Below are 57,337 nucleotides of genomic sequence, written 5' to 3'. Positions count from 1 at the left end.
CAGGCCTGGTATCCCGGCCAGCGCGGCGGCGAGGCGCTGGCCGCGATCCTGACCGGGCGGGTCGACCCCTCGGGCCGCCTGCCGATCACCTTCCCCGCCGATGCCTCGCAACCGCCGCGCCCACGCCCCGTCGGGCTGGACAAGCTGAGCGAGGTCGAAGCGGCGGCGGCGGCCAATCCGGCGGCGGCGGGCGGGATCACGCTCCAGAGCTTTCCGGTCGAATATGTCGAGGGCGCCGATGTCGGCTATCGCTGGTACGAGAAAAAGGGGCTGAAGCCGCTTTTCCCCTTCGGCCACGGGCTCAGCTATACCAGCTTCGCCTATCGCAACCCGGTCGTCACCGGCGGGCGGACGATCAGCGTGACCTTCGACGTGGTGAACACCGGCCAGCGCGCCGGGTCGGACGTCCCGCAAATCTATGTCGCGCGCGACGGCAGCGGGGACGCTATGCGGCTGGCCGCGTTCCAGCGGGTCGCGCTGAAGCCCGGCGAGACCCGGCGCATCACCCTGACCGCCGAGCCGCGCATCGTCGCGGATTATGATACCGGCCTGCCCGGCTGGCGGATCAGGGGTGGGCGCTACAGGGTGGCGCTGTCGCATGATGCCGCCGACCGCGCGATCGTGACCAGCACGACCGTCGAGGCGCAGACGATGAAGCCCTGAGCGGATGGCCGATCTCCGGCGGCGCGATCGGGGACAGGGTGCGGCGGCCATGTCCGCGCGCGCCATCCCGTCCGCCCACCCATCCTCGCACCGCCCCTTGCCGCTGGGCCTCTTCGCGCTGGCCAATGCGGGCGGGGTGATCGCCTATCTGCCGCTGCTGACCCTGCTGCTGCCGATCAAGGTGGAGGCGATCGACGGCGCGGGGCGGATCGGCCTGTTGTCGCTGATCGCGATCTGCGGCGCGGTGGCGGCGAGCCTGGCCAATATCCTGTTCGGCTGGCTGAGCGACCGGACCCAGCGCGCCGGCCATGGCAGGCGAGTGTGGATGGGCATGGGGATCGTGGCGATTGCCGCCAGCTATGGCGGGTTCGCGCTCGCCACCACCCCGGCGGCGCTGATCGCGGCGATCCTGGCCTTCCAGCTGGCGGTCAACGCGCTGCTCGCGCCGATGATGGCGATCATGGCCGAGGAGATACCTGACGACCAGCGCGGCACGGCGGGCGGGCTGCTCGCGCTGGGCAGTCCGGCGGCCTCGGCCCTGTCGACGCTGCTGGTCGGTTCGACGATGCTGGGCGAGCATGGCCGGATGGCGGTGCTGCTGGGCATGAGCCTGATCCTCATCCTGCCGCTGATGCTGACGCGCGCGCGGATCATGGTGCCGGTCGAGGCCAAGGGCGCGTCGGGCCCGTTGCCGCCGCGTCGCGATCTGGTCGTCGCGGGGCTGTCGCGGCTGTCGATCCAGGTCGCCGCCATCGTCACCCAGGTCTATCTCCTCTATTATTTCGAGGCGATCCTGCCGGTCGCACAGTGGGCGGCGCTGCCGCGCTGGATCGGGCAGCTCTTCACCATCGCCTTCCTCGCGCCCCTGCCGATCGCGCTGATCCTGGGGCCGCTGGCCGACCGGACCCGGCGGCGAAAGGGCATCCTGCTGGTGGCCGCGCTGGTCGCGACGGCGGGGTTGGTCGTCATGGCCTGGATCGGGATGCGGGGAATCGGCGCCGACTGGCGGATCGCGGCGGTCGCCTTCGTCGTCTACACGACCGGCTCTTCGGTGTTCGTCGCGCTCCATGCCGGGCTGATCCTGCAACTGCTGCCCGATCCCCGCCACCGGGGGCGCGACCTGGGGCTGTTCAACCTGACCAACACCGTGCCCTCGATCATCGGCGCCTCGCTGACCTGGACGTTCGCCACGCCGCAGGATTTCACCACCGTCATGGTGGTGCTGGCGCTGATGACCGGCCTCGGGGGATTGGCGATCCTGGGGGTGCGGACCTGGGAGTAGGCGCCAGACCGCGTCGCAAGCGGGGCGAATGGCGGGGGCGCAGGGGAACGTCGGCCCCCGGCGGGGCATTGCCCCCGAAAAGGAGAGCGACCATGGACGATGCCATCAAGCCGACGACCGAAACCGCGCGCCCCAATCTGTCGACCGAGCATCAGCGCGACGGCGATGCCCGCCGCCCCAGCGATACGCTCGACAAGGGGCAGGCCAGCACCGAGGGGGAGGATGCCCCGAAGCGGAAATCCTCGCTGACCTGAGGAGACGCCCCGTCCTATCCGTAGTGACACAAGCCAGAACGGGGCGTCGAGGACCGTGCGGAAGCCCGACCTCGCGCTCCCCTTACCGTCAGGCGGTTTAAAAAGCGCCAAGGAATCGATGAGCTGCGGCGGAATTACACCAGCCCCGGCCCCTCGATCACCAAGGCGACGCCGATATCGTTGCGCAGCGCGGGGGGTAGGTCGACCTCCAGCGCCTCGACGGTGCGGCGGAAGGGCAGCGGCGCCGGATCGCCGGGAATCGTCACCCGCTGCACCGATCCGGTCCGCGCGAGCACGGGGAAGCGCGCGACATCGTCCTCGGGCCAGCCCAGCGTGAAGCCATGGACCGCCGCCCCCTTGCGCACATAGCGCACGTCGCGCGGGGTATAATGCGAGTCCTGCCCGCCTTCGTTGAACTGGCCGCCCTTCGACGCGGTGGGGCCCTCGCCCAGCAGGCGCCAGGGGCGGGTGGCGTAGATCGCATCGCCATAGCGGCGCATCCACGCGCCGATCCGCTCGACGATCGCCTCTTCCTTCTCGTCGATCGTGCCGTCGCCGCGCATCGGCACCGACACCATCATATTGCCGTTCTTGGCGATGACGTCGCACAGCGTGTGGATGATCTTGCGCGGCGTCTTGTACCCGTCGCGCGCATAGAGGTCGCGGTCGTAATGCCAGTTGCCGATGCAGGTCTCGGTCTGGAAGGGATAGGGCTGGATCGACTGGTGCGCGCCGCGCTCGACATCGTCGACGATCCCCGCAAGCCGCTCCGGCGGCGTGTTCTTGGCGGTCACCACCGCCTCGTTGCGGCCGCCGTTCCGCTGCATCGAGCTGTTGTACATATAGGCGGCCATATCGAGCCCCGCCTGGCCCAGCGGCAGCGTGAAATTGTCGAAATACAGGAGGTCGGGCTGATAGAGGTCGACCAGCTCGCGACAGCGCAGCCGCCACTGGCGGACAAAGGCCGGGTTGGCGGCGGGCGGCTTTTCGTCCCAGACCCGGTCGTTCTTCTCGTGCCACGCATCGGCCTCGGCGATCGAGCGGAAGCCGTCGGGCATCTTCATCGTCGGGCCGGTATAGAGCTGTTGCGGGTCCAGCCCGTCCCACCATTGCCCGCGCCCGTCCGCCCGGGTCAGCCGCGCCGCGTCATAGCGTTGCCCGGCGCGCGGGCCTTCGGGATCATAGCCATAGGCGGGCTGATACCAGTGCCAGGCATGCCCCGAATGGTTGGACACGCCGAAGCGCAGCCCCCGCTCGCGCGCCAGCTTCGCCCAGGTGCCGACGATGTCGCGCTTAGGGCCGAAGCGCGTCGCATTCCAGGGATGGTGGCTGGATGCATAGGAATCGAAATTGTCGTGGTGATTGGCCAGCGCCATGAAATAGCGCGCGCCCGACCGCTGATAGAGGTCGAGCAGCCGCGCCGGGTCCCAGTTCGCGGCGGTCCAGCGCGGATACATCTGCATGAAGCCGATATCGGCCGGGTGGCCGTAATGCGCCAGGTGATGCCGATAGGCGCGGGTGCCCTGCAGATACATTTCGCGCGCATACCAGTCGCCCGCCTCGGGCACGCACTGCGCCGACCAATGCGCCCAAAAGCCGAACTTGGCATCGCGGAACCAGTCGGGCGCCCGATAGCCCGCGACCAGCGAGGACCAGTCGGGCCGAAACGCCTGGGACGTCGCGGCCCCGGCGCGACCGGGAAGCAGCGCGGATCCCCCGATGCCTCCCATGGCGGACAGGAACGATCGGCGGCCGATCTGCATCGTTTTTTCCCCTTGGAGGCTGAGGCACAGGTGCGGAACCGCGAACTTGCCTGACAAAAGCACGCGCGTCCATGGGCTTGCATGGCGCAAGGCGCAGGCGTTGCGGTCCGGCACGGCGCGGTATCGCGCGGCTCTCCCACCGAAACGCGCCGCGCTCCCGGCCGGATGATCGCATGCGATCGGGCGCACAAGCGGGGCGGTCCGTCCCTGCCGCTGCCTTGGACCGGGCCGAAGCGGGATTATCCCCGAATGTCGGACAGTTGACAGACAGCAAAAAAGCGAAGAGTGATGCTGGTAACGTTACCAGATATAACGGAACGAGATAGGGAGTGGAGACGATGATGACGGGAACGCGCGCCCGCCGTTCGGGCAAGAGCGGCATCGGACCGGCCAGCCTGGCGGTTCTGGCCCTGTGTATCGCCATGCCGGCCCAGGGCCAGACCGCGCCGGCGCAGGATGGCGCGACGGTCCAGCCGGGGCAGGGCGATCAGGCAGGGCAGGCCGATGTGGCCTCGCCGCCCGCTGATGCCGGCGAAGCCCAGACCCGCGACATCATCGTCACCGGCTCGCGCATCACCACCGGCGGCTTCACCGCGCCGACCCCGACCACGGTGATCGGCGAGCAGCAGATCCAGCAGAATGCGCAGCCCAACATCTTCACCACGGTCGCGCAGCTGCCCTCGCTCCAGGGATCGACCGGCACCTCGGTCAACACCTTCAGCACGTCGAGCGGGCAGCAGGGGCTCAGCTCCTTTTCGTTGCGCGGCGTGGGGGCGATCCGTACCCTGACCCTGCTCGACGGGCAGCGCGTCGTCGGCGCCAACGTCACCGGCGTACCCGATATCAGCCTGTTCCCGCAGCTGCTGATCAAGCGGGTCGATGTGGTCAATGGCGGCGCCTCGGCCTCCTATGGTTCGGACGCGGTCGGCGGCGTCGTCAACTTCATCACCGATACCCGGTTCAAGGGGATCAAGGGCAATGTCCAGGGCGGCCTGACCACCTATGGCGACGACCAGCAGGTGCTGGTCCAGCTGGCGGGCGGCACCAGCCTGTTGAACGACCGCCTGCACCTGATCGCCAGCACCGAATATGCGCATGAGGACGGCGTCGGCGGCGGCGAGTTCGGCACCGCGCTGGCGGGCGGGCGCGACTGGTTCCGCCAGTCGACGCTGATCAACCGCAACGTCCTGAACGACGGGACGCCGCAATATCTGTTCCGCGACTATGCCCAGCCCTATAACTACACCAAATACGGCCTGATCACCGCCGGGCCGCTCCAGGGCATCGCCTTCGACCAGGCGGGCAATCCCTTCCAGTTCCAGTACGGCTCGGGCGGGGTGCCCGCGCGCGACGCGGCGGGCAATGTCCGCGGCTGTCTCCCCGGCTTCTGCCTGGGCGGCGACCTGTCGGGCAATGTCGATGCGGGCCGCTCGCTCCAGTCGAAGATCCAGCGGGTGAACAGCTATGGCCGTATCGGCTATGACTTCGCGCCCAACGGCGAGATCTATGGCACGGTCAATATCGGCCAGGTGAAGACCAACAACCAGCCAGTCGGCGGCATGAACCGCCCGAACCTGACGATCGAGTGCGCCAATCCCTATGTCCCGGCGGCGATCAAGGCGGCCTGCACCACGGCGGGCATCACCAATTTCCAGTACGGCACCAGCAACGCCGCGCTGGGCAACAGCCAGGTCTATACCGATCGTCGCCAATATCGCTTCGTCGCGGGCGCCAAGGGGCGCGAGGCGGTCGCCGGGTCCGACTGGTCCTACGACATCTATTACGAGCACGGCACCAACTATACCGATGTCGATGTCAGCAACATCATGCTGTCGCGCCGGTTCAACCAGGCGATCAACGCCATCACGCTGAACGGCGCGATCGTCTGCGCCGATGCCACCGCGCGGGCCAATGGGTGCCAGCCGCTCAACATCTTCGGCGGCAATCCCTCGGCGGAGGCGCTCAGCTATATCATCCCGCAGAACGGCGCCTATCAGCGGACGCGCCAGACCCAGGACGTGATCAGCCTCAACTTCTCGGGCTCGCCCTTCTCGTCCTGGGCGGGGCCGGTGTCGGTGGCGTTCGGCGGCGAGTTCCGCCACGAATTCTACCGCGTGCGCGCCGATCCGTACGGCGCGGGCTTCGCGAACAGCCCGGCCAACGGCGCCTATCCGGCCGACCCGGTGCTGCTGGCGGACGGCAACAACTGGTATGCGGGCAATTACAAGAACGGCAACGGCGCCTATAGCGTCAAGGAGGCGTTCCTCGAGGCCGATCTGCCGATCATCAATTCGGATGCGGGCGGCCGGGCCAATATCAACGGCGCGGTGCGCGTCACCGACTATAGCACCTCGGGCACCGTCTGGGCGTGGAAGATCGGCGGCACCTGGGACCTGCCGGTCGACGGCCTGCGCATCCGCGGCGTGACCTCGCGCGACGTGCGCGCCCCCAATTTGTCGGAACTGTTCGCCGCGCCGGTCACGACGACGCTGCCGGGCTTTTTCGATCCCTTCCGCAACGTCAACGTGCTGGCGCTCCAGAACACCATCGGCAACGTCAACCTGACGCCCGAGATCGCGCGCAACACCACGCTAGGCATTGCCTTCTCCAACTCGGCGGCGATTCCGGGGCTCAGCCTGTCGGTCGACTATTACAAGATCAAGATCACCGACGTCATCTCCAGCCTGGGCGCGCAGGACATCGTCAACCTGTGCTTCCTGAACATCGCGCCGGAGACGTGCGGCGTGTTCAACCTGAACAACCCCAACGGTCCCAATTTCATCAACGTCCAGTCGTTCAACCTGGCATCGATCCTGACCGACGGTTTCGATATCGAGGCGAGCTATCGCTGGCAGCGTCCGCTGGGCCTGCCGGGCAGCCTGACGCTGCGCGCGCTGGCAACCAATATCCGTCGGTTCATCACCGATACCGGCCTGCCCGGCACCATCCCCAACGACACGGCGGGGGTGAACATCGGCAACACGCCCAAGTGGAAATGGCTGGCGGTGCAGACCTATGCCACCGACGACTGGTCGCTGCTGCTGCAGGAACGCTGGTTCAGCGACGGCAAGCTGGGCAACCAGTATATCGAGTGCACCACCGGCTGCCCCGCCTCGACCGCCAACCGGCCGACGATCGACACCAACTTCATCCCCGGCGCCTTTTATTTCGACGTGGGCGGCACCTATAACGTGACCCCGGCGGTCACCGCCTATTTCAAGGTCGACAATGTGTTCAACCGCGATCCGGCCCGTTCGCCCTATTTCGTCAATCCCGCGCTGTACGACGTTCTCGGGCGGGTGTTCCGCGCGGGCGTGCGGTTCAGCTTCTAAAGGAAACAGGCCATGACCCTGTCGCGGATCATCGCGTCGTGCCTGCTGCTCGCCCTGCCGGGCAGCGCCCTGTCCATGCCCGAGCCGTCGCGGGAGCGTCCGGGGAGCAACCCGATCATCCGGGACCGCTTCACCGCCGACCCCGCGCCGCTGGTCGTCGGCGACCGGCTGTACCTCTATGTCGGGCATGACGAGGCGCAGCGGGACGAGATGTTCAACATGAAGGAATGGCTGGTCTATTCGACCACCGACATGCGCCACTGGACGCCGCATGGGCCGATCATGAACGTGCGCGATTTCAAATGGGCCAAGAAGGACGCCTGGGCCAGCCAGACGATCTACAAAAACGGCAAATACTGGTTCTATGCTGCGGTCGAGCATGACGACACCCATCCGGGCAAGGCGATCGCGGTCGCCGTGTCGGACAAGCCCACCGGCCCGTTCGTCGATGCCAAGGGTTCCGCGCTGATCACCAACGAGATGACGCCCAAGGGCACGCATAGCTGGGAAGATATCGACCCGACCGTGATGACCGACGATGACGGGACGACCTGGATCGCCTGGGGCAACCGGCAATGCTATATCGCGAAGCTGAAGCCCAACATGATCGAGATCGACGGCCCGATCACCGAGATCACGCCGCCGCATTTCGAGGAGGGGCCCTGGCTGCACAAGCGCGGCAAGCTCTATTACCTGACCTATGCCTCGCTCGACCGCACGACGCAGCGGGACGAGCATGTGTCCTATGCCACCGCGCCGTCGCCCAAGGGGCCATGGACCTATCGCGGGCTGCTGACCGGATCGGGCAAGTACAGCTTCACCATCCATCCCGGCATCGCCGACTTCAAGGGCAAGTCCTACCTCTTCCTCCACAACGCCACGCTGGCGATCGGCGACCAGAGCGGATCGATCGGCCGCCGCGCGGTGACGGTCGAGCGGCTTTACTACAATCCCGACGGGACGATGAAGCCGGTGGTCCAGACCGAAGCCGGCGTCACGGCTCCGGGGCGGTAGGGGGTGAGTCCGCTTCCTCCGCTCCACCCCGGCGAAGGCCGGGGTCCAGTTGCCATGCGTCTGAAATGGTCGCCCGTGCGATCGGCTGCTCCACCAGCGTCACAGCGACTGGACCCCGGCTTTCGCCGGGGTGGGGCACAAACTTCAAGGACGCGGTGCGGCGGTGGAGTCGCGTTCGACCAGCCGGTGGTCGAGGATCGTGACGCGCGGCTCTCCGTCGGCCCTCGGCGCGCCGCCGCGAATCTCCTGGATCAGCATCTGGAGCGCCGCCTCCGCCAGCGCGCGGACCGGCTGGTGGACGGTGGTCAGCGGCGGCCAGAGCGTCGTCGCGGCGATGCTGTCGTCGAAGCCCGCCACGGTCAGGTCGCCGGGCACGTCCAGATGCCGCCGATGCGCGACCGAGACGATCGCGGCGGCCATGTCGTCATTGCTGGCGAAGATCGCGGTCGGCGGCGTCGCACCGTCCAGCAGCGCCTCGCCCGCGACCAGGCCCGAGGCATAGCTGTAATCGCCCTGCACCACCTGGGTCTCGATCCCGCCCGCTTCCTCGACCGCCGCCCGAAAGCCCGCAAGCCGCGCGATGCTGGCCGACTGGTCGGGATTGCCCAGCACGAAGCCCAGCCGCCGGTGGCCCAGCCCGATCAGATGCCGGGTCATGTCATAGGCGGCGTGATTATTGTCGATGCCCACGCACACCGCATCGGGCGCGACGCCGCCGATCACCGCGACGGGCAGCCCCGCCTCGCGCAGGATCTCGCGCACCGCCGCCGACTCGCCCAGCGGCGGCGCCAGCAGCACGCCCGCGATCCGCTGCGCGATCAGCCCCTCGATCGCCGCGCGCGACGGCGGCTTGCCGTTTTCGCCCTTCAGCAGGAACAGCTGCGCCGCGCGGGTCGAGGCGTCCTCGAACACGCCGACCAGCAGCTCGCTCATGAACGCCGCGCTGGGGTTGGAATAGATCACGCCGATCCGGATCTCGCGCGCCGTCACCAGGCTGCGCGCCATCAGATTGGGGGTGTAGTTCAGCTTGGCGATCATCTCGCGGACATGCGCGCGCACCTCGTCGCGCACCCCCGCATCGCCGTTGATGACGCGCGACACGGTCATCGGCGACACGCCCGACGCCTTGGCCACATCGATGATCGTCACGCCGCGCGGGCGCTGTCGGGTACGCGTCAAAAGCCCAATATCCTGTCGTCGCGGGGCCTGTCGCCCCGGTCGTCGGCCACCGCCGTGCCTTGCCGTAAGGGGGAAGGTCAATGCCGGGGATGCGTCCCGTCGGCGAAAATCCCGATACAATCGAAAGGCGCGGCGTGACGCGATTTCCCTATATCCGCTGGACGATCATCGCGCTGTTCGTCGGTGCGATGGTCATCAACTATCTGACGCGCAGCATCCTGGGCGTCGCCGCGCCCGCGATCATGACCGAGCAGCATATCTCGGCGCAGCAATATTCCTGGATCACCGGCGCGTTCCAGTTCGGCATCATGTTCCAGCCGGTGGCGGGCTATCTGCTCGACCTGATCGGGTTGAAGATCGGCTTCACCCTGTTCGTCGCGGTCTGGTCGTGCATCACCATCGGGCATGGCTTTGCGAGCGGCTGGATGGGGTTCGCCGGGCTTCGCGGCGCCTTGGGGCTGGTCGAGGGATCGGCGCAGCCCGCGGGCATGAAGCTCGTCGCCGAGTGGTTTCCGGCGCGCGAGCGCGGGCTGGCGGGCGGCCTCTATCAGATCGGCGCGTCGTTCGGCGCGGTGTTCGCCCCGCCGCTCGTCGCCTGGGCGGTCTTTCATCATAGCTGGCGCGCGGCCTTTTTCGTGGCGGGCGGGCTGGGGCTGCTCTGGGTCGTCGCCTGGCTGCTCTGGTATGCGCCGCCCGCCCGGCACCGAATGCTGTCGCCGCGCGAGCGCACGCTGATCGTCGAGGGGCAGGAGGCCGCGCTCGCCAGGAAGCGCCGCCGCCCGCCGCTGCGCGAATTGCTTGGCCGTCGCAACCTCTGGGCGATCGCGGCGGCGCGGTTCCTGGCCGATCCGGTCTGGGGAATGCTGTCGCTATGGATGCCGCTCTATCTGGTGCAGGCGCGGCATTTCGACCTGACCCAGATCGCGCTGTTCGCCTGGCTACCCTTCCTGGCCGCCGATCTGGGGTGCCTGTTCGGGCCGGCCGTCGTCGCCTTTCTCCAGCGGCGCGGGATCAATCTGATCGACGCGCGGCGCGGGGCCTTTACGCTGGGTGCGGTGCTGATGACGGGCATGATGTTCGTGGGCAGCGTGACCAGCCCGGTCGCCGCCGTCGCGCTTCTGTGCCTGGGCGGTTTCGCGCACCAGACGCTGTCGGTGACGGTCATCACCCTATGCTCCGACCTGTTCCCGCAGGATCAGGTGGCGACCGCGACCGGCGTTTCGGGGACGGCGGCCAATCTGGGCGTGCTGCTCTTCACCCTGACGCTCGGCTCGCTGGTCGATCAGGTCGGTTATCAACCCTTTTTCATCCTGCTCGGCCTGCTCGATCTGGCGGGTGCGGCTCTCCTCTGGACCTTGGTGCGCAAACCCGCATGACCCCGATCAATCCCATCCTGCGCGGCTTCAACCCCGATCCGTCGATCGTCCGGGTGGGCGAGGACTATTATATCGCGACCTCGACCTTCGAATGGTATCCGGGCGTCCAGATCCATCACAGCCGCGATCTGGCGAACTGGACGCTGGTCGCCCGGCCGCTGGTGCGCGCGGGCCAGCTCGACATGCGCGGCAATCCCGATGGCTGCGGCGTATGGGCCCCCGATCTCAGTTACAAGGACGGGCGCTTCCACCTGATCTTCACCGATGTGAAGCGCTATGGCCGCACCACCATCGACGGCGCGAAGGGCGCGTCGCTGCGCGATTTCCACAATTACTGGGTATCGAGCGAGCGGATCGACGGCGACTGGACGGACGCGGTCCATCTGAACAGCAGCGGCTTCGACCCCGCGCTGTTCCATGACGATGACGGGCGCAGTTGGCTGCTCAACATGCTGTGGGACCATCGCCCCGACCGCAAGCGCTTCGCGGGTATCGTGGTGCAGCAAATGGACCTGGCCACCGGCCGCCTGATCGGCGAACGGCGCGTCATCTTCGAGGGGACATCGCTCGGCTTCACCGAGGGGCCGCACCTCTACAAGCGGGGCGGCTGGTATCATCTGCTCGTCGCCGAGGGGGGGACCGAGCGCGGCCATGCCGTGGTGATGGCCCGGTCGCGCGACCTGTTCGGCCCCTATGAGACGCATCCCGACGGCCCCGTCCTGACCATGCGCGACAGGCCCGACGCCCCGCTCCAGCGCACCGGCCACGGCGATCTGGTCGACACGCCCGAGGGGGAGACGTGGATGGCCTATCTCTGCGGCCGCCCGCTGCCGGAGAGCGACCGCTGCGTGATGGGGCGCGAGACGGCGATCCGGCGCATGGCCTGGGGCGCGGACGGCTGGCTGCGCTGTGCCGAGGAGCCGCCGGTGGTCGATGCCCCCGAACGGATCGAGGCGCATGACGCGTTCGACTCGCCCGATCTGCCCGCCGCCTTCCAATGGCTGCGCACGCCCGATCCCGACCATCTGTTCAGCCTGACCGCACGGCCGGGCCATCTGCGCCTGTACGGGCGCGAGACGATCGGCAGCCATTTCACCCAGTCGCTGGTCGCGCGCCGCCAGACCGCCTTCCGCTATGACGCGCAGACTCTGGTCGACTTCATCCCTGAGCATTTCCAGCAGGCGGCGGGGCTGGTCTGTTATTACAACAGCAGCAAATATCTCTACCTCCACCTGACCGCCGACGATGCGGGGCGGCGGCAGGTGCAGGTCCTGTCGGTCCTGCCGGTCGGCGAGGGGCGCAGCGTACTGAGCGCGCCGATCCCCGCGCCCGAGGGGCCGGTCGAGCTGCGCGTCGCGGTCGATCATGAGCGGCTGCGCTTCGCCTTCCGGGCCGAGGGGGCGTGCGCGTGGCAATGGCTTCCCGAAGCGTTCGACGCCAGCCTGTTGTCGGACGAGGCCACGTTGCAGGGGCTGCCCAATTTCACCGGCACCTTTGTCGGCATGGCCTGCCAGGATATGGCGGGCACCGGGCACCATGCGGATTTCCGCTGGTTCCGCTATGTGGACGATCCCGAACCGCACGAATGACGGCAAACAGGCCGGGCGGGTCAGCCGCCGCGCTGCGCCTGCGGGTAGAGCCAGGGTTTGGCGAGCGCGATGCCCGCCAGATTCTGGGTCCGCCTTATGTGGCGAAGCCGGAAGCGACCCGGCGGGCGCGGCAGGTCGGACCAGAGCCGGTGATGCGCGCGATAGGCGGGCGGAACCCGGACGCGTCCGCTGGCCTGCCCGATGACCGCGAGCGAGTCGCCCAGCAGCAGCACGTCGGCCAGCCCCGCATCATGGGCCAGCCGGGTCGCGGCGATCAGCGCCAGCCATTCGGCGTCCATGCTGTCGCCCGGTCCGGCCATGCGCGCGACATGGGCATGGCCGCCCATCACCACCGCCCATTCCAGGCCGGTGGGGCGCAGCCCGCCATCGAAGAAGATCTTCACGCCGCGATGCTGCGCGCGACCGCCTCGGCCGTCTTGATGCCGTCGACCGCCGCCGACAGGATGCCGCCCGCATAGCCCGCGCCCTCGCCCGCCGGGAACAGCCCGCGCGTGTTCAGGCTGTGCCCGTCCTCGCCGCGCGTGAAGCGGACGGGGGAGGAGGTGCGCGTCTCGACGCCGGTCATCACCACGTCGGGATGGTCATAGCCCGCGATCTGGCGGCCGAAGACCGGAATCGCCTCGCGCATCGCCTCGACCACGAAGTCGGGCAGGCATTGCGACAGGTCGGTCGGGGTGACGCCGGGGCGATAGGAAGGCGTGACCGATCCCAGGCTGGTCGAGGGCCGCCCCGCCAGAAAGTCGCCCACCCGCTGCGCGGGCGCCTTGTAGTTGGACCCGCCAGCGACATAGGCGCGCTCTTCCCAATGGCGTTGCAGCGCGAGGCCCGCCAGCGGATCGCCGGGAAAGTCGCGCTCCGGATCGATCGCGACGACGAAGCCCGAATTGGCGTTGCGCTCGTTGCGCGAATATTGGCTCATCCCGTTGGTCGCGACGCGCCCTTCTTCGCTGGTCGCAGCGACCACCGTGCCGCCGGGGCACATGCAGAAGCTGTAGACGGTGCGCCCGTTCTTGCAGTGGTGCGAGATGTGATATTCGGCCGCGCCCAGGATCGGATGCCCCGCCTGGTGGCCGAAGCGCGCGCGGTCGATCCAGCCCTGCGGATGCTCGATGCGCACGCCGATCGAAAAGGGCTTGGCCTCGACATGGACACCCGCCGCCTGGAGCATCGCGAAGCTGTCGCGCGCGCTGTGCCCGATCGCCAGGACGACGTGATCCGCCTCCAGATAGCCGCCGCCATTCAGATGCAGCCCGCGCACCCGCCGCTCGCCCGATCCGTCGGTCTCGATGTCCAGCCCGTCGACGCGGGTGGAGAAGCGATATTCGCCGCCCAGCTCCTCGATGGTCGCGCGCATGCTCTCGACCATCGTCACCAGGCGGAAGGTGCCGATATGCGGATGCGCCTCGGTCAGGATCTCGGGCGGCGCACCGGCCTTCACGAACTCGGTCAGCACCTTGCGGTTCAGGTGGCGCGGGTCCTTGATCCGGCTGTAGAGCTTGCCGTCCGAAAAGGTGCCGGCGCCGCCTTCGCCGTACTGGACGTTGGATTCGGGGTTCAGCACGCTGCGCCGCCACAGGCCCCAGGTGTCCTGCGTCCGCTCGCGCACCACCTTGCCGCGTTCCAGCACGATCGGCCGGTATCCCGCCTGCGCCAGTACCAGCGCGGCGAACAGGCCACACGGCCCCGCACCGATGACGACGGGGCGCTTCGCACCCGGCGGCGGCGCGGCCGGCAGGTGATAGCGGGTGTCGGGGGTCCGCTGCACATCGCGGTCGCGACGAAAGCGTTCGAGCACCGCCGCCTCGTTCTTCAGGTTCACGTCGACCGAATAGACGAGCTGGATATTGCCCTTGTCCCGCGCATCATGGCCGCGCCGGGCGACGGTGAAGCGGATCATGTCGCGCGGGGTCACGCGCAACCGGCGGCAAATGGCCGCGGGCAGTGCCTCGTCCGCATGATGGAGAGGCAGTTTCAATTCACTGAGGCGGATCATGGTCCGCGCCATATAGGATCGGCCGCCGACACGCCAATCCGGCTTTGCGTGTCCAAGGGGTTGCGCGTTACATCCGGGCGCGGGTCAGGTGATGGCGTGGGGCCTCGGGCACGGCGACCTGCGCCATGATTTCGGCCTGCAGGGTGGGCCAGCCTTCGCCGAACCAATATTCGCCGCGTTCCGCCCGAATGATCGGGTCGCCGCTGGTCGCGACATCCTCGACGGGCAGGGTCTGCTGGTCGGGCACGTCGAAGAAGCTGCGCACGATCGGCGTGGTCGGGCTCTCGCCCTCGCGCACCACGATGCCCAGCCGGTTGGAGTGTAGCCGGACCAGCGCGCCAAAGGGCTGGATGCCGAGACAGGCGATGAAGGCGCGCAGCATCGCGGGGTCGAAATGCCCCTCCCATTCCAGCATCTGGGCCAGCGCCTCGTGCGGCGACCAGGCGCGCTTGTAGGACCGGATCGAGGTGACCGCGTCATAGACGTCGCACACCGCCGCCAGCCGGGCGAAGCGGCTGATCTCCTTGCCCTTCAGTCCGTCGGGATAGCCGGTGCCGTCCATCTTCTCGTGATGGTGGAGGCACACGTCGAGAATGCGCGGGTCGAGATCCTCCAGGTCGAGCAGCATGCGATGCCCCAGGCCGGGGTGAAGCCGGATCTGCGCCAGCTCCTCGCCGGTCAGGCGGCCGGGCTTGTCGACGATCTCGGCGGGGACTTGCATCTTGCCGATGTCGTGCAGCATCCCGGCCAGCCCGGCGACGCGGACATCCTCGTCGTCCATGCCCAGATGGCGGGCCAGCCCCATCATCAGCGTGCCGACCGCGACCGAATGGATATAGGTATATTGGTCCTTGTCCTTCAGCCGGGTGACCGCGATCAGCGCGGCGCCGTTATGGCTGGTCGCATGGGCGATCTCCTCGACCATGGGCAGCAGGTCGGCGGTGCGGATGGCGCGGCCCAGCCGGGCCTCGGCGAACAGCCTGGTGACGGCGGCGATGGCGCGTTCGGCGGTGGCGGCGGCGCGCTCCAGCTCGGTCGGCGGCTTGCGACGCCGGGGGCGGATCGCGACGACCGGCTCGGGCGCGGCGGCGGCGGCGGGCTCGGCGGGCGGGGCGGGATCGTCGCGGTCGCGGCTGTCGGCCATGGCCATCGCCTTCAGCCCGCGCCCCTTGGCCAGGTCGATGGTGATCTGCGGCACCGATTCGTGAATCAGCGCCCGGTCCTGCGGACTGATCAGCAGAAAGCTGCGCCGCCAGAACGGGTTGTGAATCCAGGAACAGTGCACGGCATGAACGAACATGCCCAATTCCGCCTGATCTCCCCGGATCCGGATATACCGATTCGTGTCCCCATCGTCACTCATGGACCGCGCTTAACCGAGAGCAGGTAAAGGCTTGGTTGCGGTCTGGCGGGGTGCGGCCGCACGTGCGGGCCCCGCCGCATCGGTCCGAAAGAGCGACCGATTTGGTCAGACTGGCGCCGGACCCGACGGGCTCGTGATACGATAATCACTTGCAATAGCGTTGACTATGCGAGTCTTTAGCAATAGCGCGCGGGTAAAGGGGAAATCATCATGTCACAATCCTTCATCGCCTTGTCCTGCGTGGGCTTTCTGGCGACCGCACCGGGGATCGCCGCCGCCGAGAATGCGCGCCGCGCCGATCCCGCCGCGACCCATGCGCAGGACGCCACCGGGCAGCGCGACGTGGTCGTGACCGGACAGCGTGCGACCGGCGCCGCCGTGCTGGAAAGCCCCAAGGCGACCGCCCCCCTGCTCGACACGCCGCAGACGATCACGGTGGTCAGCGAGCAGACGATCCGGAAACAGAATCTCCAGACGCTGCGCGACGTGCTCCAGACGATTCCGGGCATCACCTTCGGCGCGGGCGAAGGCGGCGGCGGCTATGGCGACTCGATCAACCTGCGCGGCTATTCGGCGAGCAACGACGTCACGATCGACGGCGTCCGCGACAGCGCGCAATATAGCCGCACCGACCCGTTCAACCTGCAACAGGTCGAGGTCTATAACGGCGCGAACAGCGTCTTCAACGGATCGGGATCGGTCGGCGGCACGATCAACCTCGTCTCCAAGGTGCCCACGGCCGAGACGCTGACGATCATGCAGGGGTCGGTCGGCACCGACAATTATTATCGCGGCGCGGTGGACAGCAATGTCCGCGCGTCGGACCTGGTCGCGCTGCGGCTGAACGCGGCCTATCATCACAACGACATACCCGGCCGCGACGTCGAGAAGATGGAGCGCTGGGGCGTTGCGCCCTCGGTCACGATCGGCATGACCGGCCCGACCAGCCTGACGCTGGCCTATGTCCATCAGGAGGATCGCAACACGCCGGTATACGGCGTGCCCTATTTCGACAACGGGCTGGTCGACGGCTTCGTGCCGGGCGCGAGCCGCAGCGCGTATTTCGGGATCGCCAATCTCGACCGGCAGGACATCACCGTCGACCGGCTGACCGCGACCTTCCGGCATCAGGTCGATGCGCATCTCAGCCTGCGCAACCTGACCCGCTGGCAGCAGGTCACGCAATATAGCGTCACCTCCGCGCCACAGGGGACCTTCTGCCTCGCCTCGACCGGGCGGCAACCGATCACCGCGACGCCGGGCGCGACCGTGGGGGCGGCCTGTCCCGCCAATGTGCCGCCGGGCTATTATCTGCCGTCCGGCCCGCGGGGCTATGTGCGCGATCAGCGCAACCAGATGCTGTACGACCAGTTCGACGTGCGGCACGAGGCGGGGGCCAAGGGCGGCCTTCACAATGTCCTGAATGTCGGCCTGTCGGGGACGCTGGAGAATTACCGCATCACCACCGCCTCGCTGCTGCGCAACGCCAATGGCAGCGCGGTCTCGCCGCTGCCGCTCATCGCCATCGCCGCGCCGAACACCGACTATACGGGGCCGATCAACCTGACCACCACCGCCCAGTCGCGCAGCGAGACGCGCAACCTGGCGGTTTATGCCTTCGACACGCTGGAGTTGAACCGCTTCTTCGAGCTGAACGGCGGCGTCCGGTACGAATATCAGGAGGCGAATTTCCGCGCCCTGCCGTTGGCAGTGGTGCCGCCGGGGACGACGGCGCTGACCGCGCTCCAGTCCCAGCCGCAGGTCAGCCGCGAGCGGCTATTCTCCTGGCGGGTCGGCGGCGTGTTCCACCCGGTCGAGAATGTCAGCCTTTATGCCGGCTATGGCAATGCCAAGACCCCGTCGTCCGCGACCGTGCGGCTGGGCTGCGGCGTGCCCTCGACCGCGACCGCCGCGAATCCGTGCGCCGTCGCGCCCGAAACCGCGAAGAATTACGAAGCGGGGGTGAAGGCCGGGCTGTTCGACCGCCATCTGGAGGTGACCGCCGCCGTCTTCCGCAACGAACGCACCAATTACCGCGTCCCCTCCAACGATCCCGCGCTGCCCGCCGGGCTTCAGGTGCTGGACGGGCGCAGCCGGGTGGACGGCGTCGCACTGGGCCTGTCGGGGGCGATCACCCCGGCCTGGACGATCTTCGCCAACTATACCTATCTCGACGGCAAGGTGTTGCAGAGCATTTCCAACCGCGACAAGGCGGCGGGCGTGGCCGATGTGCAGGCGAACAGCCAGCTGATCCAGACGCCCAAGCATTCGGGCAGCCTGTTCACCACCTACAAGCTGCCCTTCGGACTGGAGGTCGGTTATGGCCTGACCTATCAGGGCGACTTCGCGACCAATGCGCCGGTCGCGGCCAATCGCACCCAGTACCGGGCGGAGGATTATCTGATCCACCGCGCCTTCCTGGCCTATACGCTGGCCGAACGCTGGACGCTCCAGCTCAACGTCCAGAACTTCACCGACGAGAAATATGTGACCGGCGTGCGCAACAATGTGAACGCGACGACCGGCGTCGTCACCGGCGGCTGGGCGGTGCCCGGCGATCGGCGGCAGGCCACGCTCAGCCTGTTCACCAACTTCTGAACGGACTAGCGTTGCCGTCATGCTGATCGCCATCCCCAACGTCCTCGATCCCGCCGGTGTGGCGCAGGTCCGCGCGATCGTCGATGCGGGGGAATGGGCGGACGGCAACGCCACCTCCGGCCCGCAGGCCGCGCTCGCCAAGCGCAACGCGCAACTGCCAGAGGACTCCGCCGCCGCCACCCAGGCGGGGCGGATGGTCCTCGACGCGCTGGGCCGCTCGCCGCTGTTCGTGGCGGCGGCGCTGCCGCTGAAGGTCTATCCGCCGCTGTTCAACCGCTATGCCGGGGGGCAGGCGTTCGACGTGCATGTCGACAATGCGGTCCGTCTGAAGCGCGGCAGCGACTTCCGCATGCGCAGCGACCTGTCGCTGACGCTCTTCCTCGAAGACCCCGCCGCCTATGACGGTGGCGAACTGGTGGTCGAGGATCTGTTCGGCGAACAGCGGGTGAAGCTGGGCGCGGGCGATGCGGTGCTCTACCCCGCCTCCAGCCTCCACCGGGTCGAGCCGGTGACGCGCGGGTGCCGCGTCGCGTCGTTCCTGTGGGTCCAGTCGATGGTCCGCGACGATGGCGAGCGGCGCATCCTGTTCGACCTCGACCGCGCGATCCAGCGGGTCGGGGCGGAGAAGGGGCAGGGGGACCGCTCGGTGGTCGAGCTGACCGGCGTCTATCACAATCTGCTGCGCCGCTGGGCCGACGCCTGAGCGGATCGCCCCGGTCCGAGCCGGGGCGACGAGCCCTCAGAACCGCCCGCGCAGCGTCACCCGCACATTGCGCGGCGCCCCCGGCATCGTCCACACATCGGCATAGCTGCTGCTGATATAATAGACGTCGAACAGATTCTCGAGGTCGAGCCGCACGTCGAAGCGCGGCGTCACCGACCAGGTCGCATCGGCGCGCACGATCGTATAGGCGGGCAGGCGATAGCCGCTGGCGAAGGGGTCGCCGTTGCGCGCGCCGACATGGGTGACGCCGCCGCCGACCGTCATCGCCCCCACCCGCTGATGCAGATCCAGCGCGGCGAGATGCTTCGGGACATTGGACAACGTGGTGCCGATCAGCGCGGCGTTCTTGTCGTTGCGCACCGTGGCGTCGGTGTAGGTGTAGGTCGCCGTGCCGGTCAGCCCGCTGGCCAGCCGCAGGTCGGCCACCGTCTCGACCCCGCGCGACCGCTGGCGGCCGATCTGGGTCTTGGTGAAGACGTCGGTGGCATTGGGGTTCAGCACGTTGCGCTTGGTCATGGTGAACAGCGCGGTCTGGCCGGTCAGCGCGCCGCCGAACAGCGCATATTTCGCGCCGATCTCGGTGGACTCGCTACGCTCGGCATCGAAGCTGCTGATCCCGTCCGACGGATTCAGGCGCAGCGACTGGCCCCAGCTGGTGAACAGCGAGAAGCGCGGGCTGGCCGCCCAGCTCAGCGCGGCGCGCGGGGTGATGCCGCGATCCACCGTATCCAGCCGCAGATCGCCGCGGACATGGTTCACCATCGTCTCGCGAAAGCTGTTCCAGCGCGCGCCGATCAGCGCGGTGAAATCGCCGAAGCGGATCAGGTCCTGGGCATAGATGCTCTCGCTGCGGAAGGAGTGGTGGCGGTTCTGGAACGCGGTCGGCACGGGCAGGGGCTGGCCATAGACGGGGGCGAAGGCGTCGATGGTCAGGATCGGCGCGCCCGGCCGCCCGCGCGCCTGGTCCATGCGGAAATCCATGCCGTGGCGCACCCGGTCGGCCCCGATGCGCAGTTCGTGCGACAGGCCCAGCCAGTCGAGTTTCGCGGTCAGCTCGGCCCGCGCGGTCAGGTCCTGCCAGCGGAAATCGTGGAAGCGCCGCGACCGTCCGATCGTCCGGCCATCGGCCTGCACCCCGCGCCCGCCGAAATCGGGCTGGGTCGCATAGCCGGTCAGGAAGCCGTCGCGGCTGGACAGCCCGGCCTCCAGCGAGACGCGGTCGGACAGCGCGGCAAAGACGCTGCCCTGCTGCCACAGCATGCGCTGGGTCATCCGGCCATCGGCGGGCTCGCCCAGGAAGGTGCCGCGGTCCATCGCGCGCGCATTGCCCTTGATCGCCGCCACGCCGCGATCGATCGGCGCGCGGTTGCGCATGAACTCGGCCTGGTAAAGGAACCGCAGGTCCTGGCTCGGGGTGAACGAGACCGAGGGGGCGAGCAGCAGCCGGTCGGTGTGGACGAACTGGCGGAAGCTGTCGCCCTGTTCCGACACGCCGATCAGTCGTGCGGCCAGCGTATCGGTCACGGGGCCGCTGATGTCGCCGGTCGCGCGCAGCCGGTTCCAGCTGCCATAGCTGAGCGACGTTTCGCCCTGGAGCGTCGTGGTCGGCGTCTTGGTGACGATGTTGAGCGAACCGCCGGGTTCGCCCAGCCCCGACAATGCGGCGGCGGCGCCCTTCAGGAATTCGAACCGCTCGACCGTGGCGGTGTCGACCGGCGCGTTGAAGCCCAGATTGCTGTTGAACCGGTTGATGAGGATGTCGGGGCCGCTATTCTCGTTCCCCGCAAAGCCGCGGATCGAATATTTGTCCCACAGCCCGCCAAAGTCGTTCTGCCGCGCGACCCCGCCCGCCAGGTCGATCGTGTCGTCCAGCCGCGTCGCGCCCAACCGGTCGATCAGTGCGTGGTCGATGACGCGCAGGCTCTGGGGATAGCGGGCGGGCGACGCGTCGGTGCCGGTGATGCTGGCATTGGCGTCGCGCAGGCCGGTGACGACGATATCGGTGCGGTCCGCCGCATCGTCCCGCACCGCCCCATCGTTCCGCAATGCCGACGCAGTCTGCGCCTGAACGCCCTGGGCCATCATCGCCCCGGCCAGCAGCATGGCGCGCCCCATCGCCTTCGACATCATCACAAGCCCCCACATCAATCGATTTCGGGCGCGCCATATCGATAATGCTAATAACTCTCAATCATGAAGTGATGACGGGATAGCGTTACCTGTCACGCCGCTGACATGCCGCGCTGCCATGCGCCTGGGGCATGACGGTCGGGACTCGGGCAACTTCCGGGCGACCATGGCGATTGAGGATCATGAAATGACCGGATTCTGGCGAATCATCTGCAATGCGGCGGCGCTGGCCGCGACGCTTGCCCCGCTGAGCGGTTGGGCACGGCCGCTCAAGGTCATGACGTTCAACGTCCGCTATGCCTCGGACGAGGGGGCGGAGCGCTGGGCGGTGCGGCGGCCGGTGATGGTCGAACTCATCCGCCGCGCCGCGCCCGACCTGATCGGGACGCAGGAACTGCTCCAGCGGCAGGGCGACGACCTGACCCGTGCGCTGCCCGGCTATCGCTGGTTCGGGCGCGACCGGCGCGGGGGGCATGACGACGAGCATATGGGCATCTTCTATCGCCCCGACCGGCTGACCCTGATCCGGCATGGCGACTTCTGGCTGTCGGACACGCCCGACATGGTGGGCAGCCGGAGCTGGGGCACCGACCTGCCGCGCATGGCGAATTGGGGCGTGTTCGAGACGAAGGGGGCGGAGCGCCGCCGCTTCCTGTTCGTCGACACGCATCTGCCGCACCGCGACGAGGATGCCGAGGCGCGCGACCGTGCGGCCAGGCTGATCCTGTCGCGGCTGCCCGCGCTGGCGCAGGGGTTGCCGGTGGTGCTGGCGGGCGACATGAACGCCCGGCCCGACAGCGCCGCCTATCGCACGCTGGCGGGGGCGATGACCGATGCCTGGACCAGCGCCGCCGAGCGCGAAGGGCCGGAGATGACCTTCCACGACTTTACCGGCACGCCCGACCGGCGGATCGACTATCTGTTCCTGCGCGGCTTTCGCGCGGACCATATCGCGACCGACCGCTGGCACCGGGGCGCGACCTATCCGTCGGATCATTTCCCGGTCCGCGCCACCCTGTCCTTCGCGGCGGGGCACGGCCGGTAACGTCTTTTGCGATAGCGTTATCATTTGCCCGTTCCTATGCTCCCGCCGGAATCCGATGGCCGCGAACCGGCGGCCCGACGGGACAGGAGAGGGATGACGATGCGCGAAGGGCAATCACGGTCTGGCGCCGGGCGGCGGGCGATTCTGGCGCTGGCTCTGGGGGCGGCAACCGCCTGGCCGGTCATGGCCGAGGCACGGCCGCGCATCCTGACCCCGATGAGCGCGCATGCCGTCCTGCAACGCGATCGCCCGATCATCGTCGAGGGGACGGCGGACGCGGGCGAGCGGGTGAAGGTCACGCTGGGTGGCAACAGCGCCGATGCCACCGCCGACCGCCAGGGGCGCTGGCGCGCGACCCTGCCCGCCATGGCGGCGGGCGGCGCGGCGCTGACCCTGACCGCGACCGGCCAGGACGGCGCGACCGATGCGATGGACGATCTGCTGATCGGGGATGTCTGGCTGTGCTCGGGCCAGTCGAACATGGAATATCCGACCAAGCAGGCGCTGAACGGCGAGATGCTGGTCAAGGGCGCGGCCGACGACCGCATCCGCCTGCTCGACATCGCGCATCATGTCGGCCTGTCGCCCGAGGAGGCGCTGGAGAAGCGCCCGGTCTGGGCCGCCGCCGCGCCCGCCAGCGTCGCCGATTTTTCCGCCGCCTGCTATCTGATGGTCAAGGATCTCGCGGCGAAGTCCAGGGTGCCTATGGGCGCGATCGATTCGAGCTGGGGCGGGACCAAGATCATTCCGTGGATCCCCGGCGTCGATGCGCGCAAGCTGCCGGGGCTGGCCGCCGATGTCGACCTTCTGGCGCTCTATGCGCGCGACCATGCCGCCGGGCTCCGCGCGTTCGGCGGCCGCTGGGGTGAGTGGTGGCGCAAGGCCAGCGGGACCAGGGCGGGGCAGGAGCCCTGGAACGCACCCGACCGCCTGAACTGGACGCCGGTGCCCAAATTCGGCCCGTGGGAGGAATGGGGCGTGCCCGCGCTGGCCGATTATAACGGGCTGGTCTGGTTCCGGCAGAGCTTCGACCTGGCCCAGGCCCCGACCGGCGACGGCGTGGTCGAGCTGGCCGGGATCGACGAGATGGACACGGTGTGGGTCAACGGGGTGGTCGTGGGCGCGACCTTCGGCTGGGGCGACTGGCGTCGCTACACCGTGCCTCGCGCGGCGCTTCGGAAGGGGCGCAACGAGATCGTCGTGGGGCTGGGCGACGGCTATGGTCCGGGCGGCATGTTCGGCCCGGCGGACCAAATCCGCTTCACCCCCGCCGGAGGAGCGCCGATTCCGCTCGGCACCGGCTGGCGCTATTCGGTCTATAAGCGCGACGACCAGAGCTATCCGCGCAGCCCCTGGGAAAGCCATGCGGGGATCGGCACGCTCTATAACGGCATGATCGCGCCGCTGGGGCCGATCGGGCTGAAGGGCGTCGCCTGGTATCAGGGTGAATCGGATGTGGGGCGTGCCGATTATGGCGACCGGCTGGCGCTCCTGATGGCGGGCTGGCGGCGGCAGTTCGGCGATGCGAACCTGCCCTTCCTGATCGTGCAGCTCGCCAATTACGGTGCGCCGCCGGTCCGGATCGAGGATAGCGGCTGGGCCGCGCTGCGCGAGACGCAGCGTCTGGCGGTGCTGCGCGATCCGCACAGCGCGCTGGCCGCGACGGTCGATATCGGTGTGCGCAACGACATCCACCCCGCCGACAAGAACGAGCTGGCCAAGCGGCTGGTCTTTGCGCAGACGCATCTGGAGGCGGGCGACCGCGCCAAGGCCTCCGGGCCGATGATCGCCTCGGCGACGCGGGGGCATGGCGAGGTGGTGCTGCGCTTTACCGGCGTGCAGGGCGCGCTCCACGCCTGGAGCGCGGTGGCGCCGATCGGGTTCGAGCTGTGTGACGCCACCGCCTGTCGCTATGCCAACGCGACGGTGAACGGGTCGGAGGTGCGGCTGGCCGATGCCAGGCCCGGGGATGTCCGCGTCCGCTATGCCTGGGCGGATGCGCCGGTGGTCAATCTCTATGACGAAGCGCCGCATCCGGTGGTGCCGTTCGAGGCGGCAATCACCGACCAATAACGCAACCCGTCGCCCCAGCGCAGGCTGGGGCCTTTTGCGGATGACGACGATCCTTGCCAAAGATCCCAGCATACGCTGGGATGACGGTGTTTGTGGCAGGGTCCTTCGCCATATCCTACCTGCAACCCGTTGAGCCGCCACAAAAGGCGCTTGAAATAAAATTCCATCGGGTTGAAAGATAGCAACGACCCGATGGAATCGGGCGAAGCGTTGAGGAGAGAGCATGGCCGTGCCGCCGGAAGCCATTTCGCGCGCCAACCTGGCCCCGTTGCAACTGCATGTGCCCGAGCCGAAATTCCGGCCGGGCGACGCAGTCGACTTCGCCGGTGTCGAGGTTCCCCCCGCCGGTGCGCAACGCCGCCCGGACACCGCCGCGCCCGCCGACAGCTTCCACGAACTTGCCTATACGCTGGTCCGCGTGCTGGATGACGAAGGCCGCGCGGTCGGTCCCTGGGACCCCCGGCTTTCCCCCGATGCCTTGCGCCGGATGCTGCGCCACATGGTGCTGCTCCGCGCCTTCGACGAGCGCATGTTCCGCGCGCAGCGTCAGGGCAAGACCAGCTTCTATATGAAGGCGCTGGGCGAGGAGGCGGTCGCGGTCGCCGCCGCCCATGCGCTCGACTATGAGGATATGTGCTTCCCCTCCTATCGCCAGCAGGGGCTGTTGATCGCGCGCGACTGGCCGCTGGTCGATATGATGAACCAGATCTATTCCAACAGCGCGGACCGGCTGGGCGGCAAGCAACTGCCCATCATGTATTCCGCCAAGGAAGCGGGTTTCTTCTCGATCTCGGGCAACCTCACCACCCAATATCCGCAGGCTGTCGGCTGGGCGATGGCCTCGGCCGCCAAGGGCGATACGCGGATCGCCGCCGTGTGGTGCGGCGAGGGCTCGACGGCGGAGGGCGACTTCCACTCGGCCTGTACCTTCGCCGCCGTCTACCGCGCGCCGGTCGTCATGAACGTCGTCAACAACCAGTGGGCGATCTCCAGCTTCTCCGGTTTCGCAGGCGCGGAGGCGACGACCTTTGCCGCGCGCGCGATCGGCTATGGCATTGCGGGTCTGCGGGTCGACGGCAACGACGCGCTGGCGGTCTATGCGGCCACCCAATGGGCCGCCGAGCGCGCGCGGACCAACCAGGGCGCGACGCTGATCGAGCATTTCACCTATCGCACCGAGGGGCATTCGACCTCGGATGACCCGACGCAATATCGCTCGGCGGGCGAGCCGACCGCCTGGCCGTTGGGCGATCCGATCCGGCGGTTGAAGGATCATCTGATCGCGCTGGGGGAGTGGGACGAGGAACGCCACGCCGCCCAGGACCGCGAGGTCGCCGAGGAAGTCCGCGCCGCGCAAAAGGCGGCCGAGGCGAATGGCATTCTCGGCCACGGCCTGCACCAGCCGCTCGACAGCCTGTTCGACGGCGTGTTCGAGGAGATGCCTTGGCATTTGCGCGAGCAGCGCCAGCAGATGCTCGACGAGGAAGAAGCGAGCGGACGGCCATGGGCGCGCAAGTGAATTTCCCCTCTCCCATCGGGAGAGGGAGGGGCCCGCTCGGCACCGCCGAGTGGGAGGGTGAGGGTATCCTCGCCTTACGTCCCACCCTCACCCTCCCGGCGCTATGCGCCTCCTTCCCTCTCCCAAGGGGAGAGGGACAGTGAGCGACACCATGACCGAGACTTTCGAACAGGCGGGCGAAACCACCCGCATGAACATGATCCAGGCGATCAACTCCGCCATGGACGTGGTCATGGCGCGCGATCCGGATGTGGTCGTGATGGGCGAGGATGTCGGCTATTTTGGCGGCGTCTTCCGCGCGACCGCGGGACTCCAGAAGAAGTACGGCAAGACCCGCGTGTTCGACACGCCGATCACCGAATGCGGCATCATCGGCGTCGCGGTCGGCATGGGAGCCTATGGCCTGCGCCCGGTGCCGGAGATCCAGTTCGCCGACTATATCTACCCCGCGCTCGACCAGCTCGTGTCGGAGGCGGCGCGGCTGCGCTATCGCTCGGCGGGGGAGTTCACCGCACCAATCACGGTCCGCTCGCCCTTTGGCGGCGGCATCTTTGGCGGGCAGACGCACAGCCAGTCGCCCGAGGGCATCTTCACCCATGTCTCGGGCATCAAGACGGTGATCCCGGCCGCCCCCTATGACGCCAAGGGCCTGCTGATCGCCGCGATCGAGGACAATGACCCGGTCCTCTTCTTCGAGCCCAAGCGCATCTATAACGGCCCGTTCAACGGCCATTGGGATCGCCCCGCCGAGAACTGGTCCAAGCATCCCGGCGGCGCGGTGCCGACCGGCTATTACCGCATCCCGCTGGGCAAGGCGGCGACGGTGCGCGCGGGCGAGGCGGTGACGATCCTATGCTATGGCACGATGGTCCATGTCTGCGCCGCCGTGGTCGCGGAGATGGGGGTCGATGCCGAGATCCTCGACCTGCGCACGCTGATCCCGCTCGACATCGAAGCGATCGAGGAATCGGTGAAGAAGACCGGCCGCTGCATGATCGTGCACGAGGCGACGCGGACGGGGGGCTTCGGCGCGGAGCTGTCCGCTTTGGTCCAGGAACGCTGCTTTTACCATCTCGAAGCGCCGATCGCGCGCGTGACCGGCTTCGACACGCCCTATCCGCACAGCCTGGAATGGGCCTATTTCCCCGGCCCGGTCCGTATCGGCCAGGCGCTCAAGACCTTGTTGAAGGACGCCTGACATGGCCCGTTTCACCTTCCGCCTGCCCGATATCGGCGAAGGCATCTCCGAGGCCGAGATCGTCGCGTGGCATGTGAAGCTGGGCGACCGGGTCGAGGAGGACCAGTCGGTCGCCGACATGATGACCGACAAGGCGACGGTCGAGATGGAATCGCCCGTGTCGGGCACGGTGGTCGAGCTGGCGGGCGAGGTCGGCGATCAGGTGCCGATCGGATCGGCGCTGATGGTGATCGAGACGGACGTGGTCGAGGCCGCGTCGCCTGCGACGGAAGAGGCGGTGCTCGAAGCCGAAAACCCCGGCGTCGAAGAAGCGCAAACTCCCTCTCCCCCTGTGGGAGAGGGAGCAGAAGAAGGTGCTGGCCTCGCCCGCCGTCCGTGCGCGGGCGGTGGATTTGGGCATCGACCTGTCGAGCGTGAAGCCCGCCGAGGGCGACCGCGTTCGCCATTCGGATCTCGACGCCTTCCTGCGTTATGGTGCGGGGCAGGGCTATACCCCCGCCCGCGCGCCCCGCGCCGACGAGCAGGTCCGCGTCATCGGCATGCGTCGCCGCATCGCCGAGAACATGGCCGCCTCCAAGCGCGCCATCCCGCACTTCACCTATGTCGAGGAAATCGACGTTACCGCGCTGGAGGACACCCGCGCGCAACTGAATGCGGGGCGCGGCAACAGGCCCAAGCTGACGCTGCTTCCCCTGCTGATCGTCGCGATCTGCAAGACGCTGCCCGACTTCCCGATGCTGAATGCGCGCTATGACGACGAGGCGGGCGTGGTGACCCGATCGGGCGCGGTGCATATGGGCATGGCGACCCAGACCCCGGCCGGGCTGATGGTCCCCGTCATCCGAAACGCCGAGAGCCGCAATGTCTGGCAGCTGGCGACCGAGATCGCGCGGCTGGCCGATGCGGCGCGCACCGGCAGCATTGCCGGGGGCGACATGGGCGGCGGCACGATCACGCTGACCTCGCTCGGGCCGCTCGGCGGGATCGCGACGACGCCGGTCATCAATCGGCCCGAGGTGGCGATCATCGGTCCCAACCGTATCGTCGAGCGGCCGGTCTTCCGCCCCGACGGACGCGGCGGCGAAACGATCGCGCGCGCCAAGCTGATGAACCTGTCGATCAGTTGCGATCACCGCGTCGTCGATGGCTATGACGCGGCAAGCTATGTCCAGGCGTTGAAGCGGTTGCTGGAGACGCCGGTGATGCTGTTCGCAGATTGAGGGTCGATCCGGGGTGAGGGTGTACGCTTCGACTTCGCTCAAGCTGAACCGCTGTCGGTAACTATTCCCCACCTCCGTTCCGCCTGAGCGAAGTCGAAGGCCATGCATGACCCCATCCACCGGCCACCCGCCCTGTTCTCGCAGACGGGCGGACGCCAGGGTCGCGCGCCGACCAAGCCTTGCCAACCGCGCCCCCGGCGTGGAACAGGGGCGGCATGACGACCGACCATAACGCCCGCACCGGCCTGATGCTCGGCATCGGGGCCTATATCAGCTGGGGCATATTGCCGCTCTATCTCAAGCTGTTGAAGGGCGTGCCCGCGCTTCAGGTGCTGGCCCATCGCATCCTGTGGTCGCTGTTGCTGCTGGCGCTGGTCGTGCTGGTCGCGCGGCGGGGGCGGGCGATCCTGGCGGCGGCGCGCGGGCGTACCCTGTTGCTGCTCTGCGCCAGCGCCGCGCTGATCGCGGTGAACTGGCTCGTCTATATCTGGTCGGTCCAGAACAACCATGTGCTCGAGGCGAGCCTGGGCTATTTCATCAACCCGCTGATCAACGTCGCGCTGGGCGTCGTGCTGCTGGGCGAGAGGATCCGCCGGGGACAGGCGGTGGCGGTCGGCATCGCCGCGCTCGGCGTGGCGGTGCTGGCGATCAGCGGGGGCGGGGCGATCTGGATATCGCTGACGCTGGCATTGTCGTTCGGATTCTATGGCCTGGTCCGCAAGGTCGCCGCGATAGACGCGCTGGGCGGCCTGACGGTCGAGACGCTGTTGCTGGCCGCGCCCGCGCTGGCGGTGCTGGTGCAGGCCAGCGCCACCGGCACGGCGGCGTTCGGGGTGGACCGGCATCTCGACATGCTGCTGATCCTGGCGGGGGCGGTGACGGCGGCGCCGCTACTGATGTTCGCGGCGGCGGCGCGGCGGCTTCGCTATTCGACCCTGGGGCTGCTGCAATATCTCGCCCCGACATTGCAATTCGCGCAGGCCGTGCTGCTGTTCGGCGAGCCGCTCAAGCCCGTGCATATCGTCACCTTCGCGCTGATCTGGGCGGGGTGTGCGCTCTATGCCTTTGACAGCGTGCGGGGGAGCCGGACGCCCGTCACCGCCGAATAAGTCGGCTCACCGCCGCCCGCTCTGCAATTTCGCGACCGCGCGCCGCAGCACCCCGCGCGGCGCAACCCGCGTGCTGGCGGCGGTCAGCCGGTTGAGCAGCCCCGACACCATCACCGCCTGGCCCCGGCCGAGCGCATCCAGCCCGTCGCGCACCACCTGGTCCGACGTGCCCGCAAAGCGTTCGAACAGCGGCGTTTGCGCCATGCCCGCGACATCGGCGAACTCGGTCCTGGTCGGCCCCGGACACAGCGCGGTGACGATCACGCCGCGCCCCTTCACCTCTTCGTGCAGCGCCTCGGAGAAGTGCAGCACGAACGCCTTGCTGGCATAATAGACCGCCATATAGGGCCCCGGCTGAAAGGCGGCGGTGGACGCGACGTTCAGCACCGCACCCCGCCCGCGCGCCAGCATCGGGGGCAGCAGCGCATGGGTCAGCGCGACCAGCGCACGGGCATTCAGGTCGATCATCCCCAGCTGCGTCGCCAGATCGCCGTCCGCGAAGGGGCCCAGCGCGCCATAACCGGCATTGTTGATCAGCGTATCGATATGCAAGCCGCGGTCCGCCACCCCGTCGAGCAAGGTCTTCACCCCCTCCGGCCGTCCCAGATCGGCGGAGACGACATGTATCTCCACCCCCGGTCGCTGCCCCAGCTCCAGCGCCAGCGCGGCCAGCCGGTCGGTGCGCCGGGCGGTCAGGACCAGGGTCACCGGCTTTTTCGCCAGCGCGCGTGCGAAATCCGCGCCCAGCCCGGCCGATGCGCCGGTAATCAGGATGGTGTCGGTCATGGCCGCCTCCCAAATCGCGCGGCCGTCCTTATCCGTTCAGCCAGCCGCCGGTGAATCCCGCCCTTTGCAATCCGCGCCGCAGGTGCGGGTTCCGTCGCATCGTCTTCCAGATCAGGCCGGTGCGGTGATTCTCGATCATCGCGACGATCGGGCCCTGGTCGATTCCTAGATAATCCTTGTCGACCCAGCCGATGCCGGGGACGATCTCGCCATGTTTCAACGGCTCGGGCGGGTAGGTCAGCGTCGGGTTGAACGCATCGAGGAAGCCGTATTTGCCGTAGATGCCTTGGCCATAGCGGTCGTGCATCGCCTGCACCGCCGGAATCGCGATGTCGGGGGCGAAGGGGATGGACGCAGCGGCGGCCGTGGGCGCCAGCGTGCCGTCGTCGCGCTCGCCCGGCCCGCGCGCCGAATAGCTGTAGAATTCGCGCGGCAACCCGTCGATCGTCTGGATGAAGTCGCCCGGCCCGTCGCACGCGGTCAGCCCCCAGATATCCGCGCCATAGCCGCGCCAACGCCCCGGATTCTCGATGGCATAGCGTTGCTGAGCATAGGCGGCCCGGCGGCTATTCTCGAAATAGTCGATGCCCTTGCCCGCCATATAGCCGTCGCGGATGCCTTTGAAATCGACCCAGACATGGCTGTACTGGTGGCCGAACAGCGGGGCGAAGTGGAGATGCGGCTGGCCCCAGCGATCCGACCAGCTCGGCTCGAACCGGCTGGACCAGGCCTGCCACGTCCCCTCCGGCAGCGGATGGGTGGGGGAGCCCAGCGCCAGCAGATAGAGCAGCATCCCCTCGTTGTAGCTGTCCCAGTCGGACTTGATGAACCCCGTCTCCGGGTGCCAGCCCATCGACAACAGGGGCGCGCGCGGGGTGATCCAGGTCCAGTCGACCGCGCCGTAGATCCGGTCGGCGAGCGCGCGGATGCGGACCTCGTCGGGATGATCGCCGTCGAACCAGCTTTGCGCGAACAGCACGCCGCCCATCAGCAGCGCGGTGTCGACCGTCGACAGCTCGCACCGGGCGAAGCGCTGTCCCTTGGTGACGCCCAGGAAGTGGTAGAAGAAGCCCTTATAGCCGCTGAACCCCGTCTCGCCCGGCCCCTGCGGCGCATCGGCGAAGAATTGCAGCGTGGTCAGCGTGCGAAGCCGCGCCTCTTCGCGGGTGATCCAGCCATTGACCACGCCGACCGGATAGGCGGTCAGCGCAAAGCCCACCGCCGCGATCGACGCGAAGGACGGCGTCGGCCAGCGATCGGGGGCGAGGCCGGTTTCGGCATCGGTCGTTTCCCAGAAGAAGCGGAAGGTGCGTTCCTGCAGATCGCGGATCAGGTCGGGTTGAACCTGCGGAATGATGCGCGGCGCGCTCACCCGGCCCTGCGGCCCGGCACATCCCGTTATCAGGGCAGCGAGGCTCAGCCCGCCCAGATTCAGGACGCCGCGGCGGTCGTACATGGTCTCTCCTTGTTTCTTTTCTGGTGCCGTGCCGTTCTGGACCCGGCCCGGTCGTTATGGCCCGCAACCTAGCCGGAACGACCCTCCACGGGGAAGAGAAGGAGGGGGCATAGCCGACCCCGGCGTCCCGGATGCCGTGCCGGGCGAAATATGTCGGCGATACAGTATGATGGGGGCGGCCTGGCGGCCCGATGCGGGCATGCCCGTCCAGCCATGCGAATAAAAAAATGTAACCGGTTACTTTGCCGGACGGCCGAGACGCCGAATCGGTACGGGGCGGGCCCTGCCCAATCCGGGCGGGCGCATCGGCGATGGGATGATCGCGAAAAAGGGAAAGGGCGGCTCGCCACCGAGCCGCCCGGCATCCTCTCCCGGCACGAAGCCTTGCGGCTTCCGATGCCTGATGCCGACCTGTTTTCGGCCGGTCATTCTGACATGAACGGCTCTTAATCCTGTCTTGGCCGCCCGCTCAAGCCCCTGTCGATGGACCTTGGGCTAAAGCGGTGATCCTGTGTCTTTCGAGCAACGGGTATGGTGCTGGCCGTTCGCGTGGAAACCGCGCTAAGAGGGCGGCATGACAGTTGAATTTCGGCGTGACGCGGCGGTGGCGGTCCTGACGCTACGGAATCCGCCACATAATCATCTGGGGCTGGGAACCATTTCCGAATTGGGCGATGCGTTCGATTCGGCGGATCGCGATCCCGATATCCGGGCGATCCTTCTTCGATCCGAAGGTCGGGTCTTCTGCGCCGGGGCCGACCTGGTGAACGCCAACCCGGTGGCGGAGCCTCTGCCGCCCGGCGCGCGCAGCCCCTTCTATGTCGCGGCGGCGCGTCTGTTCGGGGTCGCCACGCCGGTCGTGGCGGCGGTGCAGGGGGCGGCGGTGGGCGCCGGCCTGGGGCTGGCGCTGGTCGCCGATTTCCGGGTGGCCAGTCCCGAGGCGCGGTTCGTGGCCAATTTCGTCGCATTGGGGCTGCATCCCGGCTTCGGCATCTCGGCGGTGCTGGAGCGCGTGATCGGGCGACAGCGCGCGGCGATGATGCTGCTCACCGGGCGGCGCATCCGGGGAGAGGAGGCCGAACGCTGGGGGCTGGTCGACCAACTGGTGCCGCCCGACCGGCTGGACGAGACGGCCCTGGCGCTGGCCCGAGAGATCGCGGCGGGCGCACCGCTGGCGGTGGCATCGACCCGCCGGACGCTGCGCGGCGACCTGCGTGCGCTGGTCGAAACGGCGACCGACCATGAACTGGCTGAGCAGGCCAGGCTGATGCGGACCGAGGATTTCGCCGAAGGGGTGCGCGCGGTCAGCGAACGCCGACCGGGACGGTTCGTAGGGCGATAGGGGGCGGCAATTCCGACCCGCCGTTCAGCCTGAGCGAAGTCGAAGGCCAAGGGAATCACGCCGCCAGAAGCGCGGGGCGGCGGTTTAGCGTGGCCTTCGACTTCGCTCAGGCTGAACGGGCGGTGGGGTAGGGGGCGCGGGGCCGGGCCCGCCATCCCCTCAGCCCTGCTTCGCCGCCAGTTCCGCCTTGCGCGCAGGCAGGGCGGCCAGGATCGCGCGGCGTTCCTCGGGCGGCTTGGCGCTCCAGTTCGAGATTTCGCGGATCGTCCGCGCGCAGCCCAGGCACCAGCCCGTCGCCTTGTCCATCGTGCAGACCAGCACGCAGGGGCTGGCGATGCTCGCGGGTTCCGGTTCGACGAAGCTGATGATGTCGAGCGACATGGGATCAGATCCCGAACGAGACTTTCAGGAAGTCCGGGATCGGGCCGTTCCAGCCGCCGTCATCGGGCGTCTCGTCGGCATTGGAGCGGCGGCGGTCGCGACGCCGGTCGTCGCCGCGCGGCGGGCGCGCATCCTGGAACCGGGGCTGCTCCTGCCGGGGCTCCGGCTCGCGGGTCGCGCGGGCCGGACGGGCGCGCGGCGCCTCCTCGACCGGCTCGGGGGCGGGGACGGCCTCGACCGGCGTCTCGGCGGCGCGCTGGCCGCGCTCGCGACGCGGACGGCGACCGGGGCGCTCCTCCTCGACGGGGGCGGGCAGTTCCAGGCGGTCGATGGTCTGGCCGGTCAGCTTCTCGATATTCTCGAGATTCTCGGCATCGTCGGGCGCGACGAAGGTATAGGCGGTGCCGGTCGCGCCGCCGCGACCCGTGCGGCCGATGCGGTGGACATAATCGTCCGGATGCCAGGGCGCGTCGAAGTTGAACACATGGCTGACGCCCTTGATGTCCAGCCCGCGTGCCGCGACGTCGGAGGCGACGAGGATGTTGATCTCGCCCCGTTTGAACAGCTCCAGCTCGGCCAGCCGCTGCGGCTGTTCCATGTCGCCGTGAATCTCGCCCGAGCGGAAGCCATGCTGCTTGAGCGACTTGTTCAGCTCGCGCACCGTCGTCTTGCGGTTGCAGAAGATGATCGCGGTGCGAACCTCCTCCTGGCCCAGCAACTGGCGCAGCCGCTTGCGCTTCTCGAACGACTGGGGCGCGACCGGCACGACGAACTGCGCGATGTTGATGTTGGTCGAGGCGGGACGCGCGACCTCGATCGTCTTGGGGCTTTCCAGGAACTTGTCGGCCAGCTTCTTGATCGGCGGCGGCATCGTCGCGGAGAAGAGCAGGGTCTGGCGCTGCTTGGGCAGCTTGGTGCAGATTTCCTCGATATCGGGGATGAACCCCATGTCGAGCATCCGGTCCGCCTCGTCGATGACCAGCATCGAACAGCCGGTCAGCAGGATGTTGCCGCGCTGGAACAGGTCCATCAACCGGCCCGGCGTCGCGATCAGCACGTCGACGCCCTTTTCCAGCGCCTTGATCTGGTCGCCCATCGACACGCCGCCGATCAGCAGCGCCATGGAGAGCTTGTGGTTGGCGCCGTATTTCTCGAAATTCTCCGCCACCTGCGCGGCGAGTTCGCGCGTCGGCTCCAGGATCAGGCTGCGCGGCATGCGCGCGCGGCTGCGCCCATGCGCCAGGATGTCGATCATCGGCAGGACGAATGAAGCGGTCTTGCCCGTCCCCGTCTGTGCGATGCCGATGATGTCGCGCATCATCAGGACGGAGGGGATGGCGGACGCCTGAATCGGTGTCGGCTCGGTATAGCCGGCATCGTGGACCGTCTTCAGGAGTTCATCGGAGAGGCCGAGATCGGCAAAGCTCATGCAGTTTTCCGGAATATGGCGTGGAGTGGGAATCGCCCCGCGCTCGCCCAGCAAGGGTAGGCGCTTGCGGATTTGACGGCAAAAGTCAAGTTTTTGCCGCGTTCGGATCGTGAATCACCCGGTTGCCGGACAGGGCGGCGATGGTCAGCGCGCCGGCGTCAGGGCGCGGAAGCGCTGGATATCGCAGGTGCCGCCCGCCCGCGTCCGGATCGGATCGCGTCGCGCGCAAATCTGGCCGTCGGCACCGGGGCGGATATAGAAGGTGGCATAATAGTCGATCTGCCGACAGGCGCGCGACAGATGGGCGCGCACCCGGTTGCCGCCCGCCAGGACGATGTCGACCGTCCCCTCCTCGCCGGGCAGCGCGCCCGCCAGTTGTTGCGCGGGGATGCAGCGGGGGCCCTTGCGCTCCTTCCACCGGATCGGCGTCATCGCGCGCATCGGGGTGCGCGGCACCCGGACGATGACCCGCTCGCGGATCATGACCTGGGCGAAGCGCCCTTGCGGAAATGACGGATCGGCCGCCCCCAGCAAGGCGGGCGTTACCAGCGTCGCCAGAGTGGCGGCGGCAAGTGTCCAAGGGCGGCGCAGCATGTCAGCGGGACCCGCTCATAGCAGCGATCGTTGAACACTTCCTGAACCTGTTTTAGCGGATGGGGCATGAATTCCAGCCAGACCGCCATGATCGCCGCGCTTCGCCCCCTGCTGGGCGACAAGGGGATCGTCACCGATCCCGAACGGATCGCCCCCTGGGAGATCGACTGGCGGCGGCGCTTCTCCGGCCATGCGCCCGCGATCCTGGCCCCCGCCGATACCGCGCAGGTCCAGGCGGTGCTGCGCGCGGCGGTCGAACACCGGGTGCCGCTGGTGCCGCAGGGGGGGAACAGCTCGATGGTCGGCGGGGCGACCCCGCCCGGGGACGGCTCGGCGCTGATCCTGTCGACCCGCCGGATGAACCGCATCCGCCGGATCGATGCGCAGGCGGGCATGGCGATCGCCGAGGCGGGGGTGATCCTGGCCGATCTGCACGACGCCGCCGAGGCGCAAGGGTGGCGCTTTCCGCTGACCCTGGGGGCAAAGGGCAATGCGACGGTGGGCGGGCTCGTCTCGACCAATGCGGGCGGCACGCAGGTCTTGCGCTTCGGGACGATGCGCGGGCTGACGCTGGGGGTGGAGGCGGTGCTGCCCGACGGGACGCTCTATGACGGGCTGTCCGCGCTGAAGAAGGACAATCGCGGCTATGACCTGGGACAGCTGCTGATCGGCGCGGAGGGGACGCTGGGCATCGTCACCGCCGCCGCGCTGCGGCTGGCCCCGGCGATCGCGGGCCATGCGACCGCCTGGGTCGGGCTGTCCGATCCGGCGGCGGGCCTGTCGCTGCTGCGCCGGTTGCAGGCCGCGACCGACATGATCGAAAGTTTCGAGATCCTGCCCGCCGAGAGCCTGGCCGCCGCCGTCGCGCATCTCCCCGGCGCGCGCGCGCCGCTGGCCGGGCCGCATCCCTGGCACGTGCTGATCGAGGCGGTGACGGGCGACCCCGCCGCCGATCCGGCCGCCATGCTGGAGGCGCAACTCGCCGCCGCGCTGGAGGACGGGGTGGTCGCCGATGCGGTGATCGCGGCATCGGACGCGCAGGGCGAGGCGTTCTGGCTGCTCCGCCACTCGCTGTCCGATGCCGAGCGCGCGCTGGGCCCGGCCGTCCAGCATGACATCGCGGTCCCGGTCGAGGCGATGCCGCGCTTCATGGTCGAGGCGGCGGCGGCGTGCGACGCGCGCTTCCCCGGCACCCATGCCTCGGGCTTCGGGCATCTGGGCGACGGCAATATCCATTTCCATGTCCGCGCCGCGCCCGGCACCGACCGCGACCGTTTCTATGCCGAACAGGCCGCGACCATCACCCGCTTCGTCCATGACCTGGTGACGGCGGCGGGCGGCACCATCTCGGCCGAACACGGCATCGGCCAGATGAAGCGCGACGAACTCGCCCGCCTCTCGCCCGAACGGGTCGCGGCGATCCGCGCCATCAAGACGGCGCTCGATCCGCACGGCCTGTTCAATCCGGGCAAGCTCGTCGCTTGCGCATAAGGCCCCGGCCCCATAGACACGAGGCCACGACACGCGGCCGGGGGGCTCGCGTGAACGCGTTTTTTGGAGATTATCATGGCCAGCGCGCCGTCCCTTCCGCTTTTCTATAACGGCCTGGAGCCGCTTTCGAGCGAGGCTCACGCCAATTACAAGGTCCGTCCGCAGGAAACGGCGCCCTTCCTCGCCGGCCAGCATGCCATCCCCGTCACGGTCGACGAATTCCCGCTGGTCCAGCGTTTCATGCCGATCGTCTTCTCGGTCGGCGAGGCGCCGATCCCGCTCGCGCTGATGGGCCTGAACGAGGGCGTCAACGTCTTCGTCAGCGACGAGGGCCGTCTGACCGAGACGAACTTCTACGTCCCCGCCTATGTCCGCCGCTATCCGTACATGCTGGCGCGCCTGCGTCCCGAGGCCGAAGAGCTGTCGCTGTGCTTCGACCCGACCTCGCCGACCATCGGCGCGTTCGACGACGGCGACGCGCTGTTCGACAATGGCCAGCCCAGCGAGCTGACCAAGAACATCCTGGCGTTCAACGAATCGTTCGAACAGGCCGGGGCCCGCACGCAGAACTTCATGGCCGAACTGGTCGAGATGGGCCTGCTGATGGACGGCGAAGTCTCGATCCAGCCCGACGGCGCGGAGCAGCCCTTCGTCTATCGCGGTTTCCAGATGGTCAATGAAGAGAAGCTGGTCGACCTGCGCGGCGACCAGCTGCGCAAAATGAGCCAGTCGGGCATGCTCCCGCTGCTCTATGCGCACCTCTTCTCGCTCTCGCTGATGCGCGACATCTTCTCGCGCCAGATGCAGCTGGGCAAGATGCCCCAGCCGCAGCTTCAGCCGATCGGCTAAGCCATGGGCGGGCCGGTCGCCGCGACGGCGCGGTACAGCCATGTCGCGATCGCCTTTCACTGGGCGATCGCGGTCCTGGTGGTCGCCAATCTGGCGATCGGCCTGCTCCACGAAAGCCTGTTGCCGGGGACCATCCCGCTGCACAAGGCGATCGGGTTGACCGTGCTGGCGCTGACCGTCGGCCGGATCCTCTGGCGGCTGGGCCATCGCCCGCCGCCGCTGCCCGCCGAGGTCCCGGCCTGGGCGCGCGGCAGCGCCCATGCGCTGCACATGACCCTCTATGCCCTGATGATCGTCATGCCGATGAGCGGCTGGGCGATGGGATCGGGCCGCGACGTCCCGCGCCCCGTCAGCTGGTTCGGACTGTTCGACGTGCCGCCTCTGCCCATCGGCAAGGCCGCCGCCGGGCTGGGGCATGAGGCGCATGAGATTCTGGGTTGGGCGATGCTGGCCCTGGTGGCGATCCATGTCGCGGCGGCGCTGCGCCATCACTATCTGCTGCGCGACGGCCTGCTCGCGCGCATGAGCTTCCGCACGCGCTGAGCTTTTCCTTCCCTGCACGGGGGAGGGGGGACCATGCGAAGCATGGTGGAGGGGTGTGGCCGCCTGAGACCGGTCGGCACCCTCGCAGAACGGGATACCCCTCGTCAGGCCGTCGCATCCCACGACCCGTTACGAAAAAATGACGAATTGCGGGGGGCGGGGTTGAACCAAATAGGCCCCTTCTTATTTATACCCTGTACGGCATCGTGTCCCCCCTTTCGCGGTGTCGTATGACACGCTTTCAGCGTGTCTCCTCCCTGAACCTTGGCCACCTCGCGCTCTCCCCCTTGCGCGAGGTGGTTTTTTATTCGGCGGCGAGCGGCAGGTCCTGCCCCAGCGCCTCGGCGCCAAGCGCGGCGATCACCCCCCGGACCAGCGCGACGGTGGCATCGAAGCCTTCGCCCGGCGATTCCAGCGCGGCATCGAGATAGAGCGAACGGTCCAGCTCCAGCTGGATCGCATGGATGCCGCGGCGGGGATCGCCGTGTCGCTCGACGATATGGCCGCCCGCATAGGGCGCGTTGCGGGTGACGGCGACGCCCAGCCCGCGCACGGCGGCCTCGATCCGGCGGACGAAACGGGGCTCGGCGGTCGTGCCGTGCCGGTCGCCGATCACCACCCGGGGGCTGACCGTCGCGCGGCCCAGCGGCGGCATCGAATGCAGGTCGAGCAGCACCGCCACCCCGAACCGCGCCCGGACCGCCGCCAGACAGGCCGCCAGCGCCTGGTGATAGGGCCGGTGGTCCGTCTCGATCCGGGCGACGATCTCGGCATCGGTGAAGCGCCGTGTCCAGATATCGCCATGACCGGCGGTCCGGCGCGGCACCAGCCCCAGCCCGCTGCGCAGCTTGGCCGAACTGCGCCCGCCGATCCGCGCGCCCGCATCGACCAGCGGATCGCGCTCGCCCTCGTCGCGGTTCAGGTCGATCCAGGCGCGCGGGGTGCGTTGCATCAGCATCGGCTCGTCGCCGCGCGCCGCCATCGCCACTCGGTCGATCAGCCGGTCCTCCAGCGCCATCAGCGCGGACGGCGGCACGCGCAGCGCGTCGACCAGCGCCGGGGAATAGTCCCGCCCGCCATGCGGCACCGACAGCACGACCGGACCGGCGGGCAGCGCCAGCCCGTAACCGTCATAGCAGGGGCCGGGGTTTGCTTGGGCCATTGGCGGGCGATCCTATGGCGGGCCGACAAGGCAAGCAATGGTCTGGAAATCTTAACGGCCTCGCCGCTAGAACGGCGGCCACATGAATCGGGATCAAGAGATGCTTCACATCCTGCTGGCCGAAGACGATGAGGTCATGCGCGAATATCTGACGCGGGCGCTGACCCGTTCGGGCTATCGGGTGACGGCGGTGGATCGCGGCACGGCGGCGATCCCGCTGCTGGAGAGCGAACGGTTCGACCTGCTGCTGACCGATATCGTCATGCCCGAGATGGACGGCATCGAGCTGGCCCAGCGCGCCGCCGTGATGGTGCCCGACCTGCGCGTGATGTTCATCACCGGCTTTGCGGCGGTGACGCTGAAGGCCGGGCAGGCGGTTCCCAACGCCCGCGTCCTGTCCAAACCCTTCCACCTGCGCGACCTGGTGATGGAGGTGGATCGCCTTTTTCAGACAAATTCGGTCGATGGTGCAATTTAGGGCTTGCCAGCCCCCCACACCCCGGCTAATTGGCCGGCCTCCGGCGGGCGTGTAGCTCAGTGGTAGAGCACTGTGTTGACATCGCAGGGGTCGCAAGTTCAATCCTTGCCACGCCCACCATCGAAAACCCCGCTAGGCCAACGGCTTAGCGGGGTTTTTGTTATGCTGTGCGGATCGACTGCCCGCTGGCCGTTTTTGGCGGATCCTATCCCCATGAGGGGTTTGGCGCTTTGTCGCGTATAGTCCTGTCATGACCGATCCCATCGACCACGATCTCGCCCGATTGTCGCGGGGCATGCCGCCCGCCGCGCTTGCGGATATGGAGCAGCGGGTCGCCGCGACGATCGCGGCGGCGCCCGTCCCTGTCGGAACGCTCTCGGCGCGGGGCATGGCGTTGTCGGCCGCCGCCGCCATGGTGCTGGGCCTGGCGGGCGGCGGCGTGATGGCCGGGCGGAGCGAGGCGCGCGAGCGGCCCGGGGCGGCGGTCGTCGCGCTGGGCGGGGGCCTGGCGCCGTCCACGCTGTTGCTGGGCCGGTGAGGGGCGAGATGCGCCGGGCGGTGCTGACCATGGTGATCGCCTTCGTCGCCGCGCTGGCCGGGGTGGCGATCGGATGCCGGTTGCTGATGCCTACCGAGCCGCAGGCGAGCGACATCCATACGCTCGTCCACCAGACAATCGCGCTCGACCCGGCGCAGGCGGTGGCGCTCGACCGGCTGGAGACGCAGTTCGCCGCCACGCGCGCCGCGCTCGACGCCCGGCTGCGCGGCGACAATGCCCGACTGGCGGCGGCGATCGAGGTGGAGCATCGCGACGGTCCCCGTGTGACCCAGGCGATCGACGCGGTGCATCACAGCATGGGCGACCTGCAAAAGGCGACGCTGGCGCATGTCTTTGCGATGCGCCGCGTGCTGCGGCCCGACCAGGCGGCGACCTTCGACCGGCTGGTGGTCGCCAAGCTGACCGATACGGGGCGGTGAGCCGCGATTATGCGGGCTTGTCCGACGGCGATCTGGTCGCGCTGGTGCGGGGCGGTCGGCCCGAGGCCTATGCCGCGATCGTCGCCCGGCACAAGGCGGCGCTGTATCGCCTGACCCTGGCGCATGTCCGCGACGCCGAGGAGGCGCTGGACCTGGTGCAGGAGAGTTTCGTCGCCGCGCACGGCGCGCTGGCGCGGTTCGATACGACGCGCAGCCTGCGCGCCTGGCTCAGCCGGATCGCGCTCAACAAATGCCGCGACTGGGCGCGGCGGCGGCGGGTGCGCGCGATGATCGCGCGGTTCCTGCCGGTCGAGGCGGCCGAGGCGGTGGCCGACGACCGGATCGGGGGCGAAGCGGCGGCGATCGAGCGCGACTCGCTGGCCCGCACGCTGGCCGCGCTGGACACGCTGCCCGAGGCCTTGCGCGCGCCGCTGATCCTGTGCGCGATCGAGGGGCTGAGCCAGGCCGAGGCGGCCGAGGCGCTGGGGCTGAGCGTGAAGGCGGTCGAACTGCGCATCCGCCGGGCCCGTACCGAACTGCGCGACAGAACCGGGTGAGGGGCGCACGCCGGGCCTGCGTATAAGGGGGCATGATCGATCCGAAGACGATGATGCGCCGCCGCGATCTGCTGGCGGGAGGGGCTGGGCTGGGCGCGCTGGTCGCGGTGCCGGGCTGGGCGCAGAGCCATGCGCATGGCCTGGATATGGCGCGCCCCGAGCTGAGCGGCCCAGACATCACCCTGACCATCGCGCGCCAGCATATGGTGATCGACGGCAAGCCCTATCACGCGATCGGGATCAACGGCTCGGCCCCGGCGCCGCTGATCCGGCTGCGCGAGGGGCAGCGCGCGCGGATCACCGTCGTCAACCAGTTGGACGAGGAAAGCTCGATCCACTGGCACGGGCTGCTCCTTCCCTTCCAGATGGACGGGGTGCCGGGGATCAGCTTTCCGGGCATTCCGGCGGGCGGGCGCTTCACCTATGAGTTTCCGGTCGTCCAGGCGGGGACCTATTGGTATCACAGCCATTCGGGGCTGCAGGAGCAGGAGGGGCTGTACGGCCCCATCGTCATCGATCCTGCCGGACCCGATCCGATCGCCGCCGAGCGCGAGCATGTCGTCCTGCTGTCCGATCACAGCGCGCTGCATCCGCATGCGATCTTCCGCCGCCTGAAATTGCAGGGCGGGTATTTCAACTATCAGAAACAGACCGTTGGCGGCCTGCTGGCGGGGCGCGACCAGCCCCTGGCCGAGCGGCTGCGCTGGGGCGCGATGCGGATGGACCCCAGCGACGTGTCGGACGTGACCGGCTCGACCTATCGCTATCTGGTCAACGGCCATGGCCCGGCGGACAATTGGACCGGGCTGTTCGCGGTCGGCGAGCGGGTGCGGCTGCGGCTGGTCAATGCGTCGGCGATGACGATCTTCAACGTGCGGCTTCCGGGGTTGGCGATGACCGTCGTGCAGGCGGACGGGCAGGATGTGCGGCCGGTCGCGGTCGACGAGCTCCAGATCGCGGTCGCCGAGACCTATGACGTGATCGTCACCCCGGCGGAGGACCGCGCCTATACGCTGGTTGCCGAGACCTGGGACCGGTCGGGCATGGCGCGGGCCACGCTGGCGCCGCGGATCGGCATGGTCGCGCCGGTGCCGCCGCTGCGCCCCCGGCCGCTGGCGACGATGAAGGATATGGGGATGGGCGGCATGGATCAGGGTGCCGCCGCCTGCTCGCCCGAACATGCCGCGATGGGGCATTGCCAGCCCGGCGGGGGCGGCATGGACCATGGGGCGATGAAGCACGGCATGCGCGACTTCGCCAACGCGCCCGGCCTGCCGCGCACGCCGGTCGTCCAGACGGTTTCGCCGATGCCAGTCGACCGCACGGGCGAGCCGCCACAGGGGCTGGCCGATGCCGGGCACCGGGTGCTGACCTATCGCGACCTGGCGAGCACCCGGCCCAATCCCGATCGCCGTACGCCCTCGCGCGCGCTGACCATCCATCTGACCGGCAATATGGAGCGCTATATGTGGGCGTTCGACGGGGTGAAGCTGAACGCCGTGACCGCGCCCATTCCCTTTCGTTTGAACGAGCGGGTGCGGGTCACGCTGGTCAACGACACGATGATGGCGCACCCGATCCATCTGCACGGCCACTTCTTCGAGCTGGTGACCGGGCATGGCGATCATGCCCCACGCAAGCATACGGTCAATGTCGCGCCGGGGGGCACCGTCACCTTCGACCTGACCGCCGATGCCGAGGGGGACTGGGCGTTCCACTGTCACCTCCTCTATCACATGCATGCGGGCATGATGCAGGTGGTGACCGTCCGGCCCGATCCGGCGACGAAGGGAGATGCGGCATGATCCTGCTGTCGCTTCTGCTCGCCGATCCGATGATGCAGCATCAGGGCATGGCGATGCCCGGCATGGCGATGCCGATGGCCGCCCCGAAGCCCGCCGCGCTCCGCAAGCCGGGCAAGGCCAGGCCTCGGAAAAAGGCCACCCGCGCCCCGCACGCCGCGCTGGGCCAGGCCGGAATGGCGCATCATGCCATGGAGCATAAGGCGGCGGCTTCGGCCTGCTCCCCCGAACATGCGGCGATGGGCCATTGCCAGGCGACCCCGGCCATGGAAGCAGGTGCGGTCGATCCCGCCGCGATGCCCGGCATGGCGATGGGGGCGGAGGCCTGTCTGCCTGAACACGCCGCCATGGGCCACTGCAAACCTGCACCGGCGGCCGAGACCCGCGCAGCCGACACCGCTGCGATGCCCGGCATGGCGATGGGGGCGGCGGCCTGTCCGCCCGAGCACGCGGCGATGGGCCATTGCAAACCCGCACCGGCGGCCGAGACCCGCGGCGCCGATTCCGCCGCGATGCCCGGCATGGCGATGGGGACGGAGGCCTGTCCGCCGGAACATGCCGCGATGGGCCACTGCCAGCCCACTGCCACCCCGGCGGAATTGGTGGGCCATGCCCCGCCGCCGCCCGCACCGACGACGCGCGCGGCGGATCGCTACTACGACCCCGCCGTCATGGCCGTCGCCGACCGCCGAATGCGGGCGGAGCATGGCGGCATGGCCTTTCACCAGATCCTGTTCAACCTGGCCGAGATTCAGGTCCGCGACGGGCGCGACGGCTATCGCTGGGACGGGGAGGGCTGGTTCGGCGGCGACATCCACCGGCTGGTGGTCAAGAGCGAGGGCGAGGGGGATTTTCGCGACCGGGTCGGCGCGGCGGAAGTGCAGGCGCTCTATGCCCGCGCGATCGATCCCTATTGGAACCTCCAGGCGGGCGTGCGGCAGGATGTCGGCACCGGGGTAAGGCGCACCTATGCGGTCGTCGGGGTCGAGGGGCTCGCCCCCTATTGGTTCGATGTCGAGGGCGCCTTGTTCCTGTCGGACAAGGGCGATGTGCTGGCCCGCGCCGAGGCCTGGGTGGACCAGCGGATCACCCAGCGGGCGATCCTGCAACCGCGCATCGAGGTCAATCTCGCCGTGCAGGACGTGCCCGACCAGCGGATCGCGGCGGGCGTCTCCGATATCGAGCTGGGCCTGCGCCTGCGCTACGAGATCGCCCGCGAATTCGCTCCCTATGTCGGGGTGAACTGGGAACGTCGCTATGGCCCCGCCCGTGGCAGCGGCGCGGCGCTGGCGCTGGGCATCCGCAGCTGGTTCTAGCGCCGGATCGCCATTCCGCGATGCCTTTCCTTCCCTCGCCCCTCGCAGAGGGGAGAGGGTTGCGCAGACTTGGCCTTTGCGAAAGCAAAGGCTTAGTCGGAGCTGGGTGAGGGGTGGGCGCTCGCGAAGCGAGCGCGCGAGCCTTTGGGCTCGCTCAACCCCTCACCCAAGCTGCGCTAGCCAGCAGGCTGGCAAGCTTCGCTAACCCTCTCCCCTGTCCAGGGGAGAGGGAAGAAGAAGATATCTCGAATGGTCATTGGCCTCAGGCCGGTCGCGGCAGACCGGCGCAGGGTTCAGCCATGGTCGGGCCATTCGGTATCGATAACCAGCAACAGCCGGTCCTCGCCACTGCCCGCGATTGGGGGGGAGCGGTGGATGATCGCCCGGTCGCCCGCGCGCTCGCGGCCCTTGAACAGGCCGACATCGCCCGGCGCCAGCGCGCGGGGCGGGGACTGTGGATCGGCGCCATGGGGCAGCCACTGGGTCGCCTGCCCGCAATAGGTGGTGATCATCCTCAGCGCGACATAGTCGGCATGGAATTTCCAGCAGCCATTGCCCGTCACCCGCTCGATACGGATCTCGACCCGGTCCTCGCCGGTCAGCGTGGCATAAAGCCGGGCCAGCGTCTCGACATCGCGGGCGAGCCCGTCATGCCAGTCCTGCGGAACCGTATCCGCCAGCGCGGCCAGCACCTTCGCCGCGACCGATCCGGCATCGGCCGCGAAGCGCAGCGCCGGAAACTCCGCCAGATCGGGCCGGGGCAGCGGCGACGCGCGTTCCCATATCGCCAGCGTCACCGCCGGATCGTCGATCGTGCCCAGGACGCTGGAGTCGTGTCCCACACGGACATGATCGGGGAGGGCGAGGGGCGCGGTGTGGAGCAGGTCGAGGGAAGGGGACAAGGGCAGGATACTCGGCTAAATGGTATGATGTATCGTACCATGTCGTACCCATTGGCGAAAGATGCCGCCGCTGCAAAGCAGAAGGGGGCGGCACCTTGCGGCACCGCCCCCCTGTTTTCGAACGAGGATCGTCCGGTATCAGCCCGCGTCCTCGTCGGGGAAGGCGTTGGTCGGCTTCGAACCCCAGACCGCGTAGAACAGGATGTAGAGCTCGCACACCGCGGTCAGTAGGAACGACTGCTGCAACCCGTAATGATCGGCCAGCCAGCCATGCACCGCGACCAGCGCGCCGCCCGCGATCGCCATGATCAGCAGGCCCGAGCCTTCCTCGGTCAGCGGGCCGAGGCCGCGAATGCCCAGCGTGAAGATGGTCGGGAACATGATCGAGTGGAACAGGCCGACCAGGATCAGCGACCACATGGCGATGTGACCATCGGCGAACACGGTGACCAGCATGGTCAGGAACGCGCCGATCGAGAAGACCGCCAGCACCGCGCCCGCAGGCACCTTCTGCATGATCGCCGAGCCGACGAAGCGGCCGACCATCATCCCGCCCCACAGCAGCGTCAGGTAACGGCCCGCCGCCTCGGTGGTCATGTTGCCGATGTCGGGGCGGCTGACGAAGTTGACGAACAGGTTGCCCACGCCGATCTCGGCGATCAGGTAGATGAAGATCGCGCCGATGCCGAACACCAGGTTGCGATGCTTCCACAGCGAATGGTTCTTGCGCTCCTCCTTGGCGATCCGGCTGGTCGCCGAACCCATGGCGGGCAGCGGGAAGCGCGCGATGACGAGCGCCAGCACGACCAGAACGATCGCGACCAGGCCATAGGGCAGGACCACCGCATGCGCATCGGCCAGGCGTTCGGCCTGGGTCAGCGCCTCACCGGCCTGCGCCGTGCCGCCCTTGGACCGGCCGAGGATCAGATAGGCGCCGAACAGCGGGGCCAGCATCGTGCCCATCGAGTTCATCGCCTGGACGAGATTGAGGCGCGACGACGCCGTGTCCGCCGGGCCCAGCACCGCGACATAGGGGTTGGCCGCGACCTGGAGCAGGGTGATGCCGCTGGCGATCACGAACAGCATCAGCAGCGTGACGCCATAAGAGGGCAGCGATGCCGCCAGCATCATGCCGACCGCACCCGCCGCCATGATGAGCAGGCCCGTCACCAGCGACTTCTGGTATCCGATCCGCTCGATCAGCTTGGCCGAGGGGATGGAGGCAAAGAAATAGGCGATGAACCAGACGCTCTCGATCAGCGAGGCCTGGAAATAGCTCAGCTCGAACACGCTGCGCAGGTGCGGCAGCAGCGTCCCGTTGATGACCGTGATGAAGCCCCACATGAAGAACAGGCTGGCCAGCAGCGCCAGTGCGGAGCCGTATCTGCCCCCTCCCGCGGCTGGCGACGCGCCGTTGGCGCGGGAAACGACGGGTGCGGCCATGCAATCCTCTCCTTCGGGCCGGTAATCTCGCGAAAAACTGTTCGCAGACCGGCTTGCTCCTGATATTTTGTCTGACTATAGTGACGCAAAAGGCGCGTCAATGGCGTCTGGCGACGAAAGGGTGAGGCATGTCGAGGGCGTCAATCAAGACCTTTTTCACGTTGGTAGCGGTAACGTCCGTAATGAGTTCGACTGCGGCCCTGGCGGGCGAGGTGAAACGCGCCCCCGCCGGGCAACTGGCCGATGGTGCCGCAATCGAGGCGGTGACCCTGACCAACAAGGCCGGGCTGTCGGCGCGCGTCCTGACGTACGGCGCCACGTTGCAGTCGGTCATGGCGCCCGACCGCGACGGCAAGCTGGCCGACGTCCTGCTCGGCTATGACAAGGCCGACGATTATGTGAACCATCCCAATTTCTTCGGGGTGACGGTCGGCCGCTTCGCCAACCGGATCGGCGGCGGGCGCTTCACGCTCGACGGGCGTCCCTATCAGCTGACGCTGAACGACAAGGTCAATTCGCTACACGGCGGGACCAAGGGCTTCGACAAGCATCTGTGGAAGATCGTGTCGATGAAGGACGGCCCGACCGCCAGCGTCGTCATGGCGCTGACCAGCCCCGATGGCGACCAGGGCTATCCGGGCAAGGTCGATGCGACCGTCACCTATTCGCTCGACGAGGCGGGGGCGCTGACCATCGCGTTCGAGGCGAAGACCGACAAGCCGACCATCGTCAACATGACGAACCACGCGATCTTCAACCTGAACGGCGAAGGCTCGCCTTTGGGTGCGACCTTCCACAAGCTGACCATCCCGGCGACGACCTATACCCCGGTCGACGCCAAGCTGATCCCGACCGGCGAGCGTCGTCCGGTCGCGGGCACCGTCTTCGACTTCCGCAGCCCGCGCGTGGTCGCCGACGGCATTCGCGACGGCAACGACCAGCAGATCCGCTATGGCCAGGGCTACGACCATAATTTCGCGCTCGACAAGGGGCTGACCGCCACGCCGCAGCTGGCGGCCCGGCTGGAGGACCCCGCCTCGGGCCGCGTGCTCGAAGTGCTGTCGACCGAACCGGGCGTGCAATTCTATACGGGCAATTTCCTCGACGGTACCTATGTCGGCAAGAAGGGCCATTTGTACCGCATGGGCGACGGCATCGCGCTCGAGCCGCAGAAATTCCCCGATTCGCCCAACAAGCCCGATTTCGTCTCGCCGCGCGTCGATCCCGGCAAGCCCTACCGGCATACCATGATCTACCGCTTCTCCACCGTTCGCTGACCGAAAGCCTGACATGACCGACACGCCCAAACTGCGCAGCCGCGCCTGGTTCGACAATCCCGAGAATATCGACATGACCGCGCTCTATCTGGAGCGGTATCTGAACTTCGGCCTGTCGCTGGAGGAGCTTCAGTCGGGCAAGCCGATCATCGGCATCGCGCAGACCGGCTCGGACCTGTCGCCGTGCAACCGCCATCATCTGGTGCTGGCCGAGCGGGTGCGCGAGGGCGTGCGCGAGGCGGGCGGCATCGTCCTGGAATTCCCGGTCCACCCGATCCAGGAAACCGGCAAGCGCCCGACCGCGGGCCTCGACCGCAACCTGGCCTATCTGGGGCTGGTCGAGGTGCTGTACGGCTATCCGCTCGACGCGGTGGTGCTGACCATCGGGTGCGACAAGACGACCCCGGCTGCGCTGATGGCCGCCGCCACCGTCAACATCCCGTCGATCGCGCTGTCGGTCGGGCCGATGCTCAACGGCTGGCACAAAGGCGAGCGGACCGGCTCGGGCACCATCGTCTGGAAGGCGCGCCAGATGCTGGCGGCGGGCGAGATCGACGATGCGGAGTTCATCCGCCTGGTCGCCTCGTCGGCGCCGTCGACCGGCTATTGCAACACCATGGGCACCGCGACCACGATGAACTCGCTGGCCGAGGCGCTGGGCATGTCGCTGCCCGGCTCGGCCGCGATCCCCGCGCCGTATCGCGATCGCCAGGAAGTCGCGTATCTGACCGGCAAGCGCATCGTCGAGATGGTGAACGAGGACCTCAAGCCCTCCGACATCCTGACCAAGGAAGCCTTCCACAACGCGATCAAGGTGAACTCGGCGATCGGCGGCTCGACCAACGCGCCGATCCACCTCGCCGCCATCGCACGCCACATCGGCGTCGACCTGCCCGTGCAGGACTGGGAGACCGAGGGGCACAAGATCCCGCTGCTCGTGAACCTGCAACCGGCGGGCGAATATCTGGGCGAGGATTATTACCGCGCGGGCGGCGTGCCCGCCGTGGTCAACCAGCTGATCGAGCAGGGGCTGATCCACGAGGGCGCGATGACCGTCAACGGCAAGACCATGGGCGAGAATTGCCGGGGCGTCGCGATCGAGGACGAAAAGGTCATTCGTCCCTTCGCCCAGCCGCTGAAGGAAGAGGCGGGCTTCATCGTCCTGTCGGGCAATCTGTTCGACGCCGCCGTGATGAAGACCAGCGTGATCTCGGAGGAGTTCCGCGAGCGTTATCTGTCCAACCCCGACGATCCCGATGCCTTTGAAGGTCCGGCGGTCGTGTTCGACGGGCCGGAGGATTATCACCACCGGATCGACGATCCCGCGACCGGCATCACGCCGCAGACGCTGCTGTTCATGCGCGGCGCGGGGCCGATCGGCTATCCGGGCGCGGCGGAAGTCGTCAACATGCGCCCGCCCGCCTATCTGATCACCGAGGGCGTGCACTCGCTGCCCTGCATCGGCGACGGGCGTCAGTCGGGCACCTCGGGTTCGCCCTCGATCCTGAACGCCAGCCCGGAAGCGGCGGCGATGGGTGGCCTGGCGCTGATCGAGACCGGCGACCGGGTGCGCATCGACCTGAACAAGGGCACCGCCAACATCCTCATCTCCGACGAGGAACTGGCCGAGCGTCGCAAGACCCTCGCGGCGGCGGGCGGGTATAAATATCCCGCGTCGCAGACCCCGTGGCAGGAAATCCAGCGTTCGGTGGTCGGCCAGATGTCGACCGGCGCGATCCTGGAGGGGGCCGAGAAGTATCAGCGCATCGCCCAGACCCAGGGTCTGCCGCGCGACAACCATTGATCGGGCGCAGGCACTGATCGGGTGCAGGAAAGTCGGGCGGGATCCATCCCGTCCGGCCGCCCGGCGGGGGATCGGCCCTTTCGTCTAGCTGTTCTCGAGCCAGGCCAGGGCGGCGTCGTAGGACAGGAAGGCGTCGATATTGGGTAGCTGGTAATTCTGCCGGACCTGCATCTTCAGGGGGCTGGAATCGACGACCAGCGCCAGCCGGTCACCGGGCTGATAGAATGCCATGATGCCGTCGCGCATCACCTGGACCATCGTGATCGGCATGATGGGGGTGCCGCGTCGATCGACCAGCACCCTGGCATGGCCCCACTGCGCGCGCGATGCGTCGAGGAAGGGCTGGAAGCAGGCCCAGTAACGGTCGGCGATCTCGACGGTCCACGCGGTTCGCGTCCGGACCTGAATGATGAAGCGCTCGTCCAGCCAGACGGAGAATCCGGGGTCGTCGATTCGCATGGTCCTGTTTCCCCCCTCCGGCACCAGATGGCATGGCGTCGCTATCCAAGTGGTTAAAACCAAAATGGACCCATTGGGAATGACCCAAATGTCGCTATGGCGATGACGGCTGGACGACGGCGAGCGCCTCTTGACCTGAACCGGGCGGCACTCGATACCGCTAACAAAAATCGCGGAGAGTAAGACATGGCAAGCAATTCCACTCCTCTGATCGATGCCCTGCCCGAGGATTGGCGGACGGGCCGTTTCGTCGGCCGTATCGATCGCGGCGAGGGGCCATGTCCTATTTTGGTGCAGGGCGGGGAAGTTTTCGACATGAGCCGCGTCGCCCCGACCGTTTCGGCGCTGATCGCGGCCGGTACGATCGAGGCCGGGCAGGGGGAATCGCTGGGCGATCTGGGCGACCTGAACCTGTCCCCCGAGGAAGGCGCGGCCAATCGCCTGCTCTCGCCGATCGATCTGCAATGCGTGAAGGCGGCGGGCGTGACCTTCGCCGTGTCGGCGCTGGAGCGGGTGATCGAGGAGCGCGCGCGCGGCGACCATGCCAAGGCGGCGGGGCTGCGCGCCACGCTGGAACAGGCGCTGGGTGGCAATATCCGCTCGGTGGTGCCGGGCTCGCCCGAGGCCGCGCAGCTGAAGGATGCGCTGATCGCCGAGGGGCTGTGGTCGCAATATCTGGAGGTCGCGATCGGCCCGGATGCCGAGATCTTCACCAAGTCGCCCGTGCTGTCGACCGTGGGTTGGGGCATGCCGGTCGGGGTCCGCTCCGATTCGACCTGGAACAACCCGGAGCCCGAGGTGGTGCTGGTCGCCGACGCGCATGGCAAGGCGGTCGGCGCGACGCTGGGCAACGACGTCAACCTGCGCGATTTCGAGGGGCGCTCGGCGCTGCTGCTGGGCAAGGCGAAGGACAACAACGCCTCCTGCTCGCTCGGGCCGCTCGTCCGGCTGTTCGACGACGGCTTCACCATGGACGATGTCCGGTCGAGCGAGGTCAAGCTGACCATCACCGGCGCCGACGGCTATGTGCTGGAAGGCGCCAGCTCGATGGACCAGATCAGCCGCGATCCCGAGGACCTGCTGGGCCAGGCGCTCAGCGAGCATCATTATCCGGACGGCCTCGTCCTGTTCCTCGGCACGCTGTTCGCGCCGACCCAGGACCGTGACGAGCCCGGCCGCGGCTTCACCCACAAGGTCGGCGACACCGTCGTCATTGCCAACCCGCGTCTGGGCACGCTGGTCAATCCGGTGATGACCAGCGCCGACGCCCCGGCCTGGACCTTCGGTCTGGGCGACCTGATGCGCAACCTGGCCAAGCGTGGCCTGTTGTGACGGAGACTCAAGACATGTTGCAGAAGACCAGCGCCGCCGATCTGGTCGCGCGCTATCCCAGCCTGACCGACAAGCGGGTGATCGTGACCGGCGGCGGCTCGGGGATCGGCGAGGGGCTGGTCGAGGCGTTCGTCGCGCAGGGCGCCCGCGTCGCCTTCGTCGACATCGCCGAGGAGGCGAGCCGGGCGCTGGTCGAGCGGCTGTCGGGCGATGCCCGCCATGCGCCGATCCATCACCGCTGCGACCTGACCGATCTCGACCATCTCAAGACGATCTTCGCCGAGCTGGAAGAGGCGCTGGGCGGGGTCGACATCCTGGTCAACAATGCGGGCAATGACGACCGCCACAGCATCGCGGACGTGACCCCTGCCTATTGGGACGAGCGGCTGAACGTCAACCTGCGCCACCAGTTCTTTGCCGCGCAGGCGGTGATCCCCGCGATGAAGCGCGCCGGTGGCGGCGCGATCCTGAACTTCGGGTCGATCAGCTGGCACCTGGGCCTCAACGACCTGGTCCTCTACCAGACGTGCAAGGCCGCGATCGAGGGCCTGACCCGCAGCCTGGCGCGCGACCTGGGGCGCGACAATATCCGCGTGAACACCATCGTGCCGGGCAACGTCCAGACGCCGCGCCAGGAAAAATGGTACACGCCCGAAGGCGAGGCGGAGATCGTCGCGGCCCAGTGCCTCGACGGGCGCATCCAGCCCGCCGATGTCGCGGCGCTGGTGCTGTTCCTGGCCTCGGACGATGCCAGGATGTGCACCGGCCACGACTATTTCATCGACGCCGGTTGGCGCTGACAGACCGGGCGAGAGCATAGGAGAGAGTGATGCAGCAGGCCGAACATTGTCTGACCGTGGGTGCGACGCTGGGCGAGGGCCCGATCTGGGTCGACGGCCTGCTGTGGTTCGTCGATATCAAGCAGCAGCGCATCTATGCCCATGATCCGGTGGCGGGCACGCTCGAGCACTGGAACTCGCCCGAAATGGTCGGCTGGGTGGTGCCGGCGCAGCGCGGCGGATTCGTCGCCGGGCTGAAGTCGGGCCCGCATCACTTCGATCCCGCGACCGGCGGGTTCGAGCGTATGGCCGAGGTCGATACGCATCTCCCCGCCAACCGCCTGAACGATGCGTGCGTCGACGGGCAGGGGCGGATCTGGTTCGGCACGATGGACAATGACGAAACCGCGCTGTCGGGCCGTCTGTTCAGCTGGGTCGCGGGACTGGTTTCGCCGTCCAGCGCCGATGCGGTGTGCATCACCAACGGTCCCGCCATCTTGCCCGACGATTCGACGCTCTATCATGTCGACACGCTGGGCAAGGTCATCCTGGCGCACGCGATCCTGGCGGACGGGACGCTCGGCCCCGCGACCGAGTTCGCGCGCTTCGGCGATGCGGACGGTCATCCCGACGGCGCGATCTGCGATGCCGAAGGTGGGGTGTGGGTCGGCTTTTACGGCGGTTGGGCGGCGCGGCGTTACGGCCCCGACGGCGTGATGACCGACGAGGTGCGCTTCCCCGTGTCCAACATCACCAAGATCGCGCTGGGCGGCCCCGACGGCCGCACCGCCTATGCCACCACCGCGCGGCAGGGCCTGTCGGACGAGCAACTTGCCGAGCAGGTCCAGGCGGGCGACATCTTCACCTTCCGGGTCGCGGTCCCGGCCAAGCCGCTCCACCGCGCGGCCTTCTGACCCCCATCTCCGAACCCGGCGTCTCGGGTGGCCCGCTCCTGAACGGGGGCGGGCCTTCTACCCTTCCATCGCGCTGCGGGTATCCTCCAGCGCCAGATCGACGAGCAGCCGCATGGCCTCTCCCGCGCCCTCGACATCGCCCGCGGCGATCGCGTCATAGACCTTCACATGGTCGGGCACCGGATTGCGGGGCAGCGCGCGCGACCGCTGCTTGAACTGGGTGGTCCAGGCGACCGCCGCGCCGATGCTGGCGGTCAGCACGACCAGCGCATCGTTGCGGGTCGCGGCCAGCACGGCGTTGTGGAATTCGCGGTCCGCCGTGCGCCCCGCCTCGGTCGCCAGCGTGTGGCGGCGCATCGCGGCCAGCGCGTCGCGCATCTCCTTCAGGTCGGCCTTGTCGCGTCGCTCGGCCGCCAGCCGCGCGGCGGCGGGCTCGACGATCGACCGCAGCTCGAACAGGCTGCGCACGAACTGGATGTCGGGCTCACCCGAAAAGGCCCAGGCGAGCACATCGGGGTCGAGCAGGTTCCAGCGGTTGCGCGGCAGGACGCGGGTGCCGGTCTTGGGACGGCTTTCGACCAGCCCCTTGGCGCTCAGCACCTGCACCGCCTCGCGATAGGCGCTGCGCGACACGTCGAGCGCCTCGGAAAAGGCGACCTCCCCCGACAGCGTGTCGCCGGGGCGATATTCGCCCGACACGATCGCCGCGCCCAGCTTGTGCGCGATCGCGCCGTGCAGACGGCGGCCGGTGCCGCGCCGGGTCTTGGGTGCGGGAACCTCGGAATCGGCCGGGGACTCGACCGGGGAATCGACCAGGGGTTCGGGCGCGGCGTCCCCGTTCGTCATCATGTCATCCATCGATCGTACCTCTCCGCCCCTATCCTCGCGCATTACCTTTAACATTGCCATCGCTCCGTCAAACGAATATGTCGGAGTAATATAAAGGAGCTTCCCCCTATGACCGATTTCCGCTCGATCGACGCCGCCACCGGACAGCCGGTGGGCGACGCCTTTGCGGTGCACGGACCGGCCGATGTCGATGCGGCCTGTGCCGCAGCAGAGGAGGCGTTCGACGTCTATCGCGCCACCAGCCGCGAGGAGCGCGCCGTGTTCCTCGACAGGATCGGTGCCGAGATCATGGCCATTGGCGACGATCTGATCCAGGCGGCGATGCGTGAAAGCGGTCTGCCGCGCGCGCGTCTGGAGGGCGAGCGCGGCCGCACGGTCGGCCAGCTCGGCCTGTTCGCCAAGGTGCTGCGCGCCGGGGCCTATCTCCAGGTCCGTATCGACCCCGCCCTGCCCGACCGCCAGCCGCTGCCGCGCCCCGATCTGCGTCTGCGCATGGTGCCGCTGGGCCCGGTCGCGGTGTTCGGCGCGTCCAACTTCCCGCTCGCCTTCTCGACCGCCGGTGGCGACACCGCCTCGGCGCTGGCCGCCGGTTGCCCGGTGATCGTCAAGGGCCATCCCGCCCATCCGCAGACCGGCGCGCTGGTCGCCGCCGCGATCGAACGTGCGGTCGAGGCCTGCGGCCTGCCCAAGGGCGTGTTCGGTCATCTGACCGGCCCCAGCAACGAACTGGGCGGCGCGCTGGTCCGTGATCCGCGCATCGCGGCGGTCGGCTTCACTGGCTCGCGCGCGGGCGGCCTGGCGCTGCTGAAGATCGCGCAGGAGCGGCCGATCCCGATCCCCGTCTATGCCGAGATGTCCAGCATCAACCCGGTCGTGCTGATGCCCGAAGCGCTGAAGGCGCGCGGAGCGGCGCTGGGCACCGCCTTTGTCGGCTCGCTGACCATGGGCGCGGGCCAGTTCTGCACCAATCCGGGCCTGTTGCTGGCGATCGAGGGCGAGGGGCTGGACGGCTTTGTCGAGGCGGCGCGCACCGCGCTGACCGAGGCGGCGGCGCAGACCATGCTGACGCCCGGCATCCACGCCGCCTATACCAAGGCGTCGGAGTCGCTGGCGAGCCACGACAAGGTCGAGACGGTTGCGAAAGGAAAGGTGGGCGAGGGCGTCACCGCCGGTCGCGCCGCCTTCTTCCAGACCACGGCCGAGGCGTTCCTCGCGGACGAGGCGCTGGGTCATGAGGTGTTCGGCGCGTCGTCGATCCTGGTCCGCTGCCGCGACGAGGCGGAGCTGATCGCGGTGCTCAAGGCCGCCGAGGGTCAGCTGACCGCGACGATCCAGATGGACGAGGGCGATACCGACATGGCCGCGCGGCTGGTGCCGGTGCTCGAGCGCAAGGCGGGGCGGATCCTGGCCAATGGCTGGCCGACCGGCGTCGAGGTGGCGCATGCCATGGTCCATGGCGGCCCGTTCCCCTCGACCTCGGACGCGCGCACGACCTCGGTCGGCAGCCTGGCGATCGATCGCTATCTGCGGCCGGTGTCGTACCAGAATCTGTCAGCCGCGCTGCTGCCGCAGGATCTGAAGGACGAAGCGGCGGGCACGCTGCCCCGTCTGGTCGACGGCCAGCCGGGCTAAGGAATGGCGGGGCGCGTCCCGAACCGGGGACGCGCCCCTTTTTGTTGAAAGACGATAAGGGGAGGAATTCATGGCTGATCGCCTGTTGCAGCACCGCGCACCCGATGGGACCCGTTCGGTCATTCTGGCGCGGGGCGACCAAGCGGCCTTCGTGCCGGGTATCGACACGGTCATCGCATTGGCGCAGCGTGCCATTGCCGGCGGGCAGTCGCTGCTCGACACCGCGCTGGCCTGCGGCGAGGGCGTGGCCGTCGATCTGAAGGCGGAGCTGGCGGCGGGCCATCTGATCGCGCCGATCGACCATGAAGACCCCGCGCACTGCGTCATGACCGGCACCGGCCTGACCCATCTCGGCTCAGCCGAGGGGCGCGACAAGATGCACCGCGACGCGGCGGCCGCCGCGCACCAGACCGACTCGATGCGCATGTTCCTGGAAGGCGTCGAGGGCGGCAAGCCCGGCGAGGGCCAGGTCGGCCAGCAGCCCGAATGGTTCTACAAGGGTGACGGCTCGCAGCTGGTCGGCCCGGGCGACGCGCTCGAAATGCCCGCCTTTGCGCAGGATGGCGGCGAGGAGCCCGAGCTGGCGGGCATCTATCTGATCGGCCCCGACGGCACGCCGCATCGGCTGGGCCTGTGCCTCGCCAACGAGTTCTCGGACCATGTGACCGAGCGGCACAATTATCTCTGGCTCGCGCACAGCAAGCTGCGCCCCGCCGCGCTCGGCGCCGAACTGCTGCTAGGCGACGTGCCCGAGCATATCGAGGGGACCAGCAAGGTCGTCCGCGACGGCGAGACGCTGTGGGAAAAGCCGTTCCTGTCGGGGGAGGCCAACATGTCGCACAGCCTGGCGAACCTCGAGCATCATCACTTCAAATATGCGCTGTTCCGCCGTCCGGGCGACGTGCACGTCCACTTCTTCGGTACGGCGACCCTGTCGTTCGCCGACGGCATCCGGACGCAGGAAGGCGATGTGTTCGAAATCGCTGCGGCACCCTTCACCTTGCCGCTCGCCAACCCGCTGGCGCGGACCGAGGACAAGCCGGTGACGGTCGGACGTCTCTGATCGTCCCGATTCCCGGCTGAAATGCTACCAGGGGCGTCCTTTCCAAACGGGAAGGGCGCCCTTGTTGCGTCTGGCGCGAGTGATTCTGGTTGGCGATTCGGGTCTGCGACGTCTGGGGTGGGATAAGGTTCCGGCTGGTATGGGGCTGGTGGCGTGATGCAAATCGTTGTTTTTCGGTATTTTTCCCGAATTTTTTCAGAAAAGTGAAAATCTGTTGTTGACGGTTCGGGGCAACCCCGCCTAGAGGGGTTTCACCGCAGCGGTGGCCGACACG

At 68.2% G+C, this 57,337-nt stretch carries 47 protein-coding genes, 1 tRNA gene and 1 pseudogene (1 of these 49 cut by a window edge); 33 read left to right on the top strand and 16 right to left on the bottom strand.

The window, feature by feature from the left end; all coding sequences use genetic code 11:
* The 3 genes from ACFX59_RS15905 to ACFX59_RS15895 all read left to right on the top strand — a co-directional run.
* On the top strand, positions 1-663 hold the 3' portion of the coding sequence (locus ACFX59_RS15905) for a glycoside hydrolase family 3 C-terminal domain-containing protein (RefSeq protein WP_387433591.1). It extends 1,629 nt beyond the left edge of the window; the window shows 663 of its 2,292 coding nt (coding positions 1,630-2,292); its start codon lies beyond the left edge, outside the window; its stop codon occupies positions 661-663.
* 4 nt (positions 664-667) lie between these two features.
* Positions 668-1,945 carry an MFS transporter gene (locus ACFX59_RS15900; protein WP_387433589.1) on the top strand — a complete coding sequence of 426 codons (1,278 nt, stop codon included), beginning with the start codon at positions 668-670 and terminating at the stop codon, positions 1,943-1,945.
* A 92-nt stretch (positions 1,946-2,037) separates the two neighbouring features.
* On the top strand, positions 2,038-2,199 hold the full coding sequence (locus ACFX59_RS15895) for a hypothetical protein (RefSeq protein ID WP_307101372.1): 162 nt from the start codon (positions 2,038-2,040) through the stop codon (positions 2,197-2,199).
* 134 nt (positions 2,200-2,333) lie between these two features.
* On the opposite strand, the gene ACFX59_RS15890 is transcribed toward ACFX59_RS15895, so the two are convergent.
* Positions 2,334-3,962: an alpha-L-fucosidase gene (locus ACFX59_RS15890; protein WP_387433587.1), complete on the bottom strand. Its 1,629-nt coding sequence runs from the start codon at positions 3,960-3,962 to the stop codon at positions 2,334-2,336.
* 341 nt (positions 3,963-4,303) lie between these two features.
* Between ACFX59_RS15890 and ACFX59_RS15885 the strand changes: the two genes are divergently transcribed.
* Positions 4,304-7,294 (top strand): TonB-dependent receptor plug domain-containing protein, encoded by a 2,991-nt coding sequence (locus tag ACFX59_RS15885; protein WP_387433617.1) that lies wholly within the window; start codon positions 4,304-4,306, stop codon positions 7,292-7,294.
* Positions 7,295-7,306: 12 nt separating this feature from the next.
* Positions 7,307-8,308, top strand: a complete 1,002-nt coding sequence (locus tag ACFX59_RS15880; RefSeq protein ID WP_309700362.1) for a glycoside hydrolase family 43 protein — start codon at positions 7,307-7,309, stop codon at positions 8,306-8,308.
* A gap of 144 nt (positions 8,309-8,452) precedes the next feature.
* Here the strand turns inward: ACFX59_RS15880 and ACFX59_RS15875 are convergent, their stop codons facing one another.
* The gene (locus ACFX59_RS15875; RefSeq protein ID WP_387433584.1) at positions 8,453-9,487 is read right to left on the bottom strand and encodes a LacI family DNA-binding transcriptional regulator; all 1,035 of its coding nucleotides are present in this window, start codon (positions 9,485-9,487) and stop codon (positions 8,453-8,455) included.
* 134 nt (positions 9,488-9,621) lie between these two features.
* Here ACFX59_RS15875 and ACFX59_RS15870 point away from each other — a divergent pair, with 134 nt between their 5' ends.
* Together ACFX59_RS15870 and ACFX59_RS15865 are read left to right on the top strand one after the other, a co-directional pair.
* On the top strand, positions 9,622-10,863 hold the full coding sequence (locus tag ACFX59_RS15870; RefSeq protein WP_309700367.1) for an MFS transporter: 1,242 nt from the start codon (positions 9,622-9,624) through the stop codon (positions 10,861-10,863).
* Positions 10,860-12,452: a glycoside hydrolase family 43 protein gene (locus ACFX59_RS15865; RefSeq protein WP_387433581.1), complete on the top strand. Its 1,593-nt coding sequence runs from the start codon at positions 10,860-10,862 to the stop codon at positions 12,450-12,452. Before ACFX59_RS15870 ends, ACFX59_RS15865 begins: the two co-directional genes overlap by 4 nt.
* A gap of 20 nt (positions 12,453-12,472) precedes the next feature.
* On the opposite strand, the gene ACFX59_RS15860 is transcribed toward ACFX59_RS15865, so the two are convergent.
* The 3 genes from ACFX59_RS15860 to ACFX59_RS15850 form a co-directional block, all read right to left on the bottom strand.
* Complete coding sequence (locus tag ACFX59_RS15860; RefSeq protein WP_387433578.1) at positions 12,473-12,856, bottom strand: reverse transcriptase-like protein; 384 nt, start codon at positions 12,854-12,856, stop codon at positions 12,473-12,475.
* Positions 12,853-14,466 carry an NAD(P)/FAD-dependent oxidoreductase gene (locus tag ACFX59_RS15855; protein ID WP_309690794.1) on the bottom strand — a complete coding sequence of 538 codons (1,614 nt, stop codon included), beginning with the start codon at positions 14,464-14,466 and terminating at the stop codon, positions 12,853-12,855. Before ACFX59_RS15855 ends, ACFX59_RS15860 begins: the two co-directional genes overlap by 4 nt.
* Before the next feature lie 67 nt (positions 14,467-14,533).
* The gene (locus tag ACFX59_RS15850; protein WP_387433575.1) at positions 14,534-15,829 is read right to left on the bottom strand and encodes an HD-GYP domain-containing protein; all 1,296 of its coding nucleotides are present in this window, start codon (positions 15,827-15,829) and stop codon (positions 14,534-14,536) included.
* 210 nt (positions 15,830-16,039) lie between these two features.
* Here ACFX59_RS15850 and ACFX59_RS15845 point away from each other — a divergent pair, with 210 nt between their 5' ends.
* Complete coding sequence (locus ACFX59_RS15845) at positions 16,040-18,427, top strand: TonB-dependent receptor (RefSeq protein ID WP_387433572.1); 2,388 nt, start codon at positions 16,040-16,042, stop codon at positions 18,425-18,427.
* Positions 18,428-18,446: 19 nt separating this feature from the next.
* Positions 18,447-19,130, top strand: a complete 684-nt coding sequence (locus ACFX59_RS15840) for a Fe2+-dependent dioxygenase (RefSeq protein WP_387433569.1) — start codon at positions 18,447-18,449, stop codon at positions 19,128-19,130.
* Positions 19,131-19,166: 36 nt separating this feature from the next.
* Here the strand turns inward: ACFX59_RS15840 and ACFX59_RS15835 are convergent, their stop codons facing one another.
* The gene (locus ACFX59_RS15835; RefSeq protein WP_387433567.1) at positions 19,167-21,281 is read right to left on the bottom strand and encodes a TonB-dependent siderophore receptor; all 2,115 of its coding nucleotides are present in this window, start codon (positions 21,279-21,281) and stop codon (positions 19,167-19,169) included.
* Positions 21,282-21,468: 187 nt separating this feature from the next.
* On the opposite strand from ACFX59_RS15835, the gene ACFX59_RS15830 reads away from it, so the two are divergent.
* The 6 genes and pseudogenes from ACFX59_RS15830 to rarD all read left to right on the top strand — a co-directional run bounded on the left by ACFX59_RS15830 (position 21,469) and on the right by rarD (position 29,445).
* Positions 21,469-22,326 (top strand): endonuclease/exonuclease/phosphatase family protein, encoded by an 858-nt coding sequence (locus ACFX59_RS15830; protein ID WP_387433565.1) that lies wholly within the window; start codon positions 21,469-21,471, stop codon positions 22,324-22,326.
* Positions 22,327-22,419: 93 nt separating this feature from the next.
* Positions 22,420-24,399: a sialate O-acetylesterase gene (locus ACFX59_RS15825; protein WP_387433562.1), complete on the top strand. Its 1,980-nt coding sequence runs from the start codon at positions 22,420-22,422 to the stop codon at positions 24,397-24,399.
* A 223-nt stretch (positions 24,400-24,622) separates the two neighbouring features.
* Positions 24,623-25,918, top strand: a complete 1,296-nt coding sequence (locus tag ACFX59_RS15820; RefSeq protein WP_387433560.1) for a 3-methyl-2-oxobutanoate dehydrogenase (2-methylpropanoyl-transferring) subunit alpha — start codon at positions 24,623-24,625, stop codon at positions 25,916-25,918.
* Positions 25,919-26,108: 190 nt separating this feature from the next.
* The gene (locus ACFX59_RS15815; protein WP_387433615.1) at positions 26,109-27,116 is read left to right on the top strand and encodes an alpha-ketoacid dehydrogenase subunit beta; all 1,008 of its coding nucleotides are present in this window, start codon (positions 26,109-26,111) and stop codon (positions 27,114-27,116) included.
* Between the two features lies 1 nt (position 27,117).
* Positions 27,118-28,336, top strand: a pseudogene (locus ACFX59_RS15810) (dihydrolipoamide acetyltransferase family protein).
* A 215-nt stretch (positions 28,337-28,551) separates the two neighbouring features.
* Positions 28,552-29,445: an EamA family transporter RarD gene (gene rarD / locus ACFX59_RS15805; protein ID WP_309690778.1), complete on the top strand. Its 894-nt coding sequence runs from the start codon at positions 28,552-28,554 to the stop codon at positions 29,443-29,445.
* Positions 29,446-29,451: 6 nt separating this feature from the next.
* On the opposite strand, the gene ACFX59_RS15800 is transcribed toward rarD, so the two are convergent.
* Positions 29,452-30,231 carry an SDR family NAD(P)-dependent oxidoreductase gene (locus ACFX59_RS15800; protein ID WP_387433556.1) on the bottom strand — a complete coding sequence of 260 codons (780 nt, stop codon included), beginning with the start codon at positions 30,229-30,231 and terminating at the stop codon, positions 29,452-29,454.
* A 28-nt stretch (positions 30,232-30,259) separates the two neighbouring features.
* Positions 30,260-31,687 (bottom strand): glucoamylase family protein, encoded by a 1,428-nt coding sequence (locus tag ACFX59_RS15795; protein WP_387433554.1) that lies wholly within the window; start codon positions 31,685-31,687, stop codon positions 30,260-30,262.
* A 574-nt stretch (positions 31,688-32,261) separates the two neighbouring features.
* Here ACFX59_RS15795 and ACFX59_RS15790 point away from each other — a divergent pair.
* Complete coding sequence (locus ACFX59_RS15790; RefSeq protein WP_387433551.1) at positions 32,262-33,029, top strand: enoyl-CoA hydratase/isomerase family protein; 768 nt, start codon at positions 32,262-32,264, stop codon at positions 33,027-33,029.
* 159 nt (positions 33,030-33,188) lie between these two features.
* On the opposite strand, the gene ACFX59_RS15785 is transcribed toward ACFX59_RS15790, so the two are convergent.
* From ACFX59_RS15785 to ACFX59_RS15775, 3 genes are all read right to left on the bottom strand, one after another.
* Positions 33,189-33,410, bottom strand: coding sequence for a DUF1289 domain-containing protein (locus ACFX59_RS15785; RefSeq protein WP_309690770.1), 222 nt, complete (start codon positions 33,408-33,410; stop codon positions 33,189-33,191).
* A 4-nt stretch (positions 33,411-33,414) separates the two neighbouring features.
* Positions 33,415-34,839, bottom strand: coding sequence for a DEAD/DEAH box helicase (locus ACFX59_RS15780; protein WP_387433549.1), 1,425 nt, complete (start codon positions 34,837-34,839; stop codon positions 33,415-33,417).
* A 144-nt stretch (positions 34,840-34,983) separates the two neighbouring features.
* The gene (locus ACFX59_RS15775) at positions 34,984-35,433 is read right to left on the bottom strand and encodes a hypothetical protein (protein WP_387433547.1); all 450 of its coding nucleotides are present in this window, start codon (positions 35,431-35,433) and stop codon (positions 34,984-34,986) included.
* Positions 35,434-35,499: 66 nt separating this feature from the next.
* Here ACFX59_RS15775 and ACFX59_RS15770 point away from each other — a divergent pair, with 66 nt between their 5' ends.
* From ACFX59_RS15770 to ACFX59_RS15760, 3 genes are all read left to right on the top strand, one after another.
* Positions 35,500-36,924 carry an FAD-binding oxidoreductase gene (locus ACFX59_RS15770; protein WP_387433545.1) on the top strand — a complete coding sequence of 475 codons (1,425 nt, stop codon included), beginning with the start codon at positions 35,500-35,502 and terminating at the stop codon, positions 36,922-36,924.
* A 75-nt stretch (positions 36,925-36,999) separates the two neighbouring features.
* A complete protein-coding gene (locus tag ACFX59_RS15765) occupies positions 37,000-37,773 on the top strand; it encodes a SapC family protein (protein WP_307101322.1) in 774 nt (257 codons plus the stop codon).
* Positions 37,774-37,776: 3 nt separating this feature from the next.
* Positions 37,777-38,316: a cytochrome b gene (locus ACFX59_RS15760; RefSeq protein WP_387433543.1), complete on the top strand. Its 540-nt coding sequence runs from the start codon at positions 37,777-37,779 to the stop codon at positions 38,314-38,316.
* 304 nt (positions 38,317-38,620) lie between these two features.
* Here the strand turns inward: ACFX59_RS15760 and ACFX59_RS15755 are convergent, their stop codons facing one another.
* Positions 38,621-39,478, bottom strand: a complete 858-nt coding sequence (locus ACFX59_RS15755) for an N-formylglutamate amidohydrolase (RefSeq protein WP_387433540.1) — start codon at positions 39,476-39,478, stop codon at positions 38,621-38,623.
* 100 nt (positions 39,479-39,578) lie between these two features.
* Between ACFX59_RS15755 and cpdR the strand changes: the two genes are divergently transcribed.
* The 7 genes from cpdR to ACFX59_RS15720 all read left to right on the top strand — a co-directional run bounded on the left by cpdR (position 39,579) and on the right by ACFX59_RS15720 (position 44,609).
* Positions 39,579-39,956, top strand: coding sequence for a cell cycle two-component system response regulator CpdR (gene cpdR, locus ACFX59_RS15750; protein ID WP_307104665.1), 378 nt, complete (start codon positions 39,579-39,581; stop codon positions 39,954-39,956).
* 45 nt (positions 39,957-40,001) lie between these two features.
* A tRNA-Val gene (locus tag ACFX59_RS15745) sits at positions 40,002-40,076 on the top strand.
* Positions 40,077-40,206: 130 nt separating this feature from the next.
* Positions 40,207-40,494: a hypothetical protein gene (locus ACFX59_RS15740; RefSeq protein WP_387433538.1), complete on the top strand. Its 288-nt coding sequence runs from the start codon at positions 40,207-40,209 to the stop codon at positions 40,492-40,494.
* An 8-nt stretch (positions 40,495-40,502) separates the two neighbouring features.
* Positions 40,503-40,934 carry a periplasmic heavy metal sensor gene (locus ACFX59_RS15735; protein WP_387433535.1) on the top strand — a complete coding sequence of 144 codons (432 nt, stop codon included), beginning with the start codon at positions 40,503-40,505 and terminating at the stop codon, positions 40,932-40,934.
* Positions 40,931-41,491 (top strand): RNA polymerase sigma factor, encoded by a 561-nt coding sequence (locus tag ACFX59_RS15730; protein ID WP_387433532.1) that lies wholly within the window; start codon positions 40,931-40,933, stop codon positions 41,489-41,491. Before ACFX59_RS15735 ends, ACFX59_RS15730 begins: the two co-directional genes overlap by 4 nt.
* 32 nt (positions 41,492-41,523) lie before the next feature.
* Positions 41,524-43,296, top strand: a complete 1,773-nt coding sequence (locus tag ACFX59_RS15725) for a copper resistance system multicopper oxidase (protein ID WP_387433530.1) — start codon at positions 41,524-41,526, stop codon at positions 43,294-43,296.
* Complete coding sequence (locus ACFX59_RS15720) at positions 43,293-44,609, top strand: copper resistance protein B (RefSeq protein WP_387433527.1); 1,317 nt, start codon at positions 43,293-43,295, stop codon at positions 44,607-44,609. Before ACFX59_RS15725 ends, ACFX59_RS15720 begins: the two co-directional genes overlap by 4 nt.
* Positions 44,610-44,902: 293 nt before the next feature.
* Here the strand turns inward: ACFX59_RS15720 and ACFX59_RS15715 are convergent, their stop codons facing one another.
* Together ACFX59_RS15715 and ACFX59_RS15710 are read right to left on the bottom strand one after the other, a co-directional pair.
* On the bottom strand, positions 44,903-45,511 hold the full coding sequence (locus ACFX59_RS15715) for a DUF1826 domain-containing protein (protein WP_387433525.1): 609 nt from the start codon (positions 45,509-45,511) through the stop codon (positions 44,903-44,905).
* A gap of 138 nt (positions 45,512-45,649) precedes the next feature.
* Positions 45,650-46,954, bottom strand: a complete 1,305-nt coding sequence (locus tag ACFX59_RS15710) for a sugar MFS transporter (protein ID WP_307101306.1) — start codon at positions 46,952-46,954, stop codon at positions 45,650-45,652.
* Positions 46,955-47,136: 182 nt separating this feature from the next.
* Between ACFX59_RS15710 and ACFX59_RS15705 the strand changes: the two genes are divergently transcribed.
* Entirely contained in the window at positions 47,137-48,231 is a 1,095-nt protein-coding gene (locus tag ACFX59_RS15705) for an aldose epimerase family protein (RefSeq protein ID WP_387433522.1), read from the top strand.
* 13 nt (positions 48,232-48,244) lie between these two features.
* Positions 48,245-50,035 (top strand): IlvD/Edd family dehydratase, encoded by a 1,791-nt coding sequence (locus tag ACFX59_RS15700; RefSeq protein ID WP_309690711.1) that lies wholly within the window; start codon positions 48,245-48,247, stop codon positions 50,033-50,035.
* 84 nt (positions 50,036-50,119) lie between these two features.
* Here the strand turns inward: ACFX59_RS15700 and ACFX59_RS15695 are convergent, their stop codons facing one another.
* Positions 50,120-50,494, bottom strand: a complete 375-nt coding sequence (locus tag ACFX59_RS15695; protein ID WP_387433520.1) for a hypothetical protein — start codon at positions 50,492-50,494, stop codon at positions 50,120-50,122.
* A gap of 186 nt (positions 50,495-50,680) precedes the next feature.
* Here ACFX59_RS15695 and ACFX59_RS15690 point away from each other — a divergent pair, with 186 nt between their 5' ends.
* Genes ACFX59_RS15690 through ACFX59_RS15680 form a run of 3 tightly spaced genes read left to right on the top strand, consistent with a single transcriptional unit; the run spans position 50,681 to position 53,519 of the window.
* A complete protein-coding gene (locus tag ACFX59_RS15690; protein ID WP_387433517.1) occupies positions 50,681-51,826 on the top strand; it encodes a fumarylacetoacetate hydrolase family protein in 1,146 nt (381 codons plus the stop codon).
* 14 nt (positions 51,827-51,840) lie between these two features.
* The gene (locus tag ACFX59_RS15685) at positions 51,841-52,626 is read left to right on the top strand and encodes an SDR family NAD(P)-dependent oxidoreductase (RefSeq protein WP_387433515.1); all 786 of its coding nucleotides are present in this window, start codon (positions 51,841-51,843) and stop codon (positions 52,624-52,626) included.
* A gap of 29 nt (positions 52,627-52,655) precedes the next feature.
* Positions 52,656-53,519: an SMP-30/gluconolactonase/LRE family protein gene (locus tag ACFX59_RS15680; RefSeq protein ID WP_387433512.1), complete on the top strand. Its 864-nt coding sequence runs from the start codon at positions 52,656-52,658 to the stop codon at positions 53,517-53,519.
* 57 nt (positions 53,520-53,576) lie between these two features.
* Here ACFX59_RS15680 and ACFX59_RS15675 read toward each other — a convergent pair whose 3' ends face one another.
* The gene (locus ACFX59_RS15675; RefSeq protein WP_387433510.1) at positions 53,577-54,365 is read right to left on the bottom strand and encodes a FadR/GntR family transcriptional regulator; all 789 of its coding nucleotides are present in this window, start codon (positions 54,363-54,365) and stop codon (positions 53,577-53,579) included.
* A gap of 111 nt (positions 54,366-54,476) precedes the next feature.
* On the opposite strand from ACFX59_RS15675, the gene ACFX59_RS15670 reads away from it, so the two are divergent.
* Both ACFX59_RS15670 and araD1 read left to right on the top strand, forming a co-directional pair.
* Positions 54,477-56,000, top strand: a complete 1,524-nt coding sequence (locus tag ACFX59_RS15670) for an aldehyde dehydrogenase (NADP(+)) (protein WP_387433508.1) — start codon at positions 54,477-54,479, stop codon at positions 55,998-56,000.
* Positions 56,001-56,070: 70 nt separating this feature from the next.
* Positions 56,071-57,063 carry an AraD1 family protein gene (gene araD1 / locus ACFX59_RS15665; protein WP_387433506.1) on the top strand — a complete coding sequence of 331 codons (993 nt, stop codon included), beginning with the start codon at positions 56,071-56,073 and terminating at the stop codon, positions 57,061-57,063.
* Positions 57,064-57,337 lie beyond the last annotated feature (274 nt).

The sequence above is a fragment of the Sphingomonas sp. NCPPB 2930 genome (assembly GCF_042867205.1).
Taxonomy (GTDB): Bacteria; Pseudomonadota; Alphaproteobacteria; order Sphingomonadales; family Sphingomonadaceae; genus Sphingomonas.
This window is presented reverse-complemented; position numbering and strand designations above follow the sequence as displayed.

Bases quoted from the DNA above. Each gene is read 5' to 3' on its own strand.
- ACFX59_RS15900 (WP_387433589.1), top strand. From the start codon at position 668: ATGGCCGATCTCCGGCGGCGCGATCGGGGACAGGGTGCGGCGGCCATG.
- ACFX59_RS15895 (WP_307101372.1), top strand. From the start codon at position 2,038: ATGGACGATGCCATCAAGCCGACGACCGAAACCGCGCGCCCCAATCTG.
- ACFX59_RS15890 (WP_387433587.1), bottom strand. From the start codon at position 3,962: ATGCAGATCGGCCGCCGATCGTTCCTGTCCGCCATGGGAGGCATCGGG.
- ACFX59_RS15885 (WP_387433617.1), top strand. From the start codon at position 4,304: ATGACGGGAACGCGCGCCCGCCGTTCGGGCAAGAGCGGCATCGGACCG.
- ACFX59_RS15880 (WP_309700362.1), top strand. From the start codon at position 7,307: ATGACCCTGTCGCGGATCATCGCGTCGTGCCTGCTGCTCGCCCTGCCG.
- ACFX59_RS15865 (WP_387433581.1), top strand. From the start codon at position 10,860: ATGACCCCGATCAATCCCATCCTGCGCGGCTTCAACCCCGATCCGTCG.
- ACFX59_RS15855 (WP_309690794.1), bottom strand. From the start codon at position 14,466: ATGATCCGCCTCAGTGAATTGAAACTGCCTCTCCATCATGCGGACGAG.
- ACFX59_RS15850 (WP_387433575.1), bottom strand. From the start codon at position 15,829: ATGAGTGACGATGGGGACACGAATCGGTATATCCGGATCCGGGGAGAT.
- ACFX59_RS15845 (WP_387433572.1), top strand. From the start codon at position 16,040: ATGTCACAATCCTTCATCGCCTTGTCCTGCGTGGGCTTTCTGGCGACC.
- ACFX59_RS15840 (WP_387433569.1), top strand. From the start codon at position 18,447: ATGCTGATCGCCATCCCCAACGTCCTCGATCCCGCCGGTGTGGCGCAG.
- ACFX59_RS15835 (WP_387433567.1), bottom strand. From the start codon at position 21,281: ATGATGTCGAAGGCGATGGGGCGCGCCATGCTGCTGGCCGGGGCGATG.
- ACFX59_RS15830 (WP_387433565.1), top strand. From the start codon at position 21,469: ATGACCGGATTCTGGCGAATCATCTGCAATGCGGCGGCGCTGGCCGCG.
- ACFX59_RS15825 (WP_387433562.1), top strand. From the start codon at position 22,420: ATGACGATGCGCGAAGGGCAATCACGGTCTGGCGCCGGGCGGCGGGCG.
- ACFX59_RS15820 (WP_387433560.1), top strand. From the start codon at position 24,623: ATGGCCGTGCCGCCGGAAGCCATTTCGCGCGCCAACCTGGCCCCGTTG.
- ACFX59_RS15815 (WP_387433615.1), top strand. From the start codon at position 26,109: ATGAACATGATCCAGGCGATCAACTCCGCCATGGACGTGGTCATGGCG.
- rarD (WP_309690778.1), top strand. From the start codon at position 28,552: ATGACGACCGACCATAACGCCCGCACCGGCCTGATGCTCGGCATCGGG.
- ACFX59_RS15800 (WP_387433556.1), bottom strand. From the start codon at position 30,231: ATGACCGACACCATCCTGATTACCGGCGCATCGGCCGGGCTGGGCGCG.
- ACFX59_RS15795 (WP_387433554.1), bottom strand. From the start codon at position 31,687: ATGTACGACCGCCGCGGCGTCCTGAATCTGGGCGGGCTGAGCCTCGCT.
- ACFX59_RS15790 (WP_387433551.1), top strand. From the start codon at position 32,262: ATGACAGTTGAATTTCGGCGTGACGCGGCGGTGGCGGTCCTGACGCTA.
- ACFX59_RS15785 (WP_309690770.1), bottom strand. From the start codon at position 33,410: ATGTCGCTCGACATCATCAGCTTCGTCGAACCGGAACCCGCGAGCATC.
- ACFX59_RS15780 (WP_387433549.1), bottom strand. From the start codon at position 34,839: ATGAGCTTTGCCGATCTCGGCCTCTCCGATGAACTCCTGAAGACGGTC.
- ACFX59_RS15775 (WP_387433547.1), bottom strand. From the start codon at position 35,433: ATGCTGCGCCGCCCTTGGACACTTGCCGCCGCCACTCTGGCGACGCTG.
- ACFX59_RS15770 (WP_387433545.1), top strand. From the start codon at position 35,500: ATGAATTCCAGCCAGACCGCCATGATCGCCGCGCTTCGCCCCCTGCTG.
- ACFX59_RS15765 (WP_307101322.1), top strand. From the start codon at position 37,000: ATGGCCAGCGCGCCGTCCCTTCCGCTTTTCTATAACGGCCTGGAGCCG.
- ACFX59_RS15760 (WP_387433543.1), top strand. From the start codon at position 37,777: ATGGGCGGGCCGGTCGCCGCGACGGCGCGGTACAGCCATGTCGCGATC.
- ACFX59_RS15755 (WP_387433540.1), bottom strand. From the start codon at position 39,478: ATGGCCCAAGCAAACCCCGGCCCCTGCTATGACGGTTACGGGCTGGCG.
- cpdR (WP_307104665.1), top strand. From the start codon at position 39,579: ATGCTTCACATCCTGCTGGCCGAAGACGATGAGGTCATGCGCGAATAT.
- ACFX59_RS15740 (WP_387433538.1), top strand. From the start codon at position 40,207: ATGACCGATCCCATCGACCACGATCTCGCCCGATTGTCGCGGGGCATG.
- ACFX59_RS15735 (WP_387433535.1), top strand. From the start codon at position 40,503: ATGCGCCGGGCGGTGCTGACCATGGTGATCGCCTTCGTCGCCGCGCTG.
- ACFX59_RS15725 (WP_387433530.1), top strand. From the start codon at position 41,524: ATGATCGATCCGAAGACGATGATGCGCCGCCGCGATCTGCTGGCGGGA.
- ACFX59_RS15720 (WP_387433527.1), top strand. From the start codon at position 43,293: ATGATCCTGCTGTCGCTTCTGCTCGCCGATCCGATGATGCAGCATCAG.
- ACFX59_RS15710 (WP_307101306.1), bottom strand. From the start codon at position 46,954: ATGGCCGCACCCGTCGTTTCCCGCGCCAACGGCGCGTCGCCAGCCGCG.
- ACFX59_RS15705 (WP_387433522.1), top strand. From the start codon at position 47,137: ATGAGTTCGACTGCGGCCCTGGCGGGCGAGGTGAAACGCGCCCCCGCC.
- ACFX59_RS15700 (WP_309690711.1), top strand. From the start codon at position 48,245: ATGACCGACACGCCCAAACTGCGCAGCCGCGCCTGGTTCGACAATCCC.
- ACFX59_RS15695 (WP_387433520.1), bottom strand. From the start codon at position 50,494: ATGCGAATCGACGACCCCGGATTCTCCGTCTGGCTGGACGAGCGCTTC.
- ACFX59_RS15690 (WP_387433517.1), top strand. From the start codon at position 50,681: ATGGCAAGCAATTCCACTCCTCTGATCGATGCCCTGCCCGAGGATTGG.
- ACFX59_RS15685 (WP_387433515.1), top strand. From the start codon at position 51,841: ATGTTGCAGAAGACCAGCGCCGCCGATCTGGTCGCGCGCTATCCCAGC.
- ACFX59_RS15680 (WP_387433512.1), top strand. From the start codon at position 52,656: ATGCAGCAGGCCGAACATTGTCTGACCGTGGGTGCGACGCTGGGCGAG.
- ACFX59_RS15675 (WP_387433510.1), bottom strand. From the start codon at position 54,365: ATGACGAACGGGGACGCCGCGCCCGAACCCCTGGTCGATTCCCCGGTC.
- ACFX59_RS15670 (WP_387433508.1), top strand. From the start codon at position 54,477: ATGACCGATTTCCGCTCGATCGACGCCGCCACCGGACAGCCGGTGGGC.
- araD1 (WP_387433506.1), top strand. From the start codon at position 56,071: ATGGCTGATCGCCTGTTGCAGCACCGCGCACCCGATGGGACCCGTTCG.